General features: G+C 38.5%; 39 protein-coding genes, 1 pseudogene and 1 other annotated feature (2 of these 41 running past the window's edge). Of the genes and pseudogenes, 25 read left to right on the plus strand and 15 right to left on the minus strand.

All coding sequences use genetic code 11. The annotated features are described in order from the left end of the window. Nucleotides 1-306 carry the end of a bifunctional 2-polyprenyl-6-hydroxyphenol methylase/3-demethylubiquinol 3-O-methyltransferase UbiG gene (ubiG, locus tag GM698_RS01560; protein WP_209289553.1) on the plus strand. It extends 420 nt beyond the left edge of the window, so only the last 306 of its 726 coding nucleotides appear in the window; the start codon falls outside the window, past its left edge; its stop codon occupies nt 304-306. Between the two features lie 59 nt (nt 307-365). Then, complete coding sequence (ttcA, locus tag GM698_RS01565; protein ID WP_176808100.1) at nt 366-1,307, plus strand: tRNA 2-thiocytidine(32) synthetase TtcA; 942 nt, start codon at nt 366-368, stop codon at nt 1,305-1,307. A gap of 142 nt (nt 1,308-1,449) precedes the next feature. Here the strand turns inward: ttcA and malM are convergent, their stop codons facing one another. The 3 genes from malM to malK all read right to left on the minus strand — a co-directional run bounded on the left by malM (nt 1,450) and on the right by malK (nt 4,906). Next, a complete protein-coding gene (gene malM / locus GM698_RS01570; RefSeq protein ID WP_176812376.1) occupies nt 1,450-2,349 on the minus strand; it encodes a maltose operon protein MalM in 900 nt (299 codons plus the stop codon). A gap of 82 nt (nt 2,350-2,431) precedes the next feature. After that, on the minus strand, nt 2,432-3,703 hold the full coding sequence (locus tag GM698_RS01575) for a maltoporin (protein ID WP_209289554.1): 1,272 nt from the start codon (nt 3,701-3,703) through the stop codon (nt 2,432-2,434). A gap of 84 nt (nt 3,704-3,787) precedes the next feature. Further along, nucleotides 3,788-4,906: a maltose/maltodextrin ABC transporter ATP-binding protein MalK gene (gene malK, locus GM698_RS01580; protein WP_176808097.1), complete on the minus strand. Its 1,119-nt coding sequence runs from the start codon at nt 4,904-4,906 to the stop codon at nt 3,788-3,790. A gap of 368 nt (nt 4,907-5,274) precedes the next feature. Here malK and malE point away from each other — a divergent pair, with 368 nt between their 5' ends. From malE to malG, 3 genes are all read left to right on the plus strand, one after another. Beyond that, the gene (gene malE, locus GM698_RS01585; protein ID WP_176808096.1) at nt 5,275-6,462 is read left to right on the plus strand and encodes a maltose/maltodextrin ABC transporter substrate-binding protein MalE; all 1,188 of its coding nucleotides are present in this window, start codon (nt 5,275-5,277) and stop codon (nt 6,460-6,462) included. 88 nt (nt 6,463-6,550) lie between these two features. Continuing rightward, complete coding sequence (gene malF / locus GM698_RS01590; RefSeq protein WP_176809759.1) at nt 6,551-8,089, plus strand: maltose ABC transporter permease MalF; 1,539 nt, start codon at nt 6,551-6,553, stop codon at nt 8,087-8,089. A 54-nt stretch (nt 8,090-8,143) separates the two neighbouring features. Further along, the gene (gene malG / locus GM698_RS01595) at nt 8,144-9,034 is read left to right on the plus strand and encodes a maltose ABC transporter permease MalG (protein ID WP_176808094.1); all 891 of its coding nucleotides are present in this window, start codon (nt 8,144-8,146) and stop codon (nt 9,032-9,034) included. A gap of 104 nt (nt 9,035-9,138) precedes the next feature. Here the strand turns inward: malG and malT are convergent, their stop codons facing one another. Next, on the minus strand, nt 9,139-11,865 hold the full coding sequence (malT, locus tag GM698_RS01600; RefSeq protein ID WP_176808093.1) for an HTH-type transcriptional regulator MalT: 2,727 nt from the start codon (nt 11,863-11,865) through the stop codon (nt 9,139-9,141). Between the two features lie 167 nt (nt 11,866-12,032). On the opposite strand from malT, the gene malP reads away from it, so the two are divergent. The 11 genes and pseudogenes from malP (at nt 12,033) to GM698_RS01655 (ending at nt 24,656) form a co-directional block, all read left to right on the plus strand. Further along, nucleotides 12,033-14,402: a maltodextrin phosphorylase gene (malP, locus tag GM698_RS01605; protein ID WP_209289555.1), complete on the plus strand. Its 2,370-nt coding sequence runs from the start codon at nt 12,033-12,035 to the stop codon at nt 14,400-14,402. A 70-nt stretch (nt 14,403-14,472) separates the two neighbouring features. Then, nucleotides 14,473-16,551 (plus strand): 4-alpha-glucanotransferase, encoded by a 2,079-nt coding sequence (gene malQ, locus GM698_RS01610; protein WP_209289556.1) that lies wholly within the window; start codon nt 14,473-14,475, stop codon nt 16,549-16,551. Between the two features lie 245 nt (nt 16,552-16,796). Further along, nucleotides 16,797-16,938 (plus strand) — a sequence feature (His leader region). A 56-nt stretch (nt 16,939-16,994) separates the two neighbouring features. Continuing rightward, the gene (locus GM698_RS01615; RefSeq protein WP_176809755.1) at nt 16,995-18,371 is read left to right on the plus strand and encodes a Na+/H+ antiporter family protein; all 1,377 of its coding nucleotides are present in this window, start codon (nt 16,995-16,997) and stop codon (nt 18,369-18,371) included. 94 nt (nt 18,372-18,465) lie between these two features. After that, a complete protein-coding gene (xthA, locus tag GM698_RS01620; protein ID WP_176812374.1) occupies nt 18,466-19,269 on the plus strand; it encodes an exodeoxyribonuclease III in 804 nt (267 codons plus the stop codon). A 144-nt stretch (nt 19,270-19,413) separates the two neighbouring features. After that, complete coding sequence (gene lptC / locus GM698_RS01625; protein WP_176808088.1) at nt 19,414-19,998, plus strand: LPS export ABC transporter periplasmic protein LptC; 585 nt, start codon at nt 19,414-19,416, stop codon at nt 19,996-19,998. 24 nt (nt 19,999-20,022) lie between these two features. After that, complete coding sequence (gene lptA, locus GM698_RS01630) at nt 20,023-20,529, plus strand: lipopolysaccharide transport periplasmic protein LptA (RefSeq protein ID WP_159629341.1); 507 nt, start codon at nt 20,023-20,025, stop codon at nt 20,527-20,529. Nucleotides 20,530-20,539: 10 nt separating this feature from the next. Then, on the plus strand, nt 20,540-21,265 hold the full coding sequence (lptB, locus tag GM698_RS01635) for an LPS export ABC transporter ATP-binding protein (RefSeq protein ID WP_176808087.1): 726 nt from the start codon (nt 20,540-20,542) through the stop codon (nt 21,263-21,265). A gap of 42 nt (nt 21,266-21,307) precedes the next feature. Then, entirely contained in the window at nt 21,308-21,838 is a 531-nt protein-coding gene (locus GM698_RS01640) for a PTS sugar transporter subunit IIA (protein ID WP_176812372.1), read from the plus strand. 12 nt (nt 21,839-21,850) lie between these two features. Further along, a pseudogene (rapZ, locus tag GM698_RS01645) lies at nt 21,851-22,715 on the plus strand (RNase adapter RapZ). A gap of 89 nt (nt 22,716-22,804) precedes the next feature. Continuing rightward, nucleotides 22,805-23,989 carry an FAD-dependent monooxygenase gene (locus GM698_RS01650; protein ID WP_209289557.1) on the plus strand — a complete coding sequence of 395 codons (1,185 nt, stop codon included), beginning with the start codon at nt 22,805-22,807 and terminating at the stop codon, nt 23,987-23,989. Between the two features lie 133 nt (nt 23,990-24,122). Beyond that, the gene (locus tag GM698_RS01655; RefSeq protein ID WP_209289558.1) at nt 24,123-24,656 is read left to right on the plus strand and encodes a lipoprotein HlpB; all 534 of its coding nucleotides are present in this window, start codon (nt 24,123-24,125) and stop codon (nt 24,654-24,656) included. Between the two features lie 230 nt (nt 24,657-24,886). On the opposite strand, the gene GM698_RS01660 is transcribed toward GM698_RS01655, so the two are convergent. The 5 genes from GM698_RS01660 to cysS form a co-directional block, all read right to left on the minus strand. Next, the gene (locus GM698_RS01660) at nt 24,887-25,711 is read right to left on the minus strand and encodes a MetQ/NlpA family ABC transporter substrate-binding protein (RefSeq protein ID WP_209289559.1); all 825 of its coding nucleotides are present in this window, start codon (nt 25,709-25,711) and stop codon (nt 24,887-24,889) included. 78 nt (nt 25,712-25,789) lie between these two features. Further along, complete coding sequence (locus GM698_RS01665; RefSeq protein WP_176809750.1) at nt 25,790-26,611, minus strand: MetQ/NlpA family lipoprotein; 822 nt, start codon at nt 26,609-26,611, stop codon at nt 25,790-25,792. Between the two features lie 23 nt (nt 26,612-26,634). After that, the gene (locus GM698_RS01670) at nt 26,635-27,312 is read right to left on the minus strand and encodes a methionine ABC transporter permease (protein WP_159629325.1); all 678 of its coding nucleotides are present in this window, start codon (nt 27,310-27,312) and stop codon (nt 26,635-26,637) included. Beyond that, the gene (gene metN / locus GM698_RS01675; protein ID WP_159629323.1) at nt 27,302-28,336 is read right to left on the minus strand and encodes a methionine ABC transporter ATP-binding protein MetN; all 1,035 of its coding nucleotides are present in this window, start codon (nt 28,334-28,336) and stop codon (nt 27,302-27,304) included. The genes GM698_RS01670 and metN overlap by 11 nt, the downstream gene beginning before the upstream one ends. Before the next feature lie 230 nt (nt 28,337-28,566). Beyond that, nucleotides 28,567-29,946: a cysteine--tRNA ligase gene (gene cysS, locus GM698_RS01680; protein ID WP_176808081.1), complete on the minus strand. Its 1,380-nt coding sequence runs from the start codon at nt 29,944-29,946 to the stop codon at nt 28,567-28,569. 155 nt (nt 29,947-30,101) lie between these two features. Here cysS and GM698_RS01685 point away from each other — a divergent pair, with 155 nt between their 5' ends. After that, nucleotides 30,102-30,611, plus strand: a complete 510-nt coding sequence (locus tag GM698_RS01685; protein ID WP_176808080.1) for a peptidylprolyl isomerase — start codon at nt 30,102-30,104, stop codon at nt 30,609-30,611. Nucleotides 30,612-30,671: 60 nt separating this feature from the next. On the opposite strand, the gene GM698_RS01690 is transcribed toward GM698_RS01685, so the two are convergent. Together GM698_RS01690 and fdhD are read right to left on the minus strand one after the other, a co-directional pair. Further along, on the minus strand, nt 30,672-31,601 hold the full coding sequence (locus GM698_RS01690; protein WP_209289560.1) for an AEC family transporter: 930 nt from the start codon (nt 31,599-31,601) through the stop codon (nt 30,672-30,674). 2 nt (nt 31,602-31,603) lie between these two features. Next, a complete protein-coding gene (fdhD, locus tag GM698_RS01695) occupies nt 31,604-32,416 on the minus strand; it encodes a formate dehydrogenase accessory sulfurtransferase FdhD (RefSeq protein WP_209289561.1) in 813 nt (270 codons plus the stop codon). A gap of 237 nt (nt 32,417-32,653) precedes the next feature. Here fdhD and fdnG point away from each other — a divergent pair, with 237 nt between their 5' ends. The 4 genes from fdnG to fdhE all read left to right on the plus strand — a co-directional run bounded on the left by fdnG (nt 32,654) and on the right by fdhE (nt 38,277). Then, nucleotides 32,654-35,722, plus strand: a complete 3,069-nt coding sequence (gene fdnG / locus GM698_RS01705; protein ID WP_176812368.1) for a formate dehydrogenase-N subunit alpha — start codon at nt 32,654-32,656, stop codon at nt 35,720-35,722. 2 nt (nt 35,723-35,724) lie between these two features. Further along, a complete protein-coding gene (gene fdxH / locus GM698_RS01710) occupies nt 35,725-36,636 on the plus strand; it encodes a formate dehydrogenase subunit beta (RefSeq protein WP_159629317.1) in 912 nt (303 codons plus the stop codon). Next, a complete protein-coding gene (locus GM698_RS01715) occupies nt 36,629-37,294 on the plus strand; it encodes a formate dehydrogenase subunit gamma (protein ID WP_176808076.1) in 666 nt (221 codons plus the stop codon). Before fdxH ends, GM698_RS01715 begins: the two co-directional genes overlap by 8 nt. A gap of 65 nt (nt 37,295-37,359) precedes the next feature. Further along, entirely contained in the window at nt 37,360-38,277 is a 918-nt protein-coding gene (gene fdhE, locus GM698_RS01720; protein WP_209289564.1) for a formate dehydrogenase accessory protein FdhE, read from the plus strand. Nucleotides 38,278-38,307: 30 nt separating this feature from the next. On the opposite strand, the gene GM698_RS01725 is transcribed toward fdhE, so the two are convergent. From GM698_RS01725 to rep, 4 genes are all read right to left on the minus strand, one after another. Then, nucleotides 38,308-38,634: a hypothetical protein gene (locus GM698_RS01725; RefSeq protein ID WP_176812366.1), complete on the minus strand. Its 327-nt coding sequence runs from the start codon at nt 38,632-38,634 to the stop codon at nt 38,308-38,310. 8 nt (nt 38,635-38,642) lie between these two features. Then, nucleotides 38,643-40,013 (minus strand): glutathione-disulfide reductase, encoded by a 1,371-nt coding sequence (gene gorA / locus GM698_RS01730; protein ID WP_209289565.1) that lies wholly within the window; start codon nt 40,011-40,013, stop codon nt 38,643-38,645. Nucleotides 40,014-40,249: 236 nt separating this feature from the next. Then, nucleotides 40,250-40,888 (minus strand): nitroreductase family protein, encoded by a 639-nt coding sequence (locus tag GM698_RS01735; RefSeq protein WP_159629313.1) that lies wholly within the window; start codon nt 40,886-40,888, stop codon nt 40,250-40,252. A gap of 170 nt (nt 40,889-41,058) precedes the next feature. Continuing rightward, on the minus strand, nt 41,059-43,077 hold the full coding sequence (rep, locus tag GM698_RS01740; protein WP_209289566.1) for a DNA helicase Rep: 2,019 nt from the start codon (nt 43,075-43,077) through the stop codon (nt 41,059-41,061). A 243-nt stretch (nt 43,078-43,320) separates the two neighbouring features. Between rep and GM698_RS01745 the strand changes: the two genes are divergently transcribed. From GM698_RS01745 to GM698_RS01760, 4 genes are all read left to right on the plus strand, one after another. Continuing rightward, nucleotides 43,321-45,078 carry a ShlB/FhaC/HecB family hemolysin secretion/activation protein gene (locus GM698_RS01745; RefSeq protein ID WP_209289567.1) on the plus strand — a complete coding sequence of 586 codons (1,758 nt, stop codon included), beginning with the start codon at nt 43,321-43,323 and terminating at the stop codon, nt 45,076-45,078. A 69-nt stretch (nt 45,079-45,147) separates the two neighbouring features. Beyond that, nucleotides 45,148-56,643 (plus strand): hemagglutinin repeat-containing protein, encoded by an 11,496-nt coding sequence (locus GM698_RS01750; protein WP_209289568.1) that lies wholly within the window; start codon nt 45,148-45,150, stop codon nt 56,641-56,643. A gap of 9 nt (nt 56,644-56,652) precedes the next feature. Next, nucleotides 56,653-56,937 carry a MafI family immunity protein gene (locus GM698_RS01755; protein WP_238348705.1) on the plus strand — a complete coding sequence of 95 codons (285 nt, stop codon included), beginning with the start codon at nt 56,653-56,655 and terminating at the stop codon, nt 56,935-56,937. A gap of 57 nt (nt 56,938-56,994) precedes the next feature. Beyond that, nucleotides 56,995-57,671, plus strand: partial view of a VENN motif pre-toxin domain-containing protein gene (locus GM698_RS01760; RefSeq protein ID WP_209289569.1) — the 5' end (the start) only. 1,858 nt of this gene lie beyond the right edge of the window; only the first 677 of its 2,535 coding nucleotides appear in the window; the start codon lies at nt 56,995-56,997; the stop codon falls past the right edge of the window.

Consider the following 57,671-nt stretch of genomic DNA (forward strand, 5'->3'; position numbering starts at 1 on the left):
GTTATTCAAAGCTGTAAATCCTTACTTAAACCTGATGGTGTATTATTTTTATCCACTATCAACCGTACCTTCAAAGCCTATATGTTGGTGATTATTGGGGCAGAATATGTACTAAAAATGTTACCAAAAGGCACCCACGAATTTGAGAAATTTATCAAACCTGCGGAACTCTTAACGTGGTGCGATCAAGCAGATTTAAGTTGTCAAGAAATCAAAGGTTATCATTTCAATCCATTAACCGAAAAATTTTGGATGAATGATGATGTCAGTTGCAACTATATTGCTACCCTTAAACTCAACAATTAACTTGCAAAATGTAGCGAAATCTTTACTATACGCTGCTTTATCAGGCTATTAAAAACATTATGACAGACGATATTCAACAAAAAGCTGAGAAAAAAATCACTTATAATTTCAATAAGTTGCAAAAGCGTTTACGCCGCAACGTGGGTAATGCCATTGCTGATTTTGGTATGATTGAAGAGGGCGATCGTGTGATGGTTTGCCTTTCAGGCGGAAAAGACAGCTACACGCTACTTGATATTTTGCTTAACCTTCAACAAAGTGCCCCAGTGAATTTCAGCATAGTGGCGGTTAATTTAGACCAAAAACAGCCAGGCTTTCCTGAAGAAATACTGCCTCGCTACTTACAAAGCATTGGGGTGGAATATAAGATCGTAGAAGAGAACACTTACGGTATCGTAAAAGAAAAAATTCCTGAAGGCAAAACCACTTGCTCGCTCTGCTCTCGACTACGCCGTGGCATTTTATACCGTACCGCAACTGAATTGGGTGCAACTAAAATCGCACTAGGACACCATCGTGATGATATGCTAGCAACCCTTTTCTTAAATATGTTCTACGGAGGCAAAATGAAAAGTATGCCGCCAAAACTAATTTCTGATGATGGAAAGCAAATTGTGATTCGCCCACTGGCTTATTGTAAAGAGAAAGATATTATTAAATATGCAGAAGCAAAGCAGTTTCCAATTATTCCGTGTAACTTGTGCGGCTCTCAACCTAACCTACAACGCCAAGTAGTAAAAGAGATGTTAAACACCTGGGATCGCCAATATCCTGGGCGTTTAGAAACAATGTTTAGTGCCTTACAAGATATTGTGCCATCACACTTATGCGATCCGAATTTATTCGATTTCAAAGGGATTAAACACGGTCAAATAATCGAAGGTGTGGAAGGCGACACAGCTTTTGATAACATCAAAATCGAACCGAAAACTTTCTTAGATGAAGATGATGACAATAATTTTACCGATGCTGGCGTGATTCAATTTAAAGCAGTAAACTAAGCTTCAAGCGGTCAAATTTTCAGGAAACTTTGCAAATTTTCCCTAAAAAAGCACCCTATCAGATTATCCTGATAGGGTGTTGATGGAGAAGAACCATCTATTCGATGACAAGGAAATGTCTATGAAAAAAACAATGAGTGAATTAATTTGAACTTACATTTTTTAGGAAAATTTGGCGTGGCGAGGTGAGACCTAATTTTTCCGCCTCATTAACTAAATTCATCGCTCTGTTAATATCTTTCGCTTTAATCGCTTTCATTACCGCCTGATTAAAATAGGCTTCCGTATCTTTATCTACTGCTGCGTTTATTGCATTTGAATTCTCTTTTACTGAGTTCTGTCTGCTTTGACCTACTGGTGTTGCCACTTTATTGGAATTTAAACTAAAAATATCTGTTGGTAAACCGATAAATTTAGTGCCATTTGAACCTAATACATTAATGTGAATTTGACCATTCAAACTATGAGCAACTTCAATATCACTAATCGCTGGTGGTTGCTTTCCTGTCGCCTTAGCATATACTTTTGCAGGATGTGGCATCATCGTTGTTTTGTCTAAATCTTGTTGTGTCGTATAGATAAGCAGATAAATGTATTCTTGATTGCTTGCTGGCGTTAAATTGAGCTTTGCACCTAAGCGATTACCCTTTAAGCCACGTTCCTCCAATAACTTAAATTCAGAAGATGAATACGTTGCCGCCACATTAAAATTACTATCTAATACAACCGCTGTTGGTACAAAAACATTTCGATCCATTACAGGACTTTCAATTTCAATCTCTAATGTTCCTTGATTCGCTGGAATACGATAAGCTGCAACTGGACTTGCAATACCAGCAAAAGAAGCCGTAAATGCTTGCTTTTTGCTTGCTGTTAAATTTGTTTTTACCGTCTGTGAAAATGGTATATCTTGCCATTGAATTTGAGCTAACTCAGACGAATTAATATGAATAGGCTTAACTGCTGTGCTATTTGCCATACTTGGCGAAACAACAAATAAATTAGCAAATAAAATTGCTGTTGAAAGAAGCGTTTTTTTCATATTAACCTCTAAAAATTGTGAAAAATGATAAAGTGATGGAAGAGTGGGTAGGTCAATTCCCCACCCACCATATCTTTAATGATTACCACCAAGCTTCAAATTGAACGCCTGTGATAAACTCGCCGTCTTTGGCTTTGTAGCCAGCATCAGTACGATCTTTAGTTTTAAATTTGTCATTCCAATGTGCATAAGTACCAAATACACGGATTGCTGGACGAGCCCAAATGCTATTACCAGCCTGCCATTGTTGTGCAACGGTGTATTTTACCAAGTCATTTTTCTTGCCTGTTGCTTGATCTTTAATGCGATCATAACCAACTTCTAATAATGTACTCATTGTATCGTTCCATTTGTACATTGGACGGATACCTGCAGAGTACCAAGTTTTACCTTTTTTATTATCTAGTTTTGTTTTTTCGTAGATTAAGGCATACATTACTTCAACTTTATCACTCGCTTGTACTACCCCTTGGTTGATTAAACGAAGCATATTACCTTTATTATCTGCTTTCGAACCCTGTGCGTGCCCATTATTCCAAGAAGTCATAGAGTCGGTTGCATATTGTGCAGTAAATTTATTGAAACCACCAAAGAAGTTACCTTGAGTGTATTCCGCTGTTACCATATAACCGTTTTTGGTCGCTTTTTCATTATTGAGTTTAGTACCATCTTTAGTATGAGCATTGCCATAATCAAAGCCTAACTCTAATGAGCCGTCTTTCCAAAGTTCAATACCTGCTAAGCGAACATCAAAAATATCGTTATATACTTCTTTTTTCGCATCGCGGTTATTTACATACGCTTTTTTAGCATAGTCATAGTAATAAGAGAATGCACCGTCTTTCTCTGTATCACGAGTTACCGCTAAAGAGAGTTTTCCGAAGCCTAAATCAACATTTTCAACCCCAGCACCCGGACCTGAAATATCCCAATAGTAGAAGTCGTTCATATGAACATCGTGGCGTTGGTAAAAACGTTTACCAGCCCATAAGGTTGCACCCGGTAAGCTATCCGCAAAGTTTTTGAATTGTACGTTTAATTCACGTAATGCCGGGCTGGTTTCTGTCCAATCGTTGTTGTGAAGCGTACCGCCGTAAGCAAGGTTTGTATCAAAGTAGATAGATTTCTCACCACTTTTGAATAATTCCTGACCTAATTTCAATTCTGCATAGGTATCAGATTCGTTACCTAAACGGTATTTTGAACCACCACCATTTACCGTGAATGCGGATTGCTCCCCCCCCCCCGATGTCCAACCGATACCTGAACGTGCATATCCGTGGAAATCAACCGCTGATGCACTGGCTGCGAACATTGCACCACTGATTGCAACTGCTAGGACTGTTTTTTTCATAATAGAACCTCTCTTAATATGTAGTCTAACTTAGGTTAATGATTACTTGAGGAGATACCCCTTAAAATCAGTAAATAAAATCTTTTATATTCCTTTTTCTACAAATAAACGTTTGCAAGCTGTTCCATCTTCTTTAAACAAATGACAACGCTCTGGAACGATGCCAATATTCATTTCATCGCCTTCATTAACTAATAGCACATCATTTTGACGATAAATCAAGGTTGGCTGTTTAATTTCTGGTATTTCAAGGTGGACTTGAGTTTCATTACCGAGCAATTCTACTACTTGCACAATACCGTGTAAGGTTACTTGAGCTTGCTCGGATGGCAATAAATGTTCTGGGCGAATACCTAAAGATAAATTATCTCCAGTATTTACCCCCTCACCAGAAACGGGTATCCAAAAGTTGTGATGATTTGCATCGGGCAGCTCAATTTTTACTCTTTCAGCTTCTACATCTATTACCTTCACGGGTAAGAAATTCATTTTAGGTGACCCAATAAAACCAGCAACAAAGCGATTAGCAGGATAATGATAAAGTTCTAATGGTTTGCCAACCTGAGCAATACCACCTGCATTTAATACCACAATTTTATCCGCTAAAGTCATAGCCTCTACCTGATCATGAGTTACATAAATCATTGTACGATTTAACTTTTTATGTAATTTAGAGATCTCAACTCGCATTTGTACACGCAAAGCTGCATCAAGATTAGAAAGAGGTTCATCTAATAAAAAGACTTCTGGTTGTGACACTAACGTTCTACCAATAGCTACACGTTGACGCTGCCCACCTGAAAGCGCTTTAGGTTTTCTATCTAGTAAATGAGCAAGTTGTAAAATTTCTGCAACTTGCTTTACACGCTGATCACGCTCTACTTTATTTATGCCAGCTAATTTCAAGCCAAATGACATATTCTCTGCAACATCTAAATGAGGATAAAGTGCATAAGATTGGAAAACCATACCAATTCCTCTCTTCGAAGGCTCTATATCATTCATTAATTTATCGCCAATATAGAGTTGGCCAGTCGTAATATCTTCAAGGCCTGCAATCATACGCAATAAAGTCGATTTTCCGCACCCTGACGGACCAACAAAAACAACAAATTCTCCTTCATTAATTTCTAAATTAATATCTTTAGAAATATGAATATCACCGTAAGATTTGCCCACCTTGCGTAATAATACACTTGCCATAATTAAACCTCTTATATTGTTTTTTGTTTGTGGTTTGAATTTAGCAGAATAGTCACGTTTTTACCTAAAGAAGAAATCATCCTAGAACAATTTTTTTTAGGATTAGACACATCATGCTATTTACTTTATTCCTAAGGTTCCTATTTTAAAAATTCTTATAAATTTTGTGATCAATATCTCATTTTTTTACCTTCTTTTTGTGAATTCGATCACAAAATTAGAAAAAGTGTTGCTTAATTCATACTTTTAGACAAAGGGGCGTAGAATTAGGGATGATCTCAAATAGAATGAATAGTTGATAATTTGCTATAACCTAAGAGGTAGATAGTAAATATCTATTTCTATCATTTAATCACAAGGAGTTTTTTATGAAAAACAAATGTATCAAATTTACTTTAGCTACACTTGCAAGCTTAGTTCTTTCTGGCACTGTTATGGCCAAAATGACTGAAGGCAAGCTCGTCATCTGGATTAATGGTGATAAAGGTTATAATGGGCTAGCTGAAGTTGGTAAAAAATTTGAAAAGGATACTGGTGTTTCCGTCTTAGTGGAACATCCAGATAAAATGGAAGAAAAGTTTGCACAAGTGGCTTCAACTGGCGATGGTCCTGATATTATGTTTTGGGCACACGACCGCTTTGGTGGATATGCACAATCAGGCTTATTAGCTGAAGTTAATGTAAGCAAAGAATTCAAAGACAAGTTTGTTGATTTTTCTTGGGATGCCGAAACCTATAATGGAAAAATCATTGGCTATCCAGTTGCAATTGAGGCTATTTCGTTAATTTATAATAAAGACTTAGTAAAAGAGGCTCCAAAATCTTGGGAAGAAATTATTGAGTTAGATAAAAAACTCAAAAAAGATGGCAAAAATGCGATTATGTGGAATTTATCAGAACCATACTTCACTTGGCCAGTTGCGGCTTCAAATGGAGCCTATGCGTTTAAATTTGCTAATGGTAAATATGACGTGAAGGATGTTGGTGTAAATAATGAAGGAGCAGTAAAAGCACTACAATTTGTTGTTGACATGGTCAAAAACAAACATATTAGTGCAGATATGGATTACGCGGTTGCTGAAGCCTCATTCAATAAAGGTCAAACAGCATTAACTATTAATGGTCCTTGGTCTTGGGGCAACATTAATAAAAGTGGTATTAAATACGGCGTAGCAGTGTTGCCAACATTAAATGGTCAAGCCTCTAAACCATTTGTAGGGGTATTAAGTGCGGGAATAAATAGCTCTAGCCCTAATAAAGACTTAGCTAAGGAGTTCTTAGAAAATTATCTACTTACAGATGATGGTTTAGATACTGTAAATAAAGATAAGCCTTTAGGTGCTGTTGCATTAAAATCTTATCAAGAAAAACTAGCAGCAGATCCTCGTATCACAGCAACCATGGAAAATGCGAAAAATGGTGAAATTATGCCAAATATTCCACAGATGTCTGCTTTCTGGTATGCTGAAAAAGCTGCAATCAATAATGCTGTAACAGGTCGTCAATCTGTAAAAGAAGCGTTAGATGATGCGCATTCTCGTATTCAAAAACAATAATAATCTTTCAAAATTTGGAGTGGGTTTTAACTACCCACTCTATTTTCATATTCACCCCTAAGTGCAGTAAAAATTTCGAGGTGTTCTTATGCTCGCTCAATCCCAATCTAAATCAACTAATTGGCTAAAATATTTATCAGCAGGATTAGTATTATTGCTTGACTTCTATCTTGTTGTATTAATGTACTCACAAGGTGAATATCTTTTTGCTATTTTAACTCTTATCCTTCTTACCTCTGGCGTTTACATTTTCAGTAGTAGAAATACTTATGCTTGGCGTTATGTTTATCCAGGTATTACGGGAATGGTCATTTTTATCTTATTCCCTCTAGTTGCTACCATTGCAATTGCTTTTACTAACTATAGTGGCTCTAATCAATTAGCCTTTGAGCGTGCAGTTTCTGTACTCACGGAACAACACTATTTTTCTGGAGAGAAATACAATTTTTCTCTTTATTCCCAACCAAATAACAAATATAAAATCTCATTAACTAATCCATCTACAGAACAAGTTTTTGTTTCAGAGAGTATTGTATTAACTACAGGCAATCGCATTGCGGTAACAGAACAATTAGCCCCAGTTGGAAATACTGCTCCACTCAAAACAATTACACAAAATCGTTCTGCACTTCAGTCAATGACAATCATTCTGCCGAACAATAATGAGTTGACAATGAGTTCATTACGTCAATTTTCAGAACAAAAACCACGTTATCAATTCAACGAAGAGAGTAAAACTCTATTAAATAATGAAACCGGTAAACTCTATCAAGCAAATGATGAAACAGGTTTCTTTCAAGAAATTGATGCTAACGGAAACTGGTTAAATGAGACACTGGAACCTGGTTATACAGTAGGATCAGGCTTCAATAACTTCGTTAAAATTTTCACCGATGAAGGAATCCAAAAACCGTTTGTGCAGATCTTTATTTGGACAGTTGTATTCTCTTTATTAACTGTAGTTTTTACTGTAATTCTGGGTATGATACTCGCCTGTTTAGTACAATGGGAAGCACTCAAAGGTAAAGCAATATATCGGTTACTATTAATTTTACCGTATGCAGTTCCTTCATTTATTTCTATTCTTATTTTTAAAGGCTTATTTAACCAAAGTTTTGGTGAAATCAATATGATCTTAAATCAATTATTTGGTATCAGCCCAGAGTGGTTTAACGATCCGTTTCTTGCCAAAGTAATGATTCTTATCGTTAATACTTGGTTAGGTTATCCGTATATGATGATTTTATGTATGGGCTTATTAAAAGCTATTCCAGCGGATTTATACGAGGCATCAGCAATGGATGGAGCATCAACTTGGCAAAACTTTAGTAAAATTACGTTTCCATTATTGTTAAAACCCCTCACTCCGCTAATGATTGCTTCATTCGCATTTAATTTTAACAACTTTGTATTAATTCAATTATTAACAAATGGTCGCCCAGATATGATTGGAACAACGACCCCCGCTGGTTATACTGACTTATTAGTCAGTTATACTTATCGAATTGCATTTGAAGGTAGTGGAACTCAAGATTTTGGCTTAGCTGCAGCCATTGCAACCATTATATTCTTATTAGTAGGTGGTCTTGCACTATTAAATATTAAAGCAACTAAGATGGAATTATAAAAAGGTCTTAAGTGATTATGATCCTTAACCTTGCATAAATTGAAAGGAGTATATATGGCAATTGTTCAATCTAAATCTGCACGTTATCGGGTGTGGGCAACTCATTTAATTTTGATTTCTTTTATCGCCCTGATTATTTTTCCGCTATTAATGGTCATTGGCATTTCTTTACGCCCTGGCAATCTTGCCCTTGGGGATATTATACCAAGCCAAATTTCATGGGAACACTGGCAAGCCGCCTTAGGTTTTGATGTAACACACGCGGATGGCACTGTTACTCCCCCTCCATTTCCTGTATTACGTTGGCTTTGGAACTCAATTAAAATCGCAACTATTACCTCTATCGGTATAGTTACCTTATCTACGACCTGTGCTTATGCTTTTGCTCGAATGAAATTCAAAGGCAAAAAAACCATCTTACAAGGAATGCTCATTTTTCAAATGTTCCCAGCAGTACTTTCTTTAGTGGCTTTATATGCTTTATTCGATAGACTCGGACAATATGTACCATTTTTAGGTTTAAATACTCACGGTGGTGTCATCTTTGCTTATCTAGGCGGTATTGCATTACACGTTTGGACAATTAAGGGGTACTTTGAAACAATTGATGGCTCATTAGAAGAAGCCGCCTCTCTTGATGGTGCAACACCATGGCAGGCATTCCGTCTAATTTTATTACCACTTTCCGTGCCTATTTTAGCCGTTGTATTCATTCTTTCATTTATTGCAGCGATTACTGAAGTACCCGTTGCCTCTTTATTATTACGTGATGTAAACAGCTATACGTTAGCTGTTGGTATGCAGCAATATCTATACCCACAAAACTATTTATGGGGAGACTTTGCTGCAGCTGCGGTATTATCTGCTATACCAATTACATTCGTCTTCTTACTCGCACAACGCTGGTTAGTCGGTGGATTAACCGCTGGTGGCGTAAAAGGCTAAATAAATATAGGTATTCTTTTTGCAGACCAGCTTTGGTCTGCAAAATTTTGTCTAAAAATGACCGCTTGTCTCTCTTGAAAAGCGTTTATAAACATCACTATATTTTAATTGTACCCCATCAACATTAGTAGCTCTTTCGTATAACTAATCGCTTCATTACGATTAGTAACGCCTATTTTTTGATATAGATTTCTAATATGAGTTTTAATCGTTGTAGCGGCAACTTGTAGTTCATCTGAAATCTGTTCATTGCTATAACCTGAATAAATCAGCCCTAAAACTTGCCATTCACGTTGAGTAAGCGGGCTAATTTTCAGTAGTTCAGGCACTTTAGGATTTTTTAATAACTGATTGACAAAAGCCTCATCAAAATGAGCAAATTTATGACGATAAAATTGATTAATATTTCGTAAAATAAACTGTGCTTTATGCAACACTAATTCATCTAATACATTTAATTGTAATAAATGGCGAATTTGCTGTGCCATTACATCGCCCTCAATGACGAAAGCACTAATAAAATTAGTTTGTCTAGTTAATTTTAGTGCTTGAATTAAATCATTCTGTGCTAATTCTTTCTCTCCCTGTAAAAAATAAAGCCTATTACGCAAAATTAATGCGCGATTCAAATCGCTAACGAGAGAAAATTTTTCAGCAGTTTCAATTAAATTATCCAAAATATCTTTAGCATCAGCATACTCCTCAAGTATTATCCGAGCCCTTACGATATTACGCCATTGTACTTGAGTAAAATGATTTCTATTAGAAGCAGGGAAGGGATTTTGAATCAACCAATTTCTCGCAGCAGAAATATCATTGGTCATTTGCCAATAAAATATTCTTACCTGATCAGCATTAGCGATCCAATCATGATGATAAGAATGAGAATGTTCTAATTGCTCAACTTCTTCTAATAAACGAGAAGTATTATCTAAATTACCTCTTGCTAAAGAAATCTTGGTCAATAATGTTAAAGATTGTAATTTATCTTCAAACTTGGATAATGCTTTCATACCAGCAGTAGCCATAGATTCTGCTTTATCAAGATTATACCATTCCCATAAAATTTTACCCTTTGAACGCAGTAAGAATTCATACATTGGCACTTTTTGTAAATGATTTTCTTTAACAAATTCACTCGCTTTATCTAGCATCTCATAAGCTGCTTGTGAAAATCCTTGAGCAAGTAAAATTTCTGATTGTTGAAGTTGCGCCCATAAAATATTGTGATAAGTATGATGCTGTCTAGCCATTCGTTCTGCTTTCTGCAACATTCCTAACGCTTCTGAAAGATTACCCTGACAATGATGAGCCTCTCCAATAATAGAAGTCGCCACGATATGCGCATAATAAGCACTTTCAGAGAGATCATTCAATGCTTCTGATGCTAATTGGAGTGCCGTATTTTCATCTCCAGAATTTATCGCAACCTGAGCTCTCAATACATTGAATTCCGCATTTGCAGTTTTACTTAATTCGATTTTGTTTTCAGTTAATGCCTGAGAAAAAGCAGACAAAATTCCACCAACCTCTATATGACGATGTTGGCTTTGCACTAACCAAGCTTTTAATAGTACAAGATTGGTATGCTCTGTTAAATGTGTGTAATCGAGGCAATGCAAACTCTCTTCTAATAGTTTTAGCTCCCCTTGATGGAATACTGCCCAAGCATGCTCTTCTAAAATATCTAGCAATAATTTCGTATCCGACAGTTGCATTGCGTGGTATAAGGCTTCCGTTACATATCCTAATTTTAACCACGCCAGTGCAGCTTTTCGATGTAATAAAGGTAATTCATCATATAGCTCGTGTTTACAACATAAATTGAGAAAAGAAGCAAAAAGAGGATGAAATTTCCACCAATTGTCATCAATATTTTGCCATTTACTATTTGCCATTTGTTGTAAAAACATTCCTTGTTTTTCAAGGTTCTCTAACTTTACTCTACTGTATTGTTCACCAGTAACTGCTTGTACTAAGGACTCATTCATTGAATGTAATACAGAACAACGTAAAATAAATAAACGTGTATCATCATCTACTTTATTTAATACTTCTTCTGCTAAATATTCATTTATATGAAAATTATTCGACTTAGATAATCGTTTAGCAATATCTTGTAATGGAACATTGAAAGATTGTGATTTATTCTTAGCAAACAAGCTAATTAATTGAAATGCTGTTGGCCATCCTTCAACTTCATTACATAATTTAATAATATCCTGCTGTTTTAACTCAGAACCTAATCTTGTTTGTAAAAATTCTGTACTTTCTCGATGATCAAACATAAGCTGATTAATATCAATTTCCAATAGCTGTTCCTGAACTCTCAAGCTTGCAATACTTAAAGGAGGAATAGAACGAGAAATAAGAATTAAAGTCATATTAGCTGGTTGGTGTTTAATCCAATACTTTAATGCCTCATGGATTTCATCATTTTCAATAACGTGATAATCATCAATAACGAGATAAAAATGCTCAGAAAACTTTCCCGATGTAATCAATAACTGGTTAAATAAAGCTAACAAGTTAGCTTTACGGTTTTCCTCCAATCTAATATCTATCTCTGTATTAATCGCTGAATGCAGTGCTGCACTAAAATAAGATGCAAAACGCTCAGGATTATTATCACCTTCATCTAAGGTATACCAACCAATATTCTTTTTACCTTCAATCCACTGAGATACTAATGTGGTTTTACCATAACCAGCAGGTGCATTAATTAATACAACTGGATAGCTAAATGATTTATCTAATTCTTGAAGTAAGCGTTTTCGGGGAATACTATTTTGTAATCTAAAAGAGCTAACAAGTTTTGATGGTATTAACATAATAAATCCAATCTTCTCACATAACAAAATGAGGATGATATATCCTCCTTTTGAGTTCTAACTACTTCTTAAAAATCATACCACATAAGATGATTACAAGGATGATTTGATTTTATTCAGATCTCACATAATGACAACAATCAACCTTTATTTACTAGGAGCATCCCATGCCATTTAAGTCTATTGTAAAAAAATACTGTCGTTATTTTGATGTAACAGATCCCAAAAACTTTACCTTGCAACAATGGTATCAAATTGTTGCGGAAGGATCTCTTGAGCTTATTTACAGCCAACCTGCCACTAAGCCAACTGAGTCTCGTCATGTCAACTACCTATCTATGGAATTTTTAATTGGTCGTCTAACTGGCAATAATTTAATGAATTTAGGCTACTATGAACAAATTAGTGACTATCTTAAACAATATCAGGTTGAATTAGTAGATGTTTTAGAACAAGAACGTGATCCTGCTCTTGGAAATGGTGGATTAGGACGCCTTGCTGCTTGTTTTTTAGACTCTATGGCAACATTGGGTCAAAATGCAACAGGTTACGGCCTTCATTATCAATATGGCCTATTTAAGCAAAGCTTTAAAGATGGTGTGCAAAAAGAGTCTCCAGACACTTGGAACCGAGATCATTATCCTTGGCATCATTTTAATCCGTCTAAAACTCGCAATATTAGTTTTGGTGGAAAAATCAAACATATTCAAGCTGATAAATACGAATGGATACCCACACTCTCTATCCAGGGCAAAGCCTTTGATTTACCTATTGTAGGATATAAAAATAACATCATTCAACCATTACGGTTATGGCAAGCAGATAGCGATCAGTCTTTCGATTTTGATGCATTTAATGATGGTGAATTCTTAACTGCAGATAAAACAATTGTTAATGCGGCAGCCCTCACTCAAGTACTTTATCCGAACGATAACCACGAAGCAGGGCAAAAATTACGTCTAATGCAGCAATATTTCCACTGTGCTTGTTCTATTGCAGACATTTTAGATCGCCACCTTACGGAAGGTTATCCGCTAGCGGATTTAGCTAAATATCAAGTTATTCAGCTTAACGATACTCACCCAACTCTTGCTATTCCTGAATTAATGCGAGTGTTATTAGATGAATATAGCTTCACTTGGGATCAAGCTTGGAATATTTGCTCTAACACATTTGCTTACACTAACCATACTTTATTACCAGAAGCACTAGAGCAATGGGATCAACACCTATTCGAACAATTATTACCTCGCCATTATCAAATTGTAGAAAAGATTAATGCTATTTTCCATGATCAAGTTAGCTCAAAATTTGGCGAAGATGCCCAAATATGGAAAAAGCTTGCTATACTTTTTGATTATCGTGTGCGTATGGCTAACCTCTGTGTAGTAACTTGCTTCCGTGTCAATGGTGTAGCAAAAATTCACTCAGACTTATTGGTTACAGACTTATTTCCTGAATACCATCAATTATTTCCAACAAAATTCTGTAATGTTACCAATGGCATCACTCCTCGTCGATGGATTAGGCAAGCGAACCCACAGTTAAGTGATTTATTAGATCGCACGTTAAAACAAGATTGGACTAACAACCTTGAAGTACTAAATGGTATAGAAAAATATACTAACGATGCAGGATTCCGTGAAGAATATCGAAATATTAAGCATAATAATAAAATCATTTTAGCTAATGAAATAAATAAGACACTTGGTCTAAATGTAAATCCAGATGCTATTTTTGATGTGCAAATTAAACGCTTCCACGAATATAAGCGTCAGCATTTAAATTTATTAAATATAATTGCAACTTATCAATCATTAAAAGCGAATCCAAATCAAGATTATACACCTCGTTTATTCTTGTTTTCAGGTAAAGCTGCACCAGGTTACTATTTAGCTAAAAATATTATTCACGCAATTAACAACGTTGCAAATATTATCAATAACGACAAACAAGTAAATGATCGTTTACAAGTTGCATTTTTACCTGATTACCGAGTCAGCCTAGCAGAAAAAATTATTCCTGCCACAGACGTATCAGAACAAATCTCTATGGCTGGAAAAGAAGCATCAGGTACAGGTAATATGAAACTTGCATTAAACGGTGCACTAACTGTAGGTACCCTAGATGGTGCTAATGTAGAAATCGCTGAAATAGTGGGAGAAGAAAACATATTTATCTTCGGTCACACAGTAGAAAGTGTACGTGATTTATTATCTAAAGGTTACCAACCGAAGGAATACTATAATCAAGACCCTATACTGAAAAATGCAATTGATTTCTTAGCCACAGGCAAAGCATCACATGGTGATACAGAAACTTTCAGATTAATGTTAGATAGCCTTCTTGAAAGAGATCCATTCCTAGTGTTTGCTGATTTTGATAGTTATCGTAAAACACAGGAAAAAATCGGTATAGCGTATTTAAACCAAGAATCGTGGTTAAATAGTGCCATTTTAAATACCGCTCGCTTAGGCACTTTCAGTTCAGATCGTTCAATTCGAGATTATCAACAACGTATTTGGCTAAATAGATAATCAACTCAGGCGACTTCTAAGATAAGAAGCCGCCTTCATTTATATTTCATATATTCTGGGAGAAAATATTATGACAATCACTGCCAAGCAATTCGAACGTGCAGGTATAATTCCCTATTTTTTCGATGAACGAGGCGTAAAAAAATATGCTTGCAAAAAGATAAAAACAACATTACTAAAAACATTTAACGGAAATATACAAACAAATACAACGCCACTTCCAACAGTAAAAATATTTTATCAAAACCAACCCTATTTTTTACCTTTTAATTTAGTAGATAAAAAACGCTCACTCACAGGAACTTGGCAGCTACAGTTAGAAGATTCAAAAAAAGTTATTGCCGGAAAAATTAAAACTCGTGGTATTACGCTGCCTAAAGATCTACCTTTAGGCTATCATCACTTACAATTAAACATGGTGCATAGCACATTTAATTGCACAATTATTATTGCACCTAAACGCTGTTATCAACCTCAACCACTACTTGAACATAAAAAATTATGGGGAACGTTCCTACAACTTTATACATTAAAGTCAGAACACAACTGGGGAATCGGTGATTTTGGTGATTTAAAGGTATTTATTCAAAAATTTGCGGGCTATCAAGCTGATTTTATCGGTTTAAACCCGATTCACTCTCTTTTCCCTGCTAATCCAAACTCAGCTAGCCCTTATAGCCCATCTTCTCGACTGTGGTTAAACATTGCCTATATCAATATAAATCAATTAATTGAATTTCAGGAAAATGATGAAGCTCAAGCTTGGTTCAATTCCAATGAAGTACAACAACAGCTATGCGAATTACGTAACCAAGACTGGCTCAATTACGAAAAAATTATTCCATTAAAATTAAAAGGACTACGCTTTGCTTTTGCAAAATTTCAGCAAAATATAACCGCTTGCCCTCATCAGGGCTTTTTAGAATTTATAAAAAAAGGAGGGGAAAGCCTGCAGGTGCAAGCAACTTTTGATGCTCTCCACCACTATTTATCTAATCAACGTAATGATCAGTGGGGATGGGATTTTTGGGCAAAAGAATACCAAGACTACCATTCTATAGCGGTACAACAATTTAGAGCAGAACATAAAGCAGATATTGACTTTTATATTTGGTTACAATTTATTGCAGATCAGCAACTAGCCGAATGCGATGCAATATGCCGAGAACAAAATATGACTATCGGTCTGTATCGTGATCTTGCGGTAGGAGTCAGTGCGAATGGTGCAGAAACTTGGAATGATAAACAACTGTATTGCTTGAAAGCTTCAATTGGTGCTCCGCCTGACGTTTTAGGACCTCAAGGACAAAACTGGGGATTAACGCCAATGAATCCTCATATACTCAAACAGCAGTCATACCGCCCTTTCATTGATCTTGTAAGAGCAAATATGAAACATTGCGGAGCTTTACGTCTTGATCATATTATGTCGTTATTACGTTTATGGTGGATACCTAAAGGTGATAGTGCAGCCAATGGGGCGTATATACGTTATCCAGTAGATGATTTAATTGCGATTCTTGCTCTTGAAAGCCAACGCCATCAATGTCTTATTATTGGTGAAGACTTAGGGACTGTACCAAAAGAAATCGTGAGTAAGCTTAAAAACGCAGGAATTTTATCTTACAAAATTTTCTACTTTGAATTTGATGAACAAGGACAAAGTCGTGATTTAAAAAACTATCCTTATCAAGCAATGACTACCCTAAGTACTCACGATTTACCAACAATTAATGGCTATTGGCGTGGTTACGATTTTGAATTAGGCGAAAAATTTGGTGTATATCCAAATGCAGAAATACTGGCAATCTTAAAACAAGATCGTATAAATGCGAAATCAAAAATATTACAACGCCTAGCACAACATCAAGTTAAGCTAGATCCTGAAATTAATCAACAACTCAATAGTGCAATTAATACTAAGTTTATTCACAATTTGCAAACCTATGTCGCAAATGTGAGTAGTGGTTTATTCGGTTTCCAGCCCGAAGACTGGTTAGGAATGACAGAGCCTGTCAATATTCCAGGCACCAGTACACAATACGCTAACTGGCGGCGACGTTTAACTATGAATATTGAGGAAATATTCTCAGATCCAGATATTCAACATCTATTAAAGAAAGTAAATTTTATCCGTAAAGGGCAATAACCATTAAATATAAAATTAAGGCGACATTATTAATGTCGCCTTTTTTACTATAATCCAAACAGAATTTTATATTTGCAAAATAATCGCAAAATATCACCGCTTGTCCTCTTCACCAGATTACAAGCGGTTAAAATGCCTATTGAATACCTTGATAATTTTGTAAAAACAGTTTGATTTTCATTTTTGACTAAGTTATATTTCTACCACTAAATTTCGGAGAATATTATGCGTTTTATTAAACTTCATCATCACTGCCACTTCCCTGAATAATCTTTCGGGCGTTTTGGTATGCTTGGAAGATAAACTCCGAGCAAGTGAAGCCGATAAGTGTATAAGCTAAACTACGATCTCAACCCCTCGGAAGTCCACTTTCGAGGGGTTATTTTTTGTATTAATTAAATAACTTTTCATTTTAATGTTTAAAAAAATAGAGGATAAATACAATGCTATCAAATGAGGTTTTTATTTCGATTATCGTCTTGTTAATACTAAGCCTGCTTAGAATTAACGTGGTGATCGCGCTTATTATTTCTGCACTTACCTGTGGCTTAATCGGTAACTTAGGTATTGAAGGGGTCGGCTTGGCTGATGCCCTGCAAAAAACGATAAAAAGTTTCACTGGCGGTTTAGGCGGTGGTGCAGAAACAGCTATGAACTACGCAGTTCTTGGTGCTTTTGCTGTCGCACTTTCAAAATCAGGGGTGACTGATTTATTAGCTTATAAAGTGATTAAATCTTTCGGGCATAGCCCATCAGGGCGTTCTGTAATGTGGTTTAAATACATTGTGCTATTTGTATTAGTTGCCTTTTCAATGTCATCACAAAACTTAATTCCAATTCATATTGCCTTTATTCCTATCTTAATTCCACCGTTATTAAGTGTGATGAATAAGTTAAAAATTGACCGCCGTGCAGTCGCTTGTGCTTTAACATTTGGCTTAACCGCAACTTATATGTTAATTCCAGCAGGTTTTGGACAAATCTTTATTGAAAGCATTTTAGTTAAAAATATTAACCAAGCAGGTGAACCATTCCAATTAGTCAGTACAACAGCAGAAATGACAAAAGCTATGCTGATTCCTGTATCGGGTATGATTTTAGGTTTACTCTTTGCATTCTTTGTCTCATATCGCAAACCTCGCGTGTATGTAGAACAGACGCTTGAACCCACTACAGATGATATTCAAGCTCGTGTTGCTAGTGTAAAACCTTTCCATATTGGTATTAGCATTTTAGCGATTATCGCAACCTGTTCAGTGCAATTAGCGACAAATTCAACAATTATTGGCGGATTAGTCGGATTAGTGATCTTTGCATTAGGCGGTGTATTTAAATTGAAAGAAAGCAATGATGTTTTCCAAGCAGGCTTACGTTTAATGGCAATGATTAGCTTTGTAATGATTGCAGCGTCTGGTTTTGCTGGCGTCGTCAATTCAACAGGTGGTGTAGCAATGCTCGTTGAGAGCCTACGTGATATTATTTCCTCAAAAGAAACAGCCGCACTCTTAATGCTGGTTGTGGGCTTGTTCATCACAATGGGTATTGGCTCATCATTTTCAACTGTGCCAATTATTACCTCAATCTATGTGCCACTTTGTATATCTTTTGGTTTCTCGCCATTAGCAACTATGTCAATTATAGGCGTTGCCGCTGCACTTGGTGATGCAGGTTCTCCCGCTTCCGACTCCACACTTGGCCCAACATCTGGCTTAAATGCAGATGGAAAACACGACCATATTTGGGATTCTGTTGTGCCAACCTTTATTCACTTTAATATTCCGTTATTAGTATTTGGTTGGATTGCAGCAATGACACTTTAAGTTATAATACGCAAAATTTTGCTAAAAAAAGACCGCTTGCCATACTCACAAGCGGTCTATTTTCATTTATTTTTTACACATCAGGTTACATAGAATGAAATTTATCTCTTTTAATATTAATGGATTACGAGCCCGCCCACATCAACTTGAGGCGATTATCGAAAAACATCAACCAGATGTCCTCGGCTTACAAGAAATCAAAGTAGCCGATGAAGATTTTCCCTACGACTTAGTTAATCATTTGGGGTATCACGTTTTTCATCACGGGCAAAAAGGGCATTACGGCGTAGCATTACTGACAAAAAAAGCACCTATTGCGGTACGTAAAGGTTTCCCTACTGATGAGCTAAATGCCCAAAAGCGAATGATTATGGCAGATATTGAAACCGATTTTGGTGTTTTAACCGTACTAAATGGTTATTTCCCACAAGGGGAAAATCGTAGCCACGAAACCAAATTCCCAGCAAAGCAGAAATTCTATTCTGATTTACAACATTATTTAGAAACGCAACTCAAACCTGAAAATCCAATTATCATTATGGGCGATATGAACATTAGCCCAACTGATTTAGATATTGGCATCGGAGAACCAAATCGTAAACGTTGGCTACGCGACGGGAAATGCTCCTTTTTACCAGAAGAGCGTGAGTGGTTAGATCGTTTACACCGTTATGGTTTGGTGGATACTTTCCGTGTGGCTAATCCAGAAGTAAACAACCAATTCTCGTGGTTTGATTATCGTTCCAAAGGCTTTGATGATAACCGTGGCTTACGCATTGATTTAATTTTAGCGTCGAAATCACTTGCCGAGCGTTGCGTAGAAACAGGAATAGACTTAGACATTCGAGCAATGGAAAAACCATCAGACCACTCCCCTGTTTGGGCAACCTTTAAATAATTTGCCAAAAATCTTACTTTTTTAACCGCTTTCATATATACAAGCGGTTATTTTTTCTCTCTTTTTTGCACTTTTTACAGCATACTATATCCCTATTCAAATCTATGCTACAATCACGCACTATTTTTAGCCGATTTTAAGATTATGAATATACGTTTCACCATTATTTTGCTTATTATTGTTGCCATATTAGGTGGTTGGTATTACAGTTTGAAAGAAAAAGATAATATAGGGCTTGATCACCTCATAAAAAAAGAAGGGCAGCCAGAGTATGTGGGTAGTAAAATATCTACCACCGTTTATGACTTGAAAGGCAATCCGCAATATTTTGCTCAAGCGTCTAACATTAAACGCTATGAATCCACCGAACGAACTGAATTTTCTCAACCTTTTATTGAGCTTTTTGCTAAAGATTCTACGCAAAAACAGTGGAAAGTCAGTGCCGATTATGCGGAAATTACAAAAGAAAAAATATTAAATTTAAAAGGTAATATCAAACTAGATGCTTTAGACCCAGCTTCACGTTTACAACAAATTACAACGGATACCTTAACTGTTGATTTAAATACACAGAATATTTTTACCGAAAGTGCTGTCAAATCAATCGGTTCGGGTTTTACGACAACAGGGGTTGGACTAAAAGGTAATTTAAAACAGCAAGTTGCTACTTTACAAAAAGAGGTGAAATCCTATATTGAACCAACTATTATTAAAGAAACAAAAGAATAATTTGCTTTTAAATAAGGAATAACAATGAAATTAATGTTTAAATCTATTTTAGTAACAATGTTACTAAGTAGTAGCTTTTCGGCTTATGCGTTAAAAGGTGATACCGAACAGCCAATTAATATTGATTCAGGCAGTCAATCATTAGATATGACAAATAATATCGTGACATTTAGCGATAACGTAGTCATTACGCAAGGATCAATAAAAGTAACGGCAGCGAATGTAAAAATTACTCGCCAAGAAGGTAAAAAAGAAACCATTGATGCCACAGGCTCCCCCGTTACTTTCCAACAAACATTAGATAACGGTACGCCTGTAAACGGAAAAGGTAGTCGCATTCATTACGACTTAAATGCTGAATTTTTAACCTTAATCGGTAACGCTGAATTAAAACAACAAGGCAGTTTTATTAAAGCCAATAAAATTACCTATGATGTGAAAAAACAGCAACTTAAAGCAACAAGTCAAGGTAAATCACGTGTGAAAACCGTGCTTATCCCAAATGAACTTCAAAATAATAAGAAAAAATAAGGTTAGTAATATGTCCGTGCTTTATGCAGAACATTTAGCGAAAAGTTATAAACAACGCCAAGTCGTAAAAGACGTAAGTCTTAAGGTCAAATCAGGTGAAATTGTAGGCTTGCTTGGTCCGAACGGTGCAGGTAAAACAACCACTTTTTATATGGTGGTTGGCTTAGTTCGCCACGACCGTGGCACAATCCGTATTGATGATGAAGACATCAGCGTATTACCAATGCACGACCGAGCAAAACAAGGCATTGGCTATCTTCCACAAGAGGCGTCTATTTTCCGTCGCTTAAGTGTATATGATAATTTAATGTCTGTACTCCAAGTGCGTAAAGACATCAACGATAAAGAACGAAAAGCACGTGCCGAAGAATTGATTTCAGAATTTCATATTGAACATATTCGTAATAGCTTAGGACAATCCCTTTCAGGGGGCGAACGTCGGCGTGTGGAAATTGCCAGGGCATTAGCTGCAAACCCAAAATTTATTCTGCTAGATGAACCCTTTGCTGGCGTTGATCCAATCTCAGTCATTGACATAAAAAAAATCATTGTGAATTTAAAAGAGCGTGGTTTAGGTGTTCTCATTACTGACCACAACGTGCGTGAAACGCTAGATGTGTGTGAGCGTGCTTATATTGTTGGTAGTGGTGAGATGATTGCTAACGGCACACCACAAGAAGTACTTGAAAACCCTAATGTAAAACGTGTTTATCTAGGCGAACAATTCAAACTCTAACCAAATCTTCCTTGTAGGGGATTTCATCTTTAGATGAAAATTATGACAAAATTAACTGAATTTTTAAGCCCTGAGAATATTCGTCACGGTGTGCTGGTTTCCAGTAAAAAACGAGCATTAGAATTGATTGGAAAAATAGTGGCACAACATATTAATCAATCCCAATGCTCACAGCAATCTGAAGAGCAGGTTGAAACAATATGCCCTATCAGCTGCTTTTCTAACTTATTTAAACGTGAAAAGCTAGGCTCAACAGGATTAAATCAAGGTGTTGCACTTCCTCACGCAAAATTACCCGCTTGTAAAACCTTAGTTTTAGATAAACCGATTGCGGTTTTTTTACAATTGGAAGAAGCGATTGATTATGTTGCTCAAGACCATAAAGACATTGACTTAATCTATGCCATTATGTTTCCCGAAAATAGCTGCGAACAATACAAAAACTGTTTACCGCAAATTGCTAAGCAATTAACCGATAAACCCTTACTAAAACAGCTCCGAGCAGCAGAATCAGCAGAAGATATTTGGCAAATTTTAATGTATGCTGATAATCACTCAAAAAATGAAGAATAACATTGAGGCAATATGGAGTTAATCATTATAAGTGGGCATTCTGGCTCGGGTAAATCAGTTGCATTAAGAGCATTAGAAGATGTAGGTTATTACTGTGTTGATAATATTCCTTTAGCGTTAATTCCAACTTTAACTGATTACCTCACCCAAGAAAAGCGTTCTGCTGTTATCAGCTTAGATATTCGCAATCTGCCGAATACCCCTAATGCGATTGAAGAATTACTCACTCAGTGCACCTTTAAACACTAAGCTTATCTTCTTGGATTGTGAACGTAATACGCTCATACGCCGTTATAGCGATTCTCGTCGAATTCACCCACTTTCCACACAAGATGATCTATCATTAGAAAGTGCGATTGATTTGGAACGGAAATTGCTCGTTCCATTGGTGCAAAATGCAAACTATATTATTGATACAAGTAACCTTTCTTCACACGAACTAGCAGAAAATCTTCGTTATTTATTGCAAGGTTCTAGCGACAAAGAGCTAAAAATTATTTTCCAATCATTTGGCTTTAAATACGGCTTGCCTACTGATGCCGATTATGTGTTTGATGTTCGATTTTTGCCAAATCCACATTGGCATCCAGAACTCCGCCCAATGACAGGCTTAGAACAACCCGTGATTGATTTTTTAGAACGCCAAACTGATGTACATAATTTCATCTATCAAACACGCAATTATTTAGAAATGTGGCTACCGATGTTAGAAAAAAATAACCGTAGCTATCTTACTATTGCGATTGGTTGCACTGGTGGAAAACATCGCTCTGTCTTTATTGCTGAGCAACTGGCAAAATACTTCCGAGCGAAGGGCAAAAATATACAACTTCGTCATAAAAGTTTGGAAAAACATCACAAAAAATCCTCTAATTAAATTAATAGGATACAAGCGGTTAAATTTATTCCATAAATTGCAATTTTTAAAGAAAATTTGACCGCTTGTACATTTTAAAACGCAATTATATGAAATCTACAGATATTGTTATTATTGGCGGTGGAATGGTAGGGCTTACCCTCGCAGGACTTTTAAAAGACGCAAACTGCCAGATCAAAATTATAGAGCGAAACACGCCTAAATTTTATTCGGATACGATTTACCACCGTGTCAGTGCAATCAATGCGTCAAGCCAAAAAATATTAGAACACATTGGTGCTTTCCAACAAATTCCAACTCATCGCCTATCGCCTTATACAGAAATGTCGGTGTGGGAAAAAGATAGCTTTGCCAATATTCATTTCAACAATAACGATGAAGAAATTAAGCAATTAGGCTTGTCTCAACTTGGCTTTATTATCGAAAATGCTGTAATTAAGCACACGCTCTGGCAGGAAATTTCTAAACAATCTAATGTTGAATATATTGTCGCCTCTCCTCAAACCTTAGGGGTCAGCGAAAACGGGGCATTTCTAACACTCGATAACGGGGAAATGCTTTCGACTAAATTAGTAGTAGGGGCTGATGGGGCAAATTCTTGGGTACGTAATCAAACTCATATCCCATTAACGAGCAAAGATTATCAACATACTGCCTTAGTTTGCAATGTGAAAACGACTGAAAAACATAACAAAGTTGCTCGCCAAATTTTTGCACAAGACAGTATTTTAGCTTTCTTACCAATGGCTGATGAAAATCTTTGTTCTATTGTATGGGCGTTACCGCCTACAAAAGCAGATGAGTTAAAAAATTGTAACGAGCACGCATTTAATAAAGCACTGAGCATTGCATTCGATAACCGACTTGGTTTAGTCGAAGTGCAAAGTTTACGTGAAATTTACCCGCTTACTGCACGCTTTGCCCGCAATTTTGCTCAGCCTCGCATTGCGTTAATTGGAGATGCCGCCCATACCATTCACCCTTTGGCGGGTCTTGGCGTAAATTTAGGTTTTGCAGACGCAAGCACTTTAGCCAATGAAATCAAAAAACATCTCGCTAGCGGCAAAGATATAGGTGAATATCACCACTTACGTCAATTTGAACGGGAACGTAAAGCTCAAGCAGCTAAATTATTAGCCACAATGGAAGGATTAAAACAGCTATTCAATGGTGATCATCCTTTGAAAAAATTAATAAGAGGGATTGGCTTAAACATAACTAACCAGCTTCCTTTTGCCAAAAAATTATTAATTCAGCAAGCTATTTATCTATAATAAATGATATTCAAATAACATAAAGCTCATCTTTTATGAACTAATATTGAGACTACCTGTCTATTAGTTGATACAATAACGAAGAAGCCCCACCCTTTGGTGGCTTTATTTTCATCTTTTTGAGGAATTTTTAATGAACAAATTTACTAAAATCAGTGCAACTGCCTTAGTGGCTTTATTTTTAGCTGCTTGTGATAAACCTTCACAAAATTCAGCATCAGTAACTACATCGACGACTGAAACAACTCAAGTAGCAACACCAAGTGAAGCTGCAAAAGCAGATTACCAAAAATTAATTGCTTGGAATACTGAACAAGATAACACGATGAAATCTGCACAAGCTGAATTACAACAAAAATTAGCAACGCAAGATCCTAAACAAATGCAAGAAGGGTTAAATGAATTTAACAAGAAAGTGGAAGATACTATCAAGAGCTTAGAAAAAGTTGAAGTCTCTGATGCCCAACTTAAACAGTTCAAAGAGAAAACTAAATCTGTTTTAACGCTTTCAAGTGAAGTAATTAACGAACAAGTAAAAGTGATTTCTAATCCAAATGATGAAGCGGCAAAACAAGCAGCAGAACAAAAAACCCAAACCTTAATTGAAGCAGGTAACGAGCTGCAAAAATTAAATGTAGAGCTAGAAAAAAGATTTACAGCTAAATAAGTTAGCAATAAGTACAAAAGCTAGAGTGTTCTCTAGCTTTTTTTATGAACTGAAGAAAGTTTAATACGCTTTCTAAATCAGGCATTTGCATTATTTGCAATTTTTTTGACCGCTTACAAAGCGATTACTACCAAATCCATACCGAATTAAAGTAACACTCCAACACAAAATAGTATAAAAGATAAAAAAATAAGGCATAGTTTTACTACGCCTTATTTCAAATATCTAAATTACCAACCTTTAACAACACCGCCGTTAAATAATTTTAACGCTTCTTGGAATACTTCTTCAGTTTGGAATGATTTTACGAAAGTTTGTAAACGAGGATCATCTTTATTGTCTTCACGACTAACGACTAAATTTACATACGGAGAATCTTTAGATTCTACAATAATACCATCTTTATCTGGACTTAAACCTGCTTGGCCTGCATAAGTATTGTTGATTATCGCTAATTCTACATCATCTAACATACGAGTTAAGAGTGAAGTATCGGCTTGTACGATTTTAATGTTTTTCGGATTTTCAACAATATCATTTTCTGTTGCAAACACATTTTTTGGATCTTTTAATTTCAATAAACCGTGAGCTTGAAGTAATAATAAAGCACGTGCAGTATTACTTGCATTGTTAGGAATTGCAACTGTTGCACCATCTTGCAGCTCAGAAATGTTTTTGATTTTCTTTGAGTATGCTGCAATTGGCCAAACTAAAGTATTACCGATAATCGCTAACTTATAACCACGATCTTTCGACTCTTGCTCTAAATATGGTACAGTCTGGAATGCGTTTGCATCTAAATCTTTAGCGTGTAACGCTGCATTTGGCTGTGTATATTCAGTAAATTGCACTAATTCTACATCTAAGCCATATTTTTCTTTTGCAATTTTCACTGCAACTTCTGTCATTTGTGCTTCAGGACCAGTCATTACACCCACTTTTAATGGAGCTTGTTTTGCTGGTTCATTCGCTACCGTAGAGGCTTTCTCTTCTTTACAAGCACTTAACGCTAATGCTGACACTAATGCCACGCCTAATAGTTTTTTAAAGTTCATTCTGTTTCCTTCTTATGTAAGGGTTTAAAGATATAAAAAGCGATTAGCTTAGACTAATCGCTACTAATAAAAATTAGATTACCAACCTTTCACTACACCATCTTTGAAATGTTTTTGAGCTTCTTGGTACACTTCTTCAGTTTGATAAGATTTAATAAAATTTTGTACATTTGTTGAATCTTTATTATCTTCACGAGCCACAATGATATTCACATATGGAGATTCTTTATCTTCTACAAACACACCGTGATCTTGCGTATTTAAGCCAACTTGACCAGCGTAAGTATTGTTTACTACAGCTAAATCTACGTCATCTAACGCTTTAGCCGCAATAGAAGTATCTACTTCTTTAATTTTTAGGCTTTTCGGATTTTCGATAATGTCTAACGAGGTTGAGAACAAGTTAGTGTTATCTTTTAATTTAATTAATCCTTGTTTTTCTAATAAAATTAACGCACGAGCTAAGTTTGATGGATCGTTTGGTACGGCAATCACAGCATGATTTGCTAATTCAGACACATTTTTGATTTTTTTAGAGTAACCCGCTAATGGATAAACAAAAGTGTTGCCTACAATCACTAAGTTGTTTAGACCTTTTGATTGGCTGTCTTTATCTAAATAGGGTTTATGCTGCATTGCGTTTGCATCTAAATCACCTTTGCTTACTGCGGTGTTTGGTAATGCGTAGTCGTTAAATAATACAAACTCTACTTCTAAACCGTATTTTTCTTTTGCGATTTGTGCAGCACGCTCTGCAACAGTATGCTCAGGACCAGACATTACGCCCACTTTAATTTTTGCAGGCTCTGCTGCAACTGACTCTGTTTTTTTCTCTTCTTTGCAGGCAGTTAGTGCCAGTGCTGAAACTAAAGCGATACCTAATATGTTTTTCAACTTCATAAAAAATCCTCTTTTATAATAAATTAACGATGATCGTAACGTTTCGCTAAATGGTCACCTAATTTCTGGCTTATCATTACAATTGCTACAATAATAATCGTGGCAATCCATTTCACATAGACCATATTACGGTGTTCGCCATAACTAATTGCTAAGTTACCTAAGCCACCACCACCAACAGCCCCCGCCATTGCCGAATAACCAATTAATGCCACCAAAGTTAATGTAATGCCATTGATTAAAATCGGTAAGGATTCAGGTAAATAAAATTTAGTGACTACTTGCCAATTCGTTGCCCCCATTGATTTTGCAGCCTCTGTTAAACCTGACGGAATTTCTAATAACGCATTAGACGTTAGTCTTGCAAAAAACGGAATTGCAGACGCACTTAACGGAACAATCGCTGCCGTTGTGCCAAGTGTTGTTCCTACAATTAAACGAGTAAATGGCAGTAAAATAATCAACAAAATAATAAACGGAATAGAACGCCCAATATTAATCACCACATCTAAAATTTGATGCAATCTTGGGTTTTCTAAAATCTCACCCCTACCTGTTAAAAAGGCTAAAAAACCAATTGGCAAACCAATAATTACTGACAATGCCGTTGCTACAAAGCCCATATAAATGGTTTCAAAGGTAGAAGCCCAAACTAAGCTCCACATTTGAGGCGTTAATTCAGCCATAAAATTATCCCACATAGCCTAACACCTCAACTTTTACATTATTATCCATTAAATAAAACTTCGCTTCCGCAATAGAATCTGAGTTACCGCTGACTTCTGCAATCACAAAACCAAATTTTACGCCACCTGCATAATCAATTTGCGACATCAAAATACTGAAATCAATACCAAATTTTTTCGATGCTATCGAAAGCAGCGGAGCATCAACTGAACGCCCTGTAAATTCAAATTTAATAATCGGCTGACTATGCTCTGTTGGTGAACTTAAAAGCTGCTCTCTATATTCTTGTGGCAAATCAAAATGAAACGTTGATTGAATAAATTTTTGAGCCAACGCCGTTCTCGGATTCGAGAAAATCTCACTCACCGAACCTGATTCAATTAACTGCCCCTTATCAATTACCGCCACACGGTCGCAAATACGTTTTACCACTTCCATTTCGTGCGTGATTAATAAAATCGTCAAGCCAAGGCGTTTATTAATATCTCGTAGTAATTGCAAAATAGATTGGGTGGTAGCAGGGTCTAACGCACTGGTTGCCTCATCACACAATAACACCTGCGGATCGCTTGCCAAAGCACGAGCAATCGCCACACGCTGCTTCTGACCACCTGAAAGATTAGCGGGATAAACATCTTTACGATCCATTAACCCAACCAACTCTAATAATTCATTGACTTTCCTTTCCACTTGCTCTTTTGGCGTATTGCTTAAACGTAACGATAACGCCACATTTTCAAACACGGTTTGTGAAGAGAGCAAATTAAAATGCTGGAAAATCATCGCAATGTTGCGACGAGCGGAAATCAGCTCTTTATCCGACATTGCGGTTAAATCTTGCCCATCTACAATCACTTGCCCGATTGTTGGACGTTCTAATAAATTTACGCAACGAATTAAGGTGCTCTTCCCCGCACCTGATGCCCCAATTACACCGTAAATTGTGCCTTTGGGAACATCAAGGTTCACATTATCAAGAGCAGTAATTTTTTTACCTTTCACCTCAAATTGCTTGCTGATATTTTTCAGCTGAATCATTTTTATATCCAATTTTGATTAATCGTTCTATTTCGACCTATTTTAGACGTCTAGAATGCTATGTCAATTAACAAACCTAATTTTTTTATTCCAAATAAGCATAACGCATAAAATAAGCGCTTGCACTTGAAATAAATTACGATTCTGTATGATTGGTTTTCATCTAAACAAACAAGCGGTCGAAATTTGCCATTTTTTTGCAAAAAACAGCCGCTTGTAACACTTTAAAATTAAGCCTTCCGCCAAATCGTGCCATTCGAGGTGTCTTCCAGCACAATATTCATTGCTTTGAGTTTATCACGTACTTCATCTGCCACCGCCCAGTTTTTAGCGGCTTTGGCTTCATTACGTTGGTGAATTAAGGCTTCAATTTCGGCGGTTTCGTCATCGTTCGCATCGCCTTTTAAGAAAGCCTCTGGGTCTTGCTCAAGCAAGCCTAACACGCCTGCCAACTCTTTTAAACGAACGGCTAAACCGTTCGCCTTTACCATATCTTCGGTTTTGATTTTGTTGAGCTCACGGGCGATTTCAAATAATACCGCTAATGCACCTGGGGTGTTGAAATCATCATCCATTGCGGTTTTGAACGCGTCCACATATTGCTCGCCGCCAATCGCTTCCCCCGATACATCACAACCACGCAAAGCGGTGTATAAACGTTCAAGAGCGGAGCGAGCCAAATCTAAGTTATCAATGCTGTAATCAAGTAGCGAGCGATAATGTGCGGTAAGGAAGAAATAACGCAGCGACTCCGCATCGTACAAACCTAACATATGGCGAATGCTGAAGAAGTTGCCGAGCGATTTCGACATTTTCTCTTTATCAATCGTGAGCATTCCGGTGTGTAGCCAATAGTTTACATAATCACCACCGTGGGCACAGCAAGATTGGGCAATTTCATTTTCGTGATGTGGGAACATTAAGTCTGAACCGCCGCCGTGAATATCGAAATGTTCGCCTAGCTCTTTGCTATTCATTGCCGAACATTCAATGTGCCAGCCTGGGCGACCATTGCCCCACGGGCTTTCCCAGCTTGGTTCGTTCTGTTTCGACATTTTCCAAAGCACGAAATCCATCGGATTTTTCTTCACCGATTTGATTTCTACCCTTGCCCCTGCTTGTAGCTGTGCTAAGTTTTGGCGAGATAACGCACCATATTTTTGGAAAGATTCCACATCAAACATCACATCGCCATCGGTTGCCACATAAGCGTGTCCGTTTTTGATGAGTTTTTCCACCATTGCGATAATTTCAGGAATATGCTTTGTTGCACGAGGTTCCACATCTGGGCGGAGAATGTTCAACGCATCAAAATCCTTGTGCATTTCAGCAATCATTCGCTCCACCAATTCATCGCAAGTTTCATTATTTTCTAACGCACGCTTGATGATTTTATCGTCCACATCCGTAATGTTGCGGATATAACGCAAATTGTAGCCCAAATAACGTAAATAGCGTGCAATCACATCAAACGACACAAAAGTACGACCGTGCCCAAAATGACAAAGATCATAAACCGTCACACCACAAACGTACATTCCCACTTGATTCGGGTTGATCGGCTTAAATTCTTCTTTTTCACGTTTTAGGGTGTTATAAATTTTGAGCATAAGTGTCCTCTGATTAAAAAATTCGGTAAAAATAGGGCTAAGTATAGCGAATAAGCGGTCTGATTTTGAGATTTTTTTGCAATTTCGTTTAAACTTTTTAATAATAGCGAGCGAAATTTATTTTTCATTCCATTTTTATTTATAAGGGACATCGAATGATTACATTACACACCAATTTGGGTGACATCAAAATCGAATTGAACGTTGAAAAAGCGCCTATCACGGCAAAAAACTTTGAAGATTACTGCAAAGAAGGCTTCTACAACGGCACAATTTTCCACCGTGTGATTGACGGTTTTATGATTCAAGGCGGCGGTATGACGGTTGGAATGACCGAAAAACCAACCAAAGCGTCAATCCAAAATGAGGCGAACAACGGTTTAAGCAATAAACGTGGCACGTTGGCAATGGCTCGCACGTCTGATCCGCACTCTGCTTCCTCACAATTTTTCATCAATGTGGCAGATAACACTTTCTTAGATTATCGCTCAAAAGAGATGTTCGGCAAGAGCGTAGTGCAAGAATGGGGCTACGCGGTCTTTGGCGAAGTGGTTGAAGGAATGGACGTGGTAGATAAAATCAAGGGCGTAAAAACAGGTAACAAAGGTTTCCACCAAGATGTTCCCGTTGAAGATGTGGTGATTGAATCAGTCACTGTCGCTTAATGTAGTAACACAAGCGGTGAGATTTTTACAAAATTTTGCAAAAATCTCACCGCTTGCCACTTAAATAATTAGATAAAGCCAGATAATAAATGGCATTGTAAATACACACAATAATGTCGTTACGCCATAAATCGCACTCGCTTTTTTGGCATCTTGCCCGTAAACAACCGCCATTTGGGTTACTGTTGCCGCTGAGGGGCTAATTGTAGCGAGGAAAGTAATCATCACAATAATGTCACCATTGATAACCCAATTTTCAAATCCACACAATTTAATCACAAGCAATAAAATCAAAGGAATAAAAAGTAAACGCAGGAAAGTGACTAGATAAATCCGCTTATCGGTAATAATTTCTTTAAATGGAACCGCCGCAATGAGCATTCCTGCTACAAGCATAGATAAAGGCCCTATCATATAACCTAAACTGGATAAGGTACTGGCAATCGTTGTTGGCAATTTGATGTGGAATAGAAATAACATTAACCCAACAACAATAGCAATAATATTGATGTTGAAGATGACTTTTCGCAACGGCACCGTTCCCTTTCCACATATTAATGTCCGCAAATGCGACCAAAAAAGTACGGTCTGCACCACAATAAATGCTGTAGAATAAATAACCCACTCATTTCCTAAAAGAGAAGCGACTATCGGAATAATCAAGTTGCCAGAATTGGAATAAATAGACGTAGCTTGTTCAATATTATCTAATTTTGCCGTTTTCTTGAGTAGCCAGCCTAAGAAAATCAACAAAGCACTGAAGATAATTGAGAGAAAAAACGCAAGGTATAATCCGTTAAGCGTTTCAGAGGTGTAATCAACTTGAAATGCAGTTATCAGCATTGCTGGGCTAATAATATATAACCCAATAATTGAAATAGGATAACTTTGCTCTGAGGTTAACAGTTTCGTTTTTACAATCGCATAGCCTAGCAATACCATTAAGGTAAGCTGTAAAATTTTGTCTGCCAATAAAATTGCTATGTCCATAACTATTTAAGAAACAATCTCTCCGCGCCTGAATAAATTGTGGCTTTCCCCTTGCGAGCAAAAGCTAATAAAGTGAATTGATTATCACGAGCCATTTTAGTCGCCATTTCTGTAGTAGCAGAAATCGCACATAACATTTCAATCCCCACTGCCAAACATTTTTGCACCATTTCAAAACTCGCTCGACTGGTCACAAAGACAAAACCATTAGGGAAACCTGCTTTAGCATACCAGCCAATCAACTTATCTAAGGCAACGTGCCGCCCAACATCTTCACGAATAGCCAACAATGTTCCATCAATACTGAAAAAGGCGGCCGCGTGGCTTGCTCCCGTCTCCTTTGATAAAGATTGAGCATTTTCTAGTTGTGCTAAACAATATGCTAAAATTAGCGGATTAACGCCCTGCAAGCGGTTATTTTTTTTAACAATTTTGCAACTTTGATGGACTTGCTCTAATTGCTCAACACCACAAATTCCGCAGCCTGTTCGCCCAGCCATTGAACGGCGTTTCTCTTTTAATTCTACGAATTGACGCGTAGAAATTTCGAGCTGAATTTCTATTCCCTGTTCTTGCTCAATAATATCTAGCCCATATAGCTCTTGTGGGGCATTCAAAATTCCCTCTGCCAAAGAAAAACCTAACGCAAAGTCGTCTAAATCTGAAGGCGTTGCCATCATAACTGTATGCGAAATCCCATTATAAACTAGCGCAACGGGTACTTCTGAAATCAAATTATCCTCACAATGTTGCTTTTCCAGCCCAGTTGTTAAGAATAATAATTTTTTAACCTCTATTTTTGTGATCTTATTCACAATATTTATCTCTTGTATGCTTAAAAGTAGTTTATTTTGTTAAAAAGTTGTATCATTATGCGGCTTAAATTTGGTTTAAAACAAATTTCTTTGGTATTTAGCCTATTTTTTACCCAAAAAGAGTATGTTCATTTTCCTTTATTAGAAGGAAAATAATACACCTCTTCGAGAGATTTATTAAATCAATTTTTTGATCACATTTACTTTTATTTACCATTTATATGATTTGGAGTGATTATGCAGATCTCAAGACGTAAGTTCTTTAAGGTCTGTGCAGGTGGAATGGCAAGCACTTCTGCTGCAATGTTAGGTTTTGCACCAACAGCAGCATTAGCAGCCCCTCGCGAATATAAGCTCTTAAGAGCGAAAGAAACTCGCCAAACCTGTACTTACTGTGCTGTAGGCTGCGGAATGCTAATGTATTCTTTAGGCGGACAAGCAATGAATAGTAAAGGGAAACTTTTCCATATTGAAGGGGATCCAGACCATCCTGTTAGCCGTGGGGCATTATGTCCTAAAGGAGCAGGCGCGTTAGACTATGTAAATAGTGACCGCCGTGTACATTATCCTGAGGTGCGAGAGCCTGGCTCAAGCGAATGGAAACGAATTTCTTGGCATGAGGCTATTGAACGTATTTCTCGCCATATTAAAGATGACCGTGATGCCAACTTTATTGAAAAAAATATAGAAGGTACACCAGTTAATCACTGGTTAACCGCTGGCTTCTTAGCAGGTTCTGCCTGTAGTAACGAAACTGGTTTATTAACCCAAAAATGGGTTCGCTCTCTCGGTATGGTATTTACCGATAACCAAGCGAGTATCTGACACGGACCAACGGTAGCAAGTCTTGCTCCATCATTTGGTCGCGGTGCGATGACCAACCACTGGGTTGATATTAAAAACTCTGATCTCGTTATTGTTATGGGCGGTAACGCCGCTGAAGCTCACCCTGTAGGTTTCCGCTGGGCAATTGAAGCGAAAAAACAAAATGGTGCTAAGTTAATGGTGGTAGATCCACGCTTTAACCGAAGTGCTGCGGTGGCTGATATCTATATGCCATTACGTTCAGGTACGGATATTACGTTCCTACTAGGTGCGATAAACTATTTGTTAAAAAACGATAAAATTCAACACGAATATGTTAAACACTATACCAATGCAACTTTCTTAATACACGAAGGCTTCAAATTCGAAGACGGTCTATTTACTGGCTATGATGAAGCTACGCGTACCTATAAAGATAGATCTACTTGGACTTACCAAATGGATGAAGAAGGCAATCCGTTAAGAGATATGAGCCTTCAAGATCCTCGTTGCGTACTGAATATGCTACGTGAACACGTTTCTCGCTATACGCCAGAAATGGTTGAGCGTATTACAGGCACACCACAAAAAGATTTCTTGATTTTCTGTGAAGAAATTGCGAAAACCTCTGCTCCAGATAAAGCAGCTACTTTCCTTTATGCGTTAGGTTGGACACAACATACCGTTGGTTCGCAAAATATCCGTTCTATGGCGATGATCCAGCTATTGTGCGGTAACATCGGTGTGTCGGGTGGTGGCGTAAACGCATTACGTGGTCACTCAAACGTGCAAGGTATTACTGATTTAGGTTTATTCCCAGCACGGCTTCCAGCTTACTTACCACTGCCTAGCGAAACCGATGTTTCATTAGAAGCATTCTTAACACGTATTACACCGAAAGCAATGGGAGCAGACCAGGTCAACTATTGGGTAAATGCACCGAAATTCTTCATCAGTATGATGAAATCATTCTATGGCGATAACGCAACCGCTGAAAACGAGTTTGGTTTCCACTATCTGCCGAAGTTACAAAAAGGGGGCATCGACCACTTCCGTTTCATTGAGCAAATGTATGAAGGCAAAATCAATGGTTACTTCTGTCAAGGTATGAACCCTGTTGCCTCTTACCCGAACTCACAGAAAATTATCAAAGCGTTAAGTAATTTGAAATATTTAGTCATTTTTGACCCGCTTATTACCGATACGTCTGAATTCTGGAAAAACCACGGCGAGTTCAATAATGTAAATTCTGCAGAAATCCAAACTGAAGTATTCCGTTTACCAACAACTTGCTTCGCAGAAGAAGATGGTTCTATTGCAAACTCAGGTCGTTGGCTACAGTGGCACTGGAAAGCGGCTGATGCTCCACACGAAGCAAAACCAGATGTTGATATCTTGTCTGAAATTCGAGCGGAGTTAATCCACCTCTATCATAAAGAAGGTGGTAAAGCACCGCTAGAACCACTCGAAGCGATGACCTGGAACTACGCAAATCCGTTAGAGCCGAAAGCAGAGGAAATTGCAAAAGAAAATAACGGTTATGCCTTAGCTGATGTTAAAGATGCTAATGGCAATATTCTTGTTAAACAAGGCGAATTACTTTCAAGCTTTGGTCAAATGCGTGATGATGGTACAACCTCTGGTGGGTGTTGGATCTATACTGGTCAATGGACTCAAAGAGGTAACCAAATGGCTAATCGTGATAATTCAGATCCATCTGGTTTGGGTAACACCTTAGGCTGGGCATTTTCATGGCCTGCAAACCGTCGTATTCTTTATAACCGTGCTTCAGCAGATTTAAGCGGTAAGCCGTGGAACCCAAAACGTCAATTAGTGAAATGGAATGGTAAAAACTGGAACTATATTGATGTTGCTGACTTCGGTACTGCACCTCCAAACTCTCCAACAATGCCATTTACTATGCAACCAGAGGGAGTATCTGGTTTATTCGTGCGTGAGCGTATGATTGATGGCCCATTCCCAGAACATTATGAGCCATTAGAAACACCAATCGGCACTAACCCATTACATCCTAATGTAATTTACAGCCCTGTTGCTCGTATTTTACCAACGGATAAAGAGGATTTAGGTACAAGTGATGAATTCCCATACGTTGGTACCACTTATCGTTTAACCGAACATTTCCACTATTGGACGAAAAATGTGCTTCTCAACGTGATTGCTCAACCAGAGCAATTTGTTGAAATCAGCGAGAAATTAGCTGAAGAAAAAGGCATTAAAAATGGTGATAAAGTCCGTGTTTGGTCTAAACGTGGCGAAATTAAAGCGGTTGCAGTAGTGACTAAACGTATTCGCTCATTAGTGTCTGACGGCAAGCCAATTCATACGATCGGTATTCCGATTCACTGGGGATTTGCAGCAACTACTGGAGCGAAAAAAGGTTATTTTGCTAATAACCTAACAGTACGCTCGGGCGATCCTAGTTCTAATACGCCAGAATCGAAGTGTATGTTGTTAAACATTGAGAGAATTGGAGGCTAAAAATGGGTGTAGTTCAATCTCAAAACATTATTAAGATCTCCGCAACTTCTGGTTTAACACCAGCACCGCAGGCTCGTTCCCACCAGGTGGAAGTGGCGAAATTAATTGATGTCACTACCTGTATTGGTTGCAAAGCCTGTCAGGTAGGTTGCTCAGAATGGAATGATATCCGCTCTGATGTCAATGCTGCTTGTGTCGGTGTGTATGATAATCCAGCTGATCTGAATGCAAAAGCGTGGACGGTGATGAAATTCAACGAAGTTGAAGAAAATGACCGCTTAGAGTGGCTCATTCGTAAAGATGGTTGTATGCACTGTACTGAGCCAGGCTGTTTAAAAGCTTGCCCATCTCCAGGTGCAATTATTCAATACGCTAATGGTATTGTGGACTTCCAATCTGATAAATGTATAGGCTGTGGTTACTGTATCGCGGGTTGTCCATTTAATATCCCACGCATGAATCCAGAAGATAATCGTGTTTACAAATGCACATTATGTGTGGATCGTGTCACTGTAGGCCAAGAGCCCGCTTGTGTGAAAACTTGCCCAACAGGCGCAATTCGCTTCGGTAGCAAAGAACAAATGAAGTTCTACGCTGAACAACGTATTGCAGATCTTAAAGCACGTGGTTATGAAAACGCAGGGCTTTATGATCCAGAAGGTGTCGGTGGAACACACGTTATGTATGTTTTACATCACGCCGATAAACCAGAACTTTACTCTGGATTACCGAAGGATCCGAAAATTGACTCAACCATCACTTTATGGAAAGACATCTTAAAACCAGTTGCAGCTGTTGCATTAGGTGGCTTAGCATTAGCGGAAGTAGCACACTATGTAACCGTTGGTCCAAACGTTGAAGAAGATGTGGAAGATCATCACCATAATATTAGAGAAGGAGATAGAGATGAGTAAGCCATACATCGTTACGAATGATACTAAAATCGTTCGTCATAAGCCGTTAGCTCGTGTTAGTCACTGGTTTCTCGTGATCTCATTCTTTATGACGATGTTTACTGGTGTAGCATTCTTCTTCCCTGATTTTGCCTGGCTAACAGAGATCTTAGGCACGCCACAAATTGCTCGTGCGGTACACCCCTTCACGGGGATCATTATGTTTATTGCATTTAGCATTGTTGCATTAATGTACTGGCATCATAATATTCCTGAGAAAAACGATATTCGCTGGGCAAAAGGCATTGTTGAGGTGTTAAAAGGTAACGAACACGCTGTTGCGGATAACGGCAAATATAATCTAGGTCAGAAATTACTATTCTGGACGCTGATTATTGCTATGTTTACTCTCTTAATTACAGGGATTATTATGTGGAGACAATTCTTCTCAGAATATTTTTCCATTCCTGTGATTAGAATTGCGATTTTACTTCACTCTACAATGGCATTTATGTTATTTACTGGCATTCTGGTACATATCTATATGGCATTCTGGGTAAAAGGCTCAATCAGAGGTATGGTTGAAGGTTGGGTAACTGTTCGCTGGGCGAAAAAACATCACCCAAGATGGTATCGTGAAGAAATATTACCGGAAATCGACAAACACGTTAAAAAATAACACTGTCTAATAATCACACAAAGTGCGGAGAATTCCGCACTTTTATTTTATGACTTAGGATCGTTATGAGTATCAAAATTTTACAACAAGATGAAATTCAACAAGTTGCAAATTCATTTCAACAACCCGAATTACTCTTTGCTAACCCTAAAAATCTCTATTCTCGCCGTGCAAAGCGTTTACGTGAATTAGCTAAAGAAAACCCGTTTGCCGACTATATGGAATTTACCGCCCATTTAGTAGATATTCAACTTGAATTATTCACTAGCAGACCTATTGCAAATTATTCTGAAAAAATAACCGCTTGTGTAGAATTAACACAAGGCGATAAACCGCTAAACAGCAAAAATTTTCAACGTAGCGACGAATGGAGAGAGTTGCTCTTCGCGATTATTCAAAAATTCAAATCTTACGCTAACGATACCATTCTACCAACATTAGAATGGTTGGAAAAAGCCTCAGTTTCTGAATTAGAAAACTTAGCAGATAATCTTCTAAATGAGCATTATGAACTGGTGCCTGCAGATAAAGCTGTATTTATCTGGGCGGCTCTTTCGCTATATTGGGTACAACTAGCACAGCAGCTACCTCGCAATACAAGAGCTGAGGTTGGCCATAAACATTTTTGCCCTGTATGCAATTCCGCACCTGTTAGCAGTGTTATTCATTTCGGTGAAGTACAAGGGTTGCGTTATTTACACTGTTCTTTATGCGAAAGTGAATGGCATATTGTGCGTTCAAAATGCACCAATTGTGATGAAACGGGTAAATTAGATTATTGGAGCCTAAATAGCGTAGAGGCGGCAGTTAAAGCAGAAAGCTGCGGAGATTGCCACTCTTACTTAAAAGTGCTTTATCAAGATAAAGACTTTAACGTTGAAGCTGTCGCTGACGATTTAGCCAGCCTATTTTTAGATTCTGAAATGGAGCAAAAAGGCTTATCAAGAAGTGGAGTAAATCCATTCTTATTTCAAGGCGAATAAGCATAATAAAACGGAGCATAGGCTCCGTTTTTAGTCTGGCATCGCAATTTTTTTAGTTTCACAACGGTGTTCAATTACCTCTCTGTCAGACATAAAAGCATATCGGCATTGAGATTTATAATATTGTATCTCTGCTTTATCAAGAATTCGCTGAATACCTACACGCAATTCCTCCATCGAAAAACTACTCACCTGCTCTTCTTTAGTTGGTATTAGTATTCTACGTTCAGAAATTTTAAATCTCGGTTTATTTTCTTGTTGTATTGGTTCACTTATATTGACTTTATTATGCGTCTGAGCATAAGCTTCTCCAACCGTCAACAAACATAAAGCAACTAAATTAAGTGATACCTTCATATTTTTAATTATCGCATTGTAACAAATTCTTCCGAACCAGTTGGGTGAATTGCAATAGTATTGTCAAAATCAGCCTTTGTTGCCCCCATCTTAATCGCAACCGCAAACCCTTGAATCATCTCATCAACACCAAAGCCAATACCGTGTAACCCAACGATTTTTTCTTCTTTACCGATGCATACCAATTTCATTCGACAAGGCTGGCGATATTGAGTAACTGCAGTGTACATTGCGGTAAAAGAAGATTTATAGACTTTTACATTATCTTCCCCATATTGCTCAATAGCTTGAGGCTCAGTTAAACCAATCGCCCCAATTGGCGGATGACTAAATACGACGGTTGGCACTAAGTTATAGTCTAAATGCTCATTGGGCTTATTGTTGAATAAACGCTCTGATAATCGGCGACCTGCTGCCACAGCCACAGGCGTTAATTCAATCCCGCCTTCAATAATATCGCCAACCGCATATATATTTGGCACGTTAGTATTTTGGAATTTATCTACTTTTATAAAACCACGCTCATTGGTTTCAACACCAGCTACATCTAAATTAATCGCATCAGTAGCGGGTTCTCGTCCAATTGCCCAAACTAAAGTTTCAATTGTTGTTTCACGCCCATCTTCTAGTGTTAAAGTCAGGGAACCATCTTGATTTTTCACTACTTTTTTCGGCACGGCTTGAGTATGAAGCTCAATGCCATCTTCAGCTAACACGTCTACCAAGGTTTCAATAATTAACGGATCTTGCTGACGCATTGGGCTATCTTTACGTACAAACAAATGCGTTTGTACGCCTAAGCTATTAAAAACGCCAGATAATTCTACTGCAATATAGCCAGCACCAACAATTGCAACCGATTTTGGTAACGTATTTAACGCAAATACGCCATCTGAAGTAATACCATATTCTGCACCGTCTAAATCAGGAAGAGCTGGGCGACCGCCTGTTGCAATTAAAATATGATCTGCAGTGACTACTTCTTTCGAGCCATCTTCATAGCTGACCTCAACAGTCTTTGCATCTTTAAAACGAGCAAAACCATTTAATATATCCACATTATTTTTACTGAGTACATTATGATAAGAAGTATGAATACGCTTAATATAAGCCTGTCTGTTTTCTACCAATTTGCCATAGTCAAAGTGATTAACAGAAATATCAAAACCATAATCAGGCGCATAATGCTGAATAGCTTCTGCAATCTGAGCACCATAGAACATCACCTTTTTCGGTACACACCCCACATTCACACAGGTTCCGCCTAAATGTTTTGCTTCAATAATTGCACATTTCTTGCCATAACTTGCGGCACGGTTAATAGAAGCAATGCCACCGCTGCCACCGCCAATCGCAAGATAATCATAATGCTTAGCCATATTCTCTTCCTCTTATCAATCAAGTTTAAAATTATAAAGCAATTTTATGATAATCGCTTTCACTCAAAATGTATTTTGTAATCAAATTACGTCAGCCAGTGACTAGAAAACATCATTTTGCCAAGAATTCGATTTAAAGTTTTAATACTTTACATCTAAAATATCGTCATAAAAGCGGTCAAATTCTAACAGTTTTTGGCAAAAAATAAAGAAATTTGGCCACCGTAAGATATGTATTACTTTTTAAATCCTCTCCCATTATTCCAAGACACTGTATATTCTAACCCCAAACGACAGCTTAGTAATGGTGGATTTGCAGCCCTCCCGATGGCTAACAACATTACAGGTAAATAACGATTATTGTCAATATCAAGTAAATTAACTACTGCACTGCGGTTAAACACTCCGATTGCATGAGTATCGTATCCTTTATCTTTGGCAATTAGCATAAGTTGCATCGCACTTAAACTGCTATCAATTAAAACTTGATCGCGAATATCCAATTCCGTTAATTGTTGATGAAGCCCTAGTAAAAAATCAATTTTCCGATCACGGAAATCTTGATGCAAGCAACCTTTTTCTATCGACTGATCAACAAGATCGTCTAATAATTTTTCATAGTGTAAATCTGCCAAGACCACAACGACAACGGAAGCGGTTTCACACGGCGGGCCGTTAAATGCAACCTGAGTAGATAGCTCTTTTTTGAGTGCTTCATCATCAACTACCACAAATCGCCAAGGCTGCAAATTTGCCTTAGAAGGCGCAAGCTGTGCTAACATTAACATTTCTTGCAGCTCCTCACGGCTAATTTTCACTGTCGGATTAAACGCTTTAATAGTTTTGCGTTGCTCAATAACCGTTTTTAATTCCATCTTGTTTCTCCTATATAGACCCTTTTAGTCTATAACGTCAAAATCCACAATGTAATAATTGAACATAGGTATTCCGCAGATTTATTGAGATAAGTCAAATTATCTCACATACAAGCGGTCAAATGTTAATGAAAATGTGCAAAAAACTTTCAAAATTTAACCGCTTGTGCTTATTTCTTATTCGCTTTCAACATCGCCATTAAATTCGCAATATTGGCTGAAGATTTTGCCTCTTTTTGCTCTTCTGTCAGTCTTGGTTTATTACTTTCCCAAACTAAATCGTCTTGCGGTAATTCCATTAAAAAACGGCTTGGCTCTGGTTTGATAATTTCTCCATATTGGCGACGTTCTTTACAAAATGAAAAGGTCAGCATTTGCTGAGCTCGAGTAATACCTACATAAGCCAAACGACGTTCTTCTTCTATATTATCTTCATCAAGGCTGGTTTGGTGCGGTAAAATGCCCTCCTCCATTCCGATTAAAAAAACGTATGGAAATTCTAATCCTTTAGAAGCGTGGAGCGTCATTAATTGCACCTGATCGGCATCTTCCTCGTCCTCGCCTCGCTCTAGCCTATCTCGTAAAGTTAATCGATTCACCACCTGCACCAAATTCATAGGCTCTTCAATTTCATCTCCCTCTAACATTCCCTGCACCCATTCAAATAAAGTTTGAACATTACGGCTCTGCATTTCCGCCACTTTCGGGTTTGTTGCCATTTCATACAAATAGGCTTCATATTGAATTTTTTCTAGCAGATCTTTTACTGCCTCAATGGGAGAAGAACGCTCCACCTGATCGGCAATTTCCACAATCCAACGAGCAAAATCTTGCAAGGCTTGGTAAGGCTTCGGTGTTAAACGTTGAATGAGTTCAAAATCGAAAATCGCTTCAAACAAGCTTACCTGTTTTTCATTGGCAAGCGTCCCCAATTTTTCCAACGTTGCCGCCCCAATTTCACGCTTTGGTGTATTCACAATGCGTAAAAATGCTGCATCGTCATCTTGATTCACCAACAAACGCAAATACGCCATCATATCTTTGATTTCTGTCCGAGCAAAAAACGACGTTCCTCCCGAAATTTTGTACGGAATGCGGTTTTGCATTAACAATTTTTCCAATAAACGGGATTGATGATTGCCCCGATACAAAATCGCATAATCTTTATATTTAGTTTTGCGAGAAAAACGGTGAGCAATCAACTCTCCAACAATCTGTTCCGCCTCGTGCTCCTCATTTTTTGCCTCAATCACACTCAGTTTTTCGCCCTCTCCTAACTCAGAAAACAGACGTTTGCTAAATAAATGCTCATTGTTATCAATTAAAATATTGGCACAATGTAAAATTCGTTGGCTAGAGCGGTAATTTTGCTCCAGTTTGAGCACTTTTAAATCAAAATCCTCACGCAGGCGTTGCATATTTTCAGGCTTCGCCCCACGCCACGAATAAATAGATTGATCATCATCGCCCACTACGGTGAAATTTGGCTCATTACCCACAATCAATTTAATTAACTCATATTGGCTCGTGTTAGTGTCTTGATATTCATCGACCAACAAATAGCGAATTTTGTTTTGCCAGCGTTCTTTCGCCTCTGGGAATTGACGAAACAACAACACTGGCAGCATAATCAAGTCATCAAAATCTAAGGCATTATAAGCCTTCAACTGATTTTGATAGCGTTGATAAAAATGCGAAAACACCCGCCCACGCTCATCACGAACTTGAGCGATGACCATTTCAGGCGAAAGCAAATCATTTTTCCAATTTGAAATAGAAGAAATTAACGCTTTGAGTAAATCTTTATCTTCCGTCACATTTTCGGGCAATAAATGTTTAAGCAACGCGATTTGATCGTGTTCATCAAACAACGTCATACCCGATTTAAAACCGAGTAACTTGTATTCACGCTTTAAAATATCAAAACCGAGCGTGTGAAAAGTCGAAATCGTCAGCCCTTTGCTGTTTTCCTTCCCGATGGAGTGAGCCACCCGCTCCCGCATTTCACGAGCTGCCTTGTTGGTAAATGTGACGGCTGCAATCTGTTTGGGCAAATAGCCACAATGTGCAATTAAATGAGCGATTTTGTTAATAATCACCCGAGTTTTGCCCGAGCCAGCCCCCGCTAGCACAAGACAAGCGCCACTGGTGTACTCCACCGCTTGCTGTTGTTGAGAATTGAGTTTCATTAGACCGATTGAAAAGTAATTTTGACGGCTATTTTAACGAAAAGAAAACAACCGGTCGAATTTCTTATGAAATTTGTAAAAAGTAGCAACATTATTTAGCAGCTGTACAAAGACTCAATTCTATGTTTCTGCTACATTTTCTTATCTTTTTGTTTGACTAATTCAATATGTAACTATTTGATAATGTGCTCTTAGACGTTTATAATTAATATTTAAATTAAATACAATATAAAAATTCACTGTATGGATGCGTTCTACAAAAATCTTTGTACAATAGTGGTGCTTTCCGTAGCGTCAACTTTTTCTGTTGCAAACCAACCTCAAAACTTACCTCAGTTAAACCAATTCGATGCTGCCGAAAAATTACGCCAGCAACAACATCACCAAGCCCAACAAAAACAAATTCAGCGCTCAGTGGAGGTGAGATTAGATACGTCTACTCATCAAACACTATCCCTTCCTCATCACGAATCCCCTTGTTACCTTATTCACCAAATTTCACTTACCGATTACGGCTCAACCTCTTCACAAAGCCAATTTCAATGGGCATTTGATAAAGCAGTGAATGATTTAAACCTAAGGTTGCCACACTGTTTTGGTGGTGACGGTTTGGGTATTTTAATGAAGCAGGTGCAAAACAATATTATTGAGAAAGGCTATGTGACGACACGAGTTGTTACTGAAGAACAAGATTTGCGTGGGGGTAAACTCCATTTAACCGTCATTTTAGGTAACGTTCGCAACATCATCGTGGTAGATAGTGGGAATGTTCCGCGTTTTACTACCTTGCATGCTTTAACGGGTTTTACCTTTGCTTCAGGCGATATTTTGAATGTGCGAGATATTGAGCAATCTCTTGAAAATTTAAAACGTGTGCCAACTGTCGAGGCAAATATTGAAATTTTGCCGAGCGAAAGTGATAAAGCGGAAGTGGGTGACAGTGATTTAAAAATCAGCTATGCACAAGCCTTTCCGTTTAGGCTGAATTTAGGGCTGGATGACGCTGGCTCAACATCCACAGGGAAATTACAAGCTTCTGCAACCCTTTCGATTGATAATATTTTTTCTGCCAACGACCTGTTTTACACCTCATTTACCCACAGCCTCAAGCAAAAAGGCGATGATAAAGGTAGTCGTGCCAGCAAAAATCTAACATTGTATTACTCTATTCCGTTTGGCTATTGGAGTTTAGCTTTCTCTCACAACAAAAACCGTTATCACCAAGAAGTATTTGGTGCTTTTGATAATAGCTATCGTTATTCAGGTGTAAGTGATAACGACAAACTCACGCTGTCTTATTTGCTTTATCGTGATAGCGTGCGTAAAACGACGATTTCCGCGTCACTTTGGTCTCGCCAATCGCAAAACTATATTGATGGTGCTGAAGTGGGCGTGCAAAAACGCCGAATGGCAGGGTGGGAAGGGGGTTTTTCTCACAAAGAATATTTAGGCAACGGCACGTTAGTGCTATCCGCTAATTATAAACGCGGAACGGGGGCACGCGGGCAGTTACAAGCGCCAGAAGAATTACGGGGAGAAGGCACATCTCGACCACAGATTATCACGGTATCAATTTCTTATGACAAACCGTTTATGTGGGGCAAACAACCGTGGCAATTTAACTCCAGTTGGCAGGCTCAATGGAATAAAACCCCTCTCATTTTGCAAGACCGCTTTTCGCTTGGTGGACGTTATACCGTGCGTGGTTTTGATGGCGAATTAACCCTTACAGGCGAACGCGGTTGGTTGTGGCGTAATGAATTAGCGTGGCAGGTCAATCGCCTAGGTCATCAACTTTATTTTGCTTTAGACAGCGGGTGGGTAATGGGTTGGTCAACTAAAAATCAGTTGGGGCATCATTTAATGGGGTCAGCATTAGGCTTGCGAGGCAATATCAAAGGGATGTCTTATGATGTTTTTGTGGGTAAACCTGTGCGTAAACCAGAAGGGTTTAGCACCTCCGATACCGTGGTAGGTTTTAATTTAAATTACCCTTTTTAATGACATAGGGTTTTATATTTCTCGTAGGGTGGATTTACCCACTATTTCTACAACATAAAGGAATTGAATATGAACAAACAATGCTTTCGTGTGATTTTCAGCAAAACCTTACAACGCGTAGTGGTGACCTCTGAACTCGCAAAGTCTGAGGGTAAATCAACTGAAAAATCCCCTTTCACGTTTTTGCAACTTTTTGCCCATATCCGACCGCTTGTCTTTAGCCTATTTTGTGCCTTGGGCTTTGTGGCATTTTCAGATTCAGCGCTGGCGAATCTCATTATTCAAGCGGATAAATCCGCCCCTAAAAGTGAGCAACCCATTATTCTGCAAACCGCAAATGGTCTGCCTCAAATCAATATCCAAACCCCAAACGATAAAGGGCTTTCGCATAATAAATATTCAAAATTCGATGTCGATACCCGAGGGGCGATTCTCAACAACAGCCACACACACACTCAAACTCAATTGGCAGGCTATATTACCGGCAACCCTTACCTGGCACGCGGTGAGGCGAAAGTGATTTTAAATGAGGTGAATTCGTCCGACCCTTCTGTGTTAAAAGGCTATGTGGAAGTGGCAGGTAAAAAGGCGGAGGTGATTATTGCCAACCCGTCAGGCTTACATTGTGAGGGCTGCGGCATTATCCATTCAAACCGAGCAACCTTTACCACAGGCAAGCCACAGATTGTGAGTGGCAACCTTGAAAGTTTTGTGGTGGAAAAAGGCAAGGTAAGCGTCTCAGGCAAAGGAATGGATAATAGCCGTGTGGATTACACTGAAATTCTCGCCCGAGAAGCCGAGGTTAATGCAGGCATTTGGTCGAAAAAAGAGACTAACGTTATCACGGGTAAAAATACCATCAAGCGGTCAGAAAACGACAAAAATTTGCAAATTGTCCACACAAAACAACCGCTTGCAGAAGAGGCTAAGCCACAATGGGCGATTGACGTGGGTGAGTTGGGCGGAATGTACTCGGGCAAAATTCATCTTATCGGCACGGAAAATGGCGTGGGTGTACGTAATGCGGGGCATATTGGGGCGAGTGCCGACACCCTGCAAATTGATAGCCAAGGGCGAATTGTCAATACCGGTACACTTAATGCAGCTAAACCGATGCTACTTACCGCCAGTCAAGGGATTGAAAACCGTGGCAAAATGGAGAACCGCCAAGGGGATATTACGCTCAATACCCTTGCGGACATTCGGCAAGATGGCTCAATTGTTGCACGTGCAGGTCACATTCATAAAACGGCACAACAAGGCATTACCCAACACGGTGAAACCGTGGCAAAAGGCAATATCACCTATAAAACCCCCACCCTCACTGCGTCAACGCGTTCACTTATCGCGGCAGGTGTTGATGTACAAGATAGTGCACAGGGTGAAGTGCGTACGCTTGAACATACATCTACACAGGGTAAGCATATTTCCATTACCACTTCAGGCACAACCACTTTACAAGGCAAAAACATTGCCTCGGGTAAACTTAATATCTCTAGCTCAGACGCCCATTTAGATAACAGCCACACATCGGCTTATTCAATCAATGTCACGGCATCTCAAGGTCCTATTCAAGCCAATCAATCAGTTGTGATGGCACGTCAGGATTTAACCTTAACCACACCAACAGCACTGGAAACCCAACACAGCTACTTAAAAGCAGAAAGCATTAAGACCAAGCAACGTTCTCTTAATACCCAAAATGCTACTTGGGAACAAACTGGCACAGATGAATTAACGCTAGACGTGGCTGATACGTTACAAAATAACGGAGGCACCTTTAAAACCCAAGGTAATTTAACCATTAAAGCGAATGGGCTGAATAACCAACAAGGCCGTTTATTGGCAAATGGCAGACTTGATATTTATGCAGGCAAGGGCAAGGTTGATTCAAGCGATGGTATATTGCTATCGAATCAAAATCTCACGATAACCTCTGGTGAGCTACTTAATGAGCGTGGTTTAATTCAATCTCATCACAATATTGCTATTCATACGCAGGAACAAGCCTTATCTAATAAACAAACTTTAACAGACACTCAAGATAAAGGGATTGTGGCACGGGGTACGCTTGATATTCGCTCAGCCAATATAGCTAATCAACAAGGGCGGATTGTCAGTGGTGGTAAGCAACATCTAAACACGGCGGATATTGATAGTCAACAAGGTCTAATTTATACCCAACAAAATTTAACTTTACATAGTGCGAATATTATCAATAGCGGCGGTAAAATCAAAGCGAATAAGCACGCAGAGATTGCCCTTTTAGGGAATTTACGTCAGCAAAATGGGGTTATTGAGGCAGAGCATATAAATGTTACCTCTCAACAGATTAAAAGTATCGATAAGAGTCAAATTATTGCAGACAGCATTGCATTAAATGTGGCTAATCAGCTAGAAAACTTAAATAGCCTCATTCAAGCAAATAAACAAAATATCGTCATTTCAAGCCAGCAACTTGACAACACGGGTGGCGAGATCGCAAGTCAGCAAGATGCGATTATGATCAATACTGCTAAGCAAAAATTGACGAACAAATCAGGCAAGCTTCTCGCCAAATCAGAGATCACTATTAATAGTGGTGAAATAGATAATACAACAGGTGCAATTCATAGTGAAAATAACATTGTGTTGAATACGCATACCCAAAAACTGACAAATGATAATACCCTTTCTCCGAATAAAGGCATTATTGCACTTGGCAATCTAACGCTTAATAGCGGTAATGTAGCTAATCAGCAAGGTTATATTGCAAGCCAACATCATTTAAAGATGAATGTATTGGCGGTAAATAATACTCAGGGTTTGATGAAAACTAATCAAGGTATCCAGTTTATTGCACAGTCCGTTAAAAATGATCGTGGCATTATTTCAGCAAAATCAAATGCGAATATTTCAATAATAGGTAGTTTACAACAACAAACAGGCAAAATAGGTGCAAGAGAATTAATCATCAATGCAGGTCAATTAGACTCTACACAGCAAAGTGTGATTACAGCGGATAATGTCACACTTGCGATTACTCGTAGTCTTGTCAATACGAATAGCGAGATTTCAGCGACTCATCATTTGAACGTGAAAAGCCAAGGCTTGAATAATCAGCAAAGTTTATTATTAGCAGAGCAAGGTCATCTAAGCATTAATACGCAGCAACAAAGCATGAATAATCAGCAAGGTAAAATCGTTTCAGGGCAAACCGTTAGTGTTGAGAGTGGTGCGTTAAATAATCAACAAGGGGTCGTGCAAGGAAAAACAGGTGTGAACCTCAATACTCATCATCACTCTATCAACAACACTTTAGCCACGATTATAAGCCAACAAACCTTAAAGATTGCTGCAGGAGAGCTAAATAATCAACAAGGCTATCTGCAATCAGCACAGCAAGCGAGTATTCAGCTAGGCTCAGCTACGCTATTTAATCAGCAAGGGGTCATTTCTTCAGGTTCCGATTTAAACTTAAATGCGGGCACAGTCCGTAACAATGAAGGCGCGATTGCCTCTAAGCATAATATTACTGCAACTATCAGTAACCTTTACCAAAAAAACGGTGTAGTAAAAGCTGAGCAGTCATTAAATGTTAAAGTAGATGGAGAAACTTACTCAACTCAACAAAGCCAATTGAGTGGAAAAAATGTCTATATTACTACAGCGGGGAACTTAGACAATCAGCATGCTGAAATTGTGGCAAAACAGAATGCGGTTATTCGTAGTAAACAGTTGAATAATCGTGATGCTGTGCTAATGGCTGAACGAGGCGATTTGAAGATTGACACTCAGCAACACTCATTAATAAACCAACAAGGTAAATTAAGTGCAGGTGCAAACTTGACCATTCAAAGTAGCGAACTTAATAACCAAGCAGGTTTAATTCAGAGTCGTCAAGATATGGTGATTAACACACATCAAGGCCATTTAAATAACCAGCAAACTAAAACTGACTCACAAGTACCACAAATAAAAGGTATTATCTCGTTGGGGCAATTAGCACTAAACACACAGCAACTCTTAAATAGAGAGGGCTATGTGCTTAGCCGAAATAGCCAAACTATTAATGTACAATCTATTGGTAATGACGCTGGTGTGCTTGCCTCTCTCGCCTCACAAAAGGCAATCGTAAGCCAGCATCTTAGCAATGTAAAAGGCAGAATGAATGCTGAGACAACCTCGATCAGTGCACAATCCGTAGATAACCAATCTGGCCTACTGCAAGCCCACCTCTCACTGAATATTGACGCTAAAGACACTTTAAATAACCAAAAAGGTCAAATAAAGGCGAATGATAGGCTTGAAATCAAATCTCATCACTTAAACAACCAAACGGGAAATATTGGAGCAATAAAAGGCAACGTATTACTCAAAATGGTTGAAAAAATCAATAATATTCAAGGTAATATCACGGCGAAACAGGCTACTTATATTCTTGCTGATGGATTAAATAATCAACAAGGTATAGTTTATAACGAACAAGGTTTACTTCATCTTGATTTACAACAACACGCATTAGATAACCAACAAGGGAAAATAATTAGTCAAGATAGCCTCAAAATGGAGGCAGGGACGATCACCAACTATGAAGGGGTGATTTATGCAGAAAATCAAGGCAAGTTACAGATTACAGGACTAATTAATAACAAAAATAACGGTAAAATTCACGGATTAGGTGAAATGGCAATTAACGCTAATCAGTTGGATAACAGTGATGGCGAGGTTCGCACAAAAGATAAACTGACCTTAAATATCACAAAAGAAATTAACAACCAAAAAGTAGGAAGCACAGGCTCATTAATTGAAAGTGGTAATGAGCTAACGATTCATACTGAAAAACTAGATAACCGTCATACTCAATCATCATCAGAAATAATGACACAGGGTGTGTTAGCCTCTGTATTGGATATTTCTGCAAAAAGGGTTGATAACCAACAAGGTCAAATTCATAGCCGTGTACACAGTCGTTTTAACATTCAAGATGTGTTGAACAATCAGCAAGGGAAGATCACAGGCGAACAGGATCTGGCAATTAAAGGAGAGGGTTTACTGGTTAATAATCAAGATGGACGCTTACAAGCGGTCAATTTTTTGTCGATTTTTGCAAATGAGATGACAACGAATGGGCATATTGAAGGACGCGATATCCTGCTTACTCAGCAAAAAGATTTTGTAACGGGTAAGCATATTAATGCTAAAAATAGCCTTTCAATTACGACTTTGGGCAATCTAACTAATCAACACGATTTGTACGCAGATGAAAGTGTGACACTAAATGCTTATCACATTATCAACGGACTTGATGGACGAATCAGTAGTGCTTTGACTCGACTGACTGCCAAGGGAAATGTAACAAATGAAGGGCTAATTAACAGTATTAGATTAGCAGATAATGCAAAAACCCTTGTGAAAGCAGGCGGACACCTCTTAAATATAGGTAATGGACGAATTTACGGCGATGATGTCGCCCTGCAGGCAGACATCATTGAAAACCGTGATAAAGATTATGGTAATGAAATGATTAAATCGGCAGTGGTGGCTGCTCGTGGTAATTTAGATATTGCTGGTCGTGAAATTATCAATGATACGGCACACTATTTATCGGATAACCAAGTAGGCTCAACCTTGTTTAGTGTGGGTAATATGACCTTTGGTCGGGAGTTAAATGCAAAAGAGCGAGCTGAGGGTCAGGCAGATTCATTGCTTAATAGCAGCAGTCTTATTGAATCTGAAGGTACTATTGCACTAAATGTGAAACAGATTCACAACAACAATAGACATTTCGAGGTTGAACACGTTCAACAAGATGGGCAACCCACAGAAGTAACAAAACTAGAAGATAGACGGATAAGTGAAACTTATATTGTGCCAATGCATCGTGATGCACGAGGTAATTTAGTCGAAAAATTTACTAATGCGTTAAATGGCGATAAATCAGGTATTAATCATCACGACCCACATATTCCGATGAAACTACTGCGTTGGGCAGGCTGGAGCCGTGCTGGACAATTAGTTTATAAAAGTGATGGTGCAGAGCCAGTAGTATTAAAAGCTAGTGATGTAATCACCCCAGATACACCATTAGCGATTCGCAATCAAGTAAATTGTGATTATATTAATGGAAAAGAAAGTTGTAGTTACACTCCAGCGGGACAATATGGTAAAGATAGCCCAATTTGGGGTTATTTTGGGGCTACTCCACCGACAACACCACAACCCAAATTCCCATTTGATGATTTAACCGAGCAACCTTGGTTTGTTGAAAGAGAATGGTTTGATGAAGATGGTGCATTTAAAAGACCCTCTCGACCATTACGATTTTCAAGTAGTAAACGTTATCGGGCTCAAAAAGTAAAATGGAGCTATTATGTAGAGCACATCAAGCCTTTAGAAGATTGGGAAAGAGAAAATGCAGATAGTATCAATAAAGTGGATGCTGGAATAGAAAAGCATAATCGTAATAGACTCGGTGATTTAGCAAATAAATATTATCGTGATTTTTGGCAATTACATATCAATAATCACCGTGTTGATGAAAGTAAAGTGACTAAAACCGTTGCAGGGCAAATTTTGGCAGGTGGGGAGTTAAAGTCTAACAGCCAATCATTCACTAATGCACGTAGTACGGTAATGTCAGGGAAAGCGATGTTATTAGAAAATGACATTAAAAATATTGGAGAAGAAGGGCTACACCGCATTACTGATACAGGTGAAAAAGTGTTTACTTTTGATAAATGGCGTGGAGGTCTTAAGCGCTATTTCCAGCGTAAATGGGAAAATTACGGAACGTATAAACGGATTATTGACACTCCTTTCGATATGGACGTTTATCGAGTTGAGGAGAATGTTAATTTTAACGCACACAAACAAGCTTCCGAAGGACTTAAATTAGGCACAAATCATCGTCTTTCTCTCACTGAAATCAAGGTTGAGGGCGGTAAAGAGCTGATTGGCGTAGGCAAACAGGCATTCGGTGAATTAGAAAGTCAAGCTAATATTGCCTTTACGCCGTTAACGTTAAGTGGCAACCACAATGTGAATACAGCCCAAGTGTGGTCTGGTGAAAAACAACCTATACATTCACGAGACTTAGCAGGAGAAATTGGTTTTTTGAGTTCGAAAAAACCGAATACACGCCAGTTAGAGCGAATTAGCTTAGCAAATAATGTTGAAGTTCGTAGCATTCAGCCTAATTTAGCTATTCCACAAAACGTGCTTTATCGGCTAAATCCTGAGCCAAGCAGCCGCGTATTAATTGAAACCGACCCTCATTTTACGGATAAAAAACGTTGGCTAAGTTCTGATTATATGTTTAATGCTCTCCGTTACGAGCCAAACCAAATGCAAAAACGTATTGGTGATGGTTTTTACGAGCAACGTTTAATCCGTGAGCAGATCAACCGCTTAACCGGCAGACAATTTGTAGGCAACTATACAGACTTTGATACTCAATACCGCCACTTAATGGATGCAGGCGTTACTTTCGCCCAAAAATTCAACTTACGCCCAGGCATTACCCTTTCGCCAAGCCAAGTTGCAAAACTCACCACCGATATTGTCTGGTTTGAAAATCAGTCTGTTCAGCTACCAAACGGTAAGGTTGAAACAGTGCTTGTACCGAAAGTGTATGCTATGGCGAAAAAAGGCGATATTACTGGTAATGCTACTCTACTCTCTGGCAATAAAATTACCCATAAAGGCGGTGAGTTTATTAATAGCGGCACCGTTGCCGGCCGTGAATTAGTCCAGTTTGACAGCAACAGTATCCGTAACAGTGGCACAATTCAAGCAGGCGCAATTACTGGCAATATCAGTGGAAAGGTTGAGAATATCGGCGGCACGATTGAAGCAGACCGAGCCATTTTATTGAATATAGCCGGTAACTTTACCCACCGTAGCACCACCCATACAACAAAAGTGAACGAGGCAGACTACCAACGTACAGATACGACAATTGCCCGCAAAGGACTACTCCACGTTAAAGGCAAGGACGGCAGATTACAGATTAATACGAACAACATTGATATATCTGGGGCTGATGTCATTAATGACGGGCAAGGCAGCACTTATCTTTCTGCAAAAAATCTGTTAAATCTGACCGCTTTACAGGTGGGCTTTAATGAGAAAATGGGCGGAGGAAACCACTATCGCAATGAGTCGGTGAATGATGTGGTTGTATCTAATATTAGAGGCAATGGCAATGTGACACTGGTTGCTAGAGATATTTATTCCGAAGGGGCTGATTTAGCAGCTAAAGAGAAACTGATTGCATTAGCTGAAAATGACATTGTGCTAGGCAGTGCGACACGTTCTAGTGATTATGCGGAGTATCACCGCATAAAAAGCAGTGGTGCTTTCGGCAGCTCGAAGAAAACCTCGCTAGACACAGACCAACAAACCTTAAAAGTGGGGACTAAATTAGGGGGCGGAGAAATTATTCTTTCCGCAGGTAATAATGTAGAAGCCCACAATCTACAAGCAATAGCCGATAACGACCTGATTATTCAAGGCGGCAATAATGTGACGATAGGTAGTGACATCAATCGCTTTAAAACAACACATTTTGAAGAAAAATCAAAATCGGGCGTATTCTCCAGCAGCGGCATTGGTATTACTTTTGGCAAGAAATCAGAAACACATGAGCAGGAAACGGAAGGCTGGCAAGGCAGTGCAGCCCGTAGCACCTTGGGGAGTTTAAATGGCAATATTACGGTATCTGCCGGTAATCACGCACAGCTTGCTGGTGTAGATGCGATTGTTTCTAAAGAGCTAGGCAAACAGATTTTAGTGGAAGGCAAATCGACCTATATTGGTGCGAGCAAAGATACGCTTTCTTCAAAAGAACGCCACGAACAGAAACAATCGGGCTTAAGCATTACCTTTAGTTCAGCCGTAACCGATGGCGTGATGGCTGTAAGACAAGCACTTAACCGTGCTGAAAAAGTACAAGATGAACGTTTAAGTAACGTGTTAAAAGTAAAAGCCGCGAATGAAGCCTATGAGACGTTACAGCACGCGACAAAAGTAATTGACGCACTGAAATCAAATGGTGATAGCGTAGAAAAACAGGCAAATAGCGAGGCTAAAATCTCAGTCAGCATTGGCTCAAATCAATCGGTTTCCACCAGCCACACACAACAAACCACGCACAAAGGCAGTGAGTTGAATGCAGGAAAAGCCATTGTGCGAACAACAGAGGGCGATAACATCATTGTAGGTTCAATAATCAATGCCACTCGTACTGAGCTAGAGGGCAACAATGTTAATCTACTTGGCACGACAAACAGCCAAATCAACCGAAGTGATAACAAAAGTAACCGTTGGAATGTTGGGGTGTTTGTGGGTAAATCACAAGGCGCCACTGGCTTTGGTGTGGAAGGTGCGGTGAATGTCGGCAAAGGGCATTCCAACAGTGATTCCACCGTTCAAAACTTGACGGAGATTAACAGTGACAGCCTAAAAATCAACACCAAAGAGACCACCACACTTAAAGGGGCGGTCGCGAATGTTAAGCATTTATCACTTGATACGAAAAATCTGCATATTGAAAGCCTGCAAGACACGGAAAAATATGACAGCAAACAGACTCAAGCAGGCGTAAGTGGCTCGGTGGCGATTTATGGTAGTGGGTGGGGGCTATCTTCACAGGCAAGCCAAAACAAAGCCAAGGTCAACTATGCCCAAGTCAATCAACAATCTGGCTTTAACATTCAAGAAAGCGCCAACATTAATGTGCAAGAAAACACGCATCTCAAAGGTGGAATGATTAATGCTCAAGGCGACAAAGCAAGCCACCAAATGACAACTGGCACACTCACCACAGAAGAGATTGAAAACCGTAGTGATGTGAAAGTCAGCTCGCTCTCAGTGAGTATGAGTTCGGAGATGTCGAAAATAGCCACGTCTGCAATCGGGGCCACATTAAGTGCGTTGGGGAATATGCGTGAAAGCGAACGCAGCCAAACCAAGGCAGCGATAAGCGATAACATCAATCTCACGATTACCGACAGCGAAGCCCAAAAACAGAAAACAGGCAAAACCGCAGAAGAGACACTCCAAAGCCTAAATCGAGACACCACAAACGCCAATCAAGCGGTCAAAAAAGTGGATTTAGTTGCAATTCAGGAGAAACAGGAAACGGCACAAGTTATCGGCGAACTTTCTCAATCTTGGACAAACCGCTTAGTGCAACCGCATTTGGAGGAAGCCAATAAAAAACGCCAACAGGCAGAGCAACTTGAAAAATCCAATCCCGAAAAATCCGCTCAACTTAAAGCAGAAGCCCAAGCGATTGAAACAAAATACGGCTTAGGCAGTAATTTACAAATGGGCGTTCGTGCAGCAACCGCAGCATTGCAAGGCTTGGCAACAGGCAATACAAATCAAGCCGCTGTCGGACTGCTCTCCCCTTATGCGAATAAGTTGATTAAAGAACAAGCCACCAACGCAGACGGCTCAATCAACAAAGAAGCTAACCTAATGGCACACGCTGTTTTAGGTGCTGTGGAATCCCACATCACCGGCAACAATGTCGCAGCCGGTGCGTTAGGAGCATTTACGGCAGAGGCAGCTGCCCCTTACTTAATGCAAGCGCTCTACAATACGGACAACGCTGAAAATCTGACGGATAGCCAAAAACAAAACATTGCTAATCTAAGTCAAATTGCGGCTGGGTTGGCTAGTGGCGTGACTGGGGACAGCACGGCAGACTTTATCTCAGGGGCGGAGATTGGGAAACGGGCGGTGGAGAATAATTATCTGAGTGCAGATAAAGCCAAAGAGCGTTTTGAAATTGAAAACCGAATTAAATTGGGTATTGCTACAGAAGTGGATTTAGCTCGTAAGCAAGTTTTAGACACAGAAGATATTGCAAACGACCAAAAAGTCATCACCGCTTGTAAGAGCGATATTACAAGCAATGGTTGTCAAAATGCTGTTGCTGAAGCACTCGTTATTCAACAAGGCTATCATAAAGGTTATCCAAATGAAACTTGGAGAAACTATAGCAATATTCTGGTGAGTGACTACCACAAATTTAATGAACTGTTATATGACAAAACAGGTGTTGCTTTAGATTTTGAGCAACGAGCTAAATTAGTTGCAAAAGGGAAAGGCATTTCTGTTGAAGAAGCGAGAGATTTAGTTATATCTTTGGACCGTTTTCATATGGTTCTGGGGGCAACAGGCTATCCAGCAGGAAAAATCGTTAGTACAAAAATATCTAGTCTTACTGATGCTAGAAAAAATATGGCTTCCCTTGTAAATACTCAAAGAGCAAAACATATGTTATATGGCGATGAAACAGGTGGTGGTCATAAATTTGGTTTAATGAGAATCTTTAATGAAAAATCTAAATTTCCTGTACATTGGGGAGAAAAGAAAATTCTTGATGCTGTCTCTAATGTGGCTACAGATCCAAGCTTGAAATGGATTCAACAAACGGGAACTCAAGGAAGTTTATATACTAAAAAAGGTGTTCCGAGTAGATTCAAAGTAGAAGGCTATATTGATGGAGTTAAAATTAGAGTTATTGTTGAACCAGCTGGTGAAGGGATTATTACGGCATTCCCAATTAAATAGGAGGTGATAGTGAGAGTACAAAATAAAATGAAGAAGTTATTAAGATATCTTGATAGAGTTCTTCCTATAGAAGATATTAATAATGCTGATGATTTTATTAATTATCAAGAATATGGCATTGCACTAGAGTTAATATGTGTTCAGTTGTATGAATATGATAAAGCTATAGACCATCATACTAAAAATTTAATTTTAGAATTAATTTTAGATATGAATCTTAACGAAGAACTAGTAGATGGGATTAGATTAGGTGATACCCCCGATAGCGCTAGCGTCCACGCTAGTGCTATTTGATATAAGTTACAAGCGGTGAATTATGTTAGGTATTTTACAAATTTTAGAAACGTAAATATGAATAACATCCATCAAGTGATTTTCAACAAATCCACTCAACAATTCGTTGTGGTATCTGAACTCGCTAAATCAGCCAGAAAGCCAAAAGCGGTTTCTGCCGGTTCGGTAGATATTGTTTCCATTTTGCAAAATTTTTCTGAAAAAAGACCGCTTGGCACAACAAACAACCAAACCAACCGAAGCGACAATAAAAGCAGTAGCTGGAGTGTCGGTGTGTTTGTGGGTAAATCGCAAGGCGCCACTGGCTTTGGCGTGGAGGGTGCAGTGAATGTCGGCAAAGGGCATTCCAACAGTGATTCCACCGTTCAAAACTTGACGGAGATTAACAGTGACAGCCTAAAAATCAACACCAAAGAGACCACCACACTTAAAGGGGCGGTCGCGAATGTTAAGCATTTATCACTTGATACGAAAAATCTGCATATTGAAAGCCTGCAAGACACGGAAAAATATGACAGCAAACAGACTCAAGCAGGCGTAAGTGGCTCGGTGGCGATTTATGGTAGTGGGTGGGGGCTATCTTCACAGGCAAGCCAAAACAAAGCCAAGGTCAACTATGCCCAAGTCAATCAACAATCTGGCTTTAACATTCAAGAAAGCGCCAACATTAATGTGCAAGAAAACACGCATCTCAAAGGTGGAATGATTAATGCTCAAGGCGACAAAGCAAGCCA

The organism is Mannheimia sp. ZY171111 (genome assembly GCF_017750945.1).
Lineage (GTDB): Bacteria > Pseudomonadota > Gammaproteobacteria > Enterobacterales > Pasteurellaceae > Mannheimia > Mannheimia pernigra.

What these genes read in the sequence shown, in the direction of transcription:
- fdhE (WP_209289564.1), top strand. Translation starts at nt 37,360, where the DNA reads ATGAGTATCAAAATTTTACAACAAGATGAAATTCAACAAGTTGCAAAT.
- GM698_RS01640 (WP_176812372.1), top strand. Translation starts at nt 21,308, where the DNA reads ATGACAAAATTAACTGAATTTTTAAGCCCTGAGAATATTCGTCACGGT.
- lptC (WP_176808088.1), top strand. Translation starts at nt 19,414, where the DNA reads ATGAATATACGTTTCACCATTATTTTGCTTATTATTGTTGCCATATTA.
- xthA (WP_176812374.1), top strand. Translation starts at nt 18,466, where the DNA reads ATGAAATTTATCTCTTTTAATATTAATGGATTACGAGCCCGCCCACAT.
- GM698_RS01575 (WP_209289554.1), bottom strand. Translation starts at nt 3,703, where the DNA reads ATGAAAAAAACAGTCCTAGCAGTTGCAATCAGTGGTGCAATGTTCGCA.
- GM698_RS01615 (WP_176809755.1), top strand. Translation starts at nt 16,995, where the DNA reads ATGCTATCAAATGAGGTTTTTATTTCGATTATCGTCTTGTTAATACTA.
- GM698_RS01685 (WP_176808080.1), top strand. Translation starts at nt 30,102, where the DNA reads ATGATTACATTACACACCAATTTGGGTGACATCAAAATCGAATTGAAC.
- malM (WP_176812376.1), bottom strand. Translation starts at nt 2,349, where the DNA reads ATGAAAAAAACGCTTCTTTCAACAGCAATTTTATTTGCTAATTTATTT.
- GM698_RS01670 (WP_159629325.1), bottom strand. Translation starts at nt 27,312, where the DNA reads ATGTGGGATAATTTTATGGCTGAATTAACGCCTCAAATGTGGAGCTTA.
- GM698_RS01715 (WP_176808076.1), top strand. Translation starts at nt 36,629, where the DNA reads ATGAGTAAGCCATACATCGTTACGAATGATACTAAAATCGTTCGTCAT.
- GM698_RS01690 (WP_209289560.1), bottom strand. Translation starts at nt 31,601, where the DNA reads ATGGACATAGCAATTTTATTGGCAGACAAAATTTTACAGCTTACCTTA.
- fdxH (WP_159629317.1), top strand. Translation starts at nt 35,725, where the DNA reads ATGGGTGTAGTTCAATCTCAAAACATTATTAAGATCTCCGCAACTTCT.
- GM698_RS01735 (WP_159629313.1), bottom strand. Translation starts at nt 40,888, where the DNA reads ATGGAATTAAAAACGGTTATTGAGCAACGCAAAACTATTAAAGCGTTT.
- malQ (WP_209289556.1), top strand. Translation starts at nt 14,473, where the DNA reads ATGACAATCACTGCCAAGCAATTCGAACGTGCAGGTATAATTCCCTAT.
- GM698_RS01665 (WP_176809750.1), bottom strand. Translation starts at nt 26,611, where the DNA reads ATGAAGTTGAAAAACATATTAGGTATCGCTTTAGTTTCAGCACTGGCA.
- GM698_RS01655 (WP_209289558.1), top strand. Translation starts at nt 24,123, where the DNA reads ATGAACAAATTTACTAAAATCAGTGCAACTGCCTTAGTGGCTTTATTT.
- GM698_RS01650 (WP_209289557.1), top strand. Translation starts at nt 22,805, where the DNA reads ATGAAATCTACAGATATTGTTATTATTGGCGGTGGAATGGTAGGGCTT.
- lptB (WP_176808087.1), top strand. Translation starts at nt 20,540, where the DNA reads ATGTCCGTGCTTTATGCAGAACATTTAGCGAAAAGTTATAAACAACGC.
- metN (WP_159629323.1), bottom strand. Translation starts at nt 28,336, where the DNA reads ATGATTCAGCTGAAAAATATCAGCAAGCAATTTGAGGTGAAAGGTAAA.
- malT (WP_176808093.1), bottom strand. Translation starts at nt 11,865, where the DNA reads ATGTTAATACCATCAAAACTTGTTAGCTCTTTTAGATTACAAAATAGT.
- cysS (WP_176808081.1), bottom strand. Translation starts at nt 29,946, where the DNA reads ATGCTCAAAATTTATAACACCCTAAAACGTGAAAAAGAAGAATTTAAG.
- gorA (WP_209289565.1), bottom strand. Translation starts at nt 40,013, where the DNA reads ATGGCTAAGCATTATGATTATCTTGCGATTGGCGGTGGCAGCGGTGGC.
- malE (WP_176808096.1), top strand. Translation starts at nt 5,275, where the DNA reads ATGAAAAACAAATGTATCAAATTTACTTTAGCTACACTTGCAAGCTTA.
- GM698_RS01750 (WP_209289568.1), top strand. Translation starts at nt 45,148, where the DNA reads ATGAACAAACAATGCTTTCGTGTGATTTTCAGCAAAACCTTACAACGC.
- GM698_RS01725 (WP_176812366.1), bottom strand. Translation starts at nt 38,634, where the DNA reads ATGAAGGTATCACTTAATTTAGTTGCTTTATGTTTGTTGACGGTTGGA.
- GM698_RS01745 (WP_209289567.1), top strand. Translation starts at nt 43,321, where the DNA reads ATGGATGCGTTCTACAAAAATCTTTGTACAATAGTGGTGCTTTCCGTA.
- malP (WP_209289555.1), top strand. Translation starts at nt 12,033, where the DNA reads ATGCCATTTAAGTCTATTGTAAAAAAATACTGTCGTTATTTTGATGTA.
- rep (WP_209289566.1), bottom strand. Translation starts at nt 43,077, where the DNA reads ATGAAACTCAATTCTCAACAACAGCAAGCGGTGGAGTACACCAGTGGC.
- lptA (WP_159629341.1), top strand. Translation starts at nt 20,023, where the DNA reads ATGAAATTAATGTTTAAATCTATTTTAGTAACAATGTTACTAAGTAGT.
- malG (WP_176808094.1), top strand. Translation starts at nt 8,144, where the DNA reads ATGGCAATTGTTCAATCTAAATCTGCACGTTATCGGGTGTGGGCAACT.
- malK (WP_176808097.1), bottom strand. Translation starts at nt 4,906, where the DNA reads ATGGCAAGTGTATTATTACGCAAGGTGGGCAAATCTTACGGTGATATT.
- ttcA (WP_176808100.1), top strand. Translation starts at nt 366, where the DNA reads ATGACAGACGATATTCAACAAAAAGCTGAGAAAAAAATCACTTATAAT.
- GM698_RS01660 (WP_209289559.1), bottom strand. Translation starts at nt 25,711, where the DNA reads ATGAACTTTAAAAAACTATTAGGCGTGGCATTAGTGTCAGCATTAGCG.
- malF (WP_176809759.1), top strand. Translation starts at nt 6,551, where the DNA reads ATGCTCGCTCAATCCCAATCTAAATCAACTAATTGGCTAAAATATTTA.